A 57,671-nucleotide genomic window follows, 5' to 3' on the forward strand; every position below is an offset into this window, starting at 1 on the left:
ATGACCAAAGAAGAATATGCATTGCGGGGGTACGATCTACCATGGCTTCCCTAAAGAAAAATCTTACAAAAAAATATACATTTGTAAACAGATGGAGTATATCTATTTTAATCATAAAATTTTTTCCAAACGGTCCCCAACTCCTGCTGCATCCTGACTTACTGATTGAGAAGATTCTGCAGCTCCTCCATTTGTTCTTTATCCAAAACCGGATTGCTCTGATTCCAGCGCCATACCTCCGCGGCCCACCTTGCGGCTTGCTGCTTTCCATTCATCGCCAAAAGCGTTTTGACCAGCCGATATCCGGTTTTTACCCGCTCCGGAGAATAAGGCGGCGCGTTTTTCAGGGACTGTTCAAAATCTTCCCGAGCTTTTGCCAACTGTCCCATTTCGAAAAAGATTTCGCCCCGGGTATCCAGCAAATCGGCATTTCGGGGTTGAATCATCAAACCCTTATCGGCCCACTGAAGCGCCTCCTGCAGCTGCTTATTCTGAGAAAACAGAATCCAGGCCAGGTTATTCATTGCCGCTGCACGGTCTGCTTCTTCCGTCAGACTGTTTTGCATCAGAAGGACGCGATAAAGTTGTTCTGCAGATTTATACTGCTGCCAATAATGATAGAGTTTCGCCTGAGACAGCATCAGCTGCGGATGATTGGGGTGGCGTTCCAGCAGTGAACGCAGGCATTCGGCGGCGGTTTCGCGTCCCTTCGGGTCTTCCTCCAGCCCCAACTGAAGACAAATGCGGGCGGCGGCATCCAGGCATTTCGGAGAATAACCTGAATACTTTTCAAGCAGCTCCTGCACTGCCGACCGCTGCTGGTCTCTGAGCAAAAGCGCTGCCCAGCGATGGAAAACGCCGCTGGGCTCCGAATTCTCTTTCATTTCATTCTCGAACAGCTGCCAGGCCTGCTCTTTGCGACCGGTTTGATACAGAAGATGCAGATAAAGAATCCGGAAGGCGGGATTCCCTTTTTCCCGTATCTCTCTGCGGGATTCCAAAACGCTTTCAGCCTCCTGAAAACGTTCGGTTCGAATGCACAGTTCCGCATACAAGGCCGCCACTCGTTCCTCGTTCGGAAACCGCTTATACAAATCCTGCAGAGTCGGCAGGGCCAAATGTCCGCCTCGCATCGCCTCCAGACGGGCTTTCTGCAGCAGAAGAGTGCTGCTTTCCGGGAAGAATTCCAGCCCCTTCAGAAGGCTGTCCAGAGCCCGGCCGGTCTGTCCGTTTCGCATGTACCATTCTGCCAGGGCAGCCCATCCTGCCTCGATTCGCGGGTAGTCATTCAGCAGACTGTGCAGAATTCTCTCGCCTTCATCCGCTGCGGCGGTTGTGTTTTCCGACAAGAGCATCTGGGCCTTCAGCAGCAGGACGGAAGGATCCTTCGGTTCTGCCGCCAGATATTTTTCGATGAGGGCTTCGAGGGCCTTTCGGCGCTGAGGAGCCCGGGCATAGATCAAGACGGCTTTGCGAAGAACCGCCGGGTCCTCCGGATACAGGCGAAGGGCTTCTTCCATCGTCTCGACAGCGGCATCCGTCCGATTCAGATTCACAAGCAAATCTGCGGCAAGCAGAAAACTGTCCCGGGACGATTCCGAAAGGCGCAGCATGGTTTTGATATCCTCCTGCGCTTGTTCCGTCAGACCGATTTGAGTCCGAACCATCGCCCGCAATGCATACAAACGGGGCTCAGAGGGCTTGACCGTCAGGGCCTCATCGCAAATCTGAACGGCCTGGTCGGTTTCTTTTCGGCGCATCGCCAGTTCCACACGGGCCGCGATAACCGGCAGCGAATGGGGTTGGGCTTCCTGAAGCGAACGAAGAATCTCTTCGGCCTCCGAAAGCTGATTTTGATAAAGATGCATCAAAGCCAGCGATAATTTGAGATTCTGGTCGTTGGGGTTTTTCGCAATCATGTCCTGAAGAATTTCCGCGGCGTTCCCGAACCGGCCCTGCTGAAGAAGCCGCTGAACCTCCAAATGCGTCAGCCGCGGGTCCCGCAGCCCCCGTCGGGCCGCCTGCTGAAGCACTATCTCCGCCGCTCGATATTCCTGAGCTCGATACATAGCCGACACGGCCGAAACAATCAATTCGAGGTTATCCATGTCTTTGGCAAGGGCGTTTTGATATTCCTGGACGGCCAGCGCCAGATTGCCGGAGGCCTCATAAACAGAAGCCAGCAGGATTCGGCTGTCTATGTCTTCCGGATAACTGCGGAGCACGGCATTCAGAAGCGAAACAATTTGCGGATAATCCCGCCGAATCTGACCTCGCTCAAAGAGCAGTCGGGCCTGTTCATACCGCCACTGCCGTCCCTGTTCCCCTTCTGCGTTTTTGATTTCTTCAATCCATTTGCGGAGCTGCTCCGGCTCTGCCGTTCGGCGTGTCCATTCGAGCAAACGCCGGCGAAGCGAAATGTCGGCCGGATACTGTTTGGCCAAATCGGCAAGAACCGCCGCCGCTTCCTGGACCTGCCCTTTCAGGAAGAGCACTTCCGCCCGCCAGACAGCCAAAACTTTTCGCTGTTCGGGGGAGAAGGGTTCCGGAGAGACAGCATCCAGAAATGCTGCCGCCTGTTCAAATTCGCTGGTTTGGACAGCAGAAACGACCCATTTTTGAATCGGCTCGAGCGAAGCTGGATAGTCCCGGCGGAGCTCTTCCAAAATCTGCCGAGCCGGCCCGTGGTGCCCCTGCCTGCGCAAAAGGTCGCTTTCCAGAAGTCGAACCCGGAGTGTCTGGCCTTCCTGTTTCTTCAGATTCTCCAATTGTGTTTGAGCCTCCTCCAGCCGACCTGTTTCAGTCCAGAAACTGATTTGCTCTGCCAGGAAAGAAGGGTCTCGGCGGGCCAGTTCCTGACTTTCCTGAATCAGCCGGGCCTGCTCAGCCTGATTCGGCGGGTTCTGTGATGTCTGCATCTGCCGAAGCCGAACGGTCAGCCAAATTCTGCGATAGTCCTGATTGTCCGGCTGTTTGCGCAAAGCCCTCTGGATATGGTCAGCCGCTTCGGCCAATCGTCCTTCCTTCAGAGACCACCGCGCCAGCAGAGCATGGGCTTCCGCATGTTCGGGAAAACGCAGAAGAAGCCCGCGAAGCTGCTGGACAGCCGCCAAGGGGTCTCCCGCTTCCATGAGGGCCTGTGCCAGACGCATCGAGGCATCCGGCGAGGCGGAAGCCGCCGACAATTTTCGCCAAATCGCCAAAGCAGTCGGCCAATCCCCCTTGGTTTGTGCCAGAAGCCCCTGCAGATACGCAACGGTCTCCGGTTCTTCCTTTCGTTCGGTCATCAGCCGGATGATGCTTTCCGCCTGGTCCCAGCGGCGTGCCTGAATGAAAAGTTCCGCCGCAGTTACCAGAAAATCATAGGAATCCGGCTGTAGCGCCGCTATGCCCTCCTGGGCCACCCGAACCATTTCGTCCGTGCGGCCGCTCCGTACGGCCCATTGTGCCCACAAAAGCCAGACCGTCAGGTCATCGGACTGTTCCGACTGCAAGCTGGTCAACAGCCGCTCTGTTTCCTCCAGCCGTCCGGCTGTCAGACATACAGAAGCCAGCTGCAGTTTTTGCGGACGGGTTTGGAATGGAAGAGTTTTCGCCTTTTCAATATCGGCCTGAGCTTCATCCGCCTGCTGGTTTTGAAGATGATACTGAGCCCGATACAGATAAGCCGACGGCTCGTTTGAATTAGCCTCCACGGCAGCATTCAGCCATTCCAGCGGGGTTTTGTCGGATAAGTCCGGGTTTTGCTGGCTCAAACGGGCCATAAGCAGGTAAGCCTGCAGACAGTCTGGATGCCGCTCCAGAATCTGCTGGAGTCTTTGCCGAGCGGGAATCATTTGGCCTCGCTGCATCATAGCCTGTGCGGCATAACAAGCAATTTCGGGATGGTCCTGCCGCTCCAGAAAGGCCTCGGCCAGCCGCTGGGCCTCTGCGGGGTCGGTCCGGACATAAAATTCAATCAGCCGGCGGGATACATCCGGGTTGTCCCCCAGACGAAGAATCTGATGATAAGCCCGCAGGGCCTGCTCGATGTATCCCTTCGTCAGAGGACGGCGATTCATCTGGGCCTCTGCGTATTTGATCAGGATTGCCGTATCCTGTTTGGGCTGAATCGCCGCCAGATACTGCCCGAGATAGACGGCTGCCGCATCCCAGTCTTTTTTCTCAAAGGCCGCCAGACCCCGCTCCAGACCCCGATGAGCCCGCAGGTGTTTGTTCCAATACCACAATCCGCCCACGGTCAGCGTACCGGCTGCCAGGGCAAAGAGCACGACGACCAAAAACGCCCAGTTGATTCGACCGAATCTGTATTGCATTCAAACTCCCTTCTGTGATGCCAATCCTGATTTTGATTATCCAAACTGGTCCAAAAAAGAAAGAATCAGCTTGCGTGCGGTCAACAGACAAATCTTCAGGTCCATGCCCAGCGACAATTTCCGGACATATTCCATATCATAGTAAATCCATTCCTGAAAATCGCGGCCCGGCCGACGGGTTCGGCTGACCTGCCAGAGGCCGGTAATTCCCGGGCGAACGGAAAGACGAGCCTGACGCCACGGAGGGCAATATTCATTTTCATTTTCCGGAGAAGGGCGCGGCCCCGCCACACTCATTTGGCCGAGCAGAACATTTAAAAACTGCGGCAGTTCATCGATGCATGTATCCCGCAGAAATTTGCCGATGGGGCTGGTTCGCGGGTCATCGTCCATCTTAAACTGCGGACCGTCCACCTGATTGACCATACGAAGTTGGTCCTGAAGGGACTCGGCTCCGACAATCATCGTCCGAAACTTCAGACAGGAAAACTCTCTGCCGTGCAGGCCCTGACGGCGTGCCCGGAAAAAGACAGGGCCCGGCGAGGTCAGTTTGACCGCCAGCGCAATCAGCGGAAAAAACGGCAAAAATAATCCCAGCACGAGAAGAGAAATCAGGATATCCACCAGGCGTTTGCCGAAACGCGGATACGAAAGGAGCGGCCATTCCCGAAATGCTTTTTCAGAACGGCTCCAACCATCGGAACAGAAATTCAGACGGGTCTTCCATTCCTGGTGCGGCTGGCGCCACCATGCGACGTGGTGAACAGGCTTTCCGGGGGGCACACAAACCGACGGCCCCAGCAGGACTCCCTGAAGAACGGCGCCGTCGCCGACCTCTGCCCGGTCACAGAGGATTGCCGGAGCCGCAATCACAGCCCCCTGCCCCAAACGGACCTCTCTGCCGATATGAATGATTCCTTTGAGGGTCGTCCTTCCCGAACCATCTGCCTTTGCTGCGGATTCCGAACGGCAGGTTTGGCTGAATCGAAGCAGGGCTGCTAATCCGGTTGTGGAAAAAAGATCGAACCGCCTGCCGCCGATACGAAGCCGGAGGATTCGGCCGCCGACTGATTCGGCATATTCCGCAAAAGAAGCCGTCGGTTTTCTGAGCAAAGCACTTAAAAGTTTCTCGAATTTTTCGGCCCTGCAGCAGAAGAAATCCGGCCAGTCCGCTGAGGGAAAATCCGGTTCGTATACGGGCTGATAGGAGCGGCGGAAACCGACGATGCGACCGTCTCTTGTCAGACGAACCTGCTCCCGGCCGGCATCCAGTGAAGGGTCGATGCGGAAAACCGCTATATCACAATCCAGAGAACAAAGAACCGCCTCAAGATTTGCTCTGTCCACCTTCGACAGGACGGCTCCGTTCGCAAGAATCACCCACTCGGTTTTGGGTACGGAAAGATGAGCCGAGCCGCTGATCCCTTCGGGAGGATAAAAAAAGACCTCTTTATCCCGCTCCAGGTCCTGGGTTCTGGCGGATTCCGGCAGCCAAAATCGGCAGGGTTTCTGCAGAGCACCGGCCTTCAGCATATCCAGCAGAAGCCGATTGGCCGGATACGCCGTTAGCAGCTGCGGCCCCAAAGAGGCGGATGAACCGCAAAAATGTTCAGACCCAAACCAGAAAACCTGCATGAAACGCTCCCCTCTTCGTTTGTTCAGGACAGCTGATTCGGATTCGGAGGAAACGTCTGCGTATCCGAGGACTCCTGCGAAGCCGTCAAAAACAGGTCGGGGTTTTTCTTGCGGTGCTTTCGGCCCTTCTGACCGTAGGCGTATCCGTATCCGTAGGAGCGGTAGCCCTGCTCGGCTTTCACATTATTGACAACCGTTCCGATGACCTTGGCCCCCACCTGCCGCAGTCTGGACAAGGCCTCCTGGATATCCGGCTGCGAGGTCCGTCCCAAAAACGTAGTCAGAATGACGGCATCGGCATACCGAGACAGCACCAGTGCATCCGCAAAAGCCAGAACCGGCGGGGAATCAATCAAAATAACATCGAAAGAATCCCGCAGGGTACGGAGCCGTTCGCCGCTTTGCGGATGAGCCAGCAAGTCCAGCGCATCCGCACTATTGCGAAAATCAGACGCAAGAATAAAAAAGTTGGGGTTGGAATGCCGGTACAAACATTCTTCCAGTCGTTTGCCGAACAGATAATCCTGAAATCCGCGAAGGGCACGGGGCAGATTCAGCACTTCCACCACGTCCGGTTTACGCAAATCCGCATCAATCAGGAGTGTTTTTTTGCCGGAGTTGGCAAAGGAAGCCGCCAGATTGACACAAAACGTCGTCTTGCCGTCCTGCACGCCCGGGCTGGTCACCAGAATTATTTTGGAACCATTCGAGCCGTCCAAAAGTCCCAGATTGGCCCGAATTGTCTGATAATCGTCATTCAGCTGCTGGCCCAAAAGATTTCGCTGAATGGAATGCGGGTCGGTCGTTGTGCCCAAAATCCTCACCTGTATCCGCTTGACGACCTCCTGAGGATGGTGAATCCGCCGGTCCAGCCGGTCGATAAGCAGAGCCGTCAGCAGGCCGAACAGAAGCCCTCCAAAGCCCACAGCGGCCGCCATTTTCTTTCGTTTGCCCGGAGCGGAAACACTAAAGGCCTCATCGGCGACGGAAATTCGGGCCGGCCGTTTGCTCTCAATCATCAGCTCTTTGATTTTGCGGTCGACCTCCTGCATCTGCTCTTTGCTTTGCTGAATCTGTTCCTTCAGGTCCTCAATCAGCAGCTGTTTGCGGCCGATTCGGATCGTCTCGGCATCCTGCTGCTGCAGTTTTTCCTGAAGATGCTGCATCAGAGAAGCCAACTGAGAACGCTGCGTTTTCAGCTGAGCCAGCTGCAGCTGCCGGCCGCTCGTGCGGCGCTCCTCAAAGGCCGCGTTGAACTCATCCAGCACTTCCTGCTGCCGCTTTTCATAACGGTTTTTGAGGGTTTCAAAGACCTGCTCCTGCTGAACCAGAACCGGATTGTTCGGCTGCATCGTCTGACGGCTGACCAGAAGGGTTTGTTCATACCGGCGAATGTCCTCCTGAAGTGCCCGCAGAATCGGGTCGTTCTGGACAATCTGAGAGCGCTGCTGGACGAAATCCGACGGCAGGGCTTCCTGGCCGCCCTGTTCGGCCGCCTGAATCTGGGCCTCCAGGGCCAGCAGCTGAATTTCCGTATTGGTCAGCTCTCTCTGGAGACTGGCCAGCCGTTCGTAATGCATCTGCTGGAGAGCCGTCAATTCCCCGGTTCCGTATTCTTCCACCAGCTGACGGATGGTTTCCTGCTGGGCTTCAAGTTTCTGCGTCAGCTGCTTTCGCTCGTTTTGGAGGTTATTCAGACGCGTATTTTCTCGATCCCGCAGGTCTTCGACCACCACTGCCATATAATTGCGGAGAATTAAGTTAATCAGCGTTCGAGCTTCTTCCGCCTGTGCGGCCGGAGTAGTCATGCTTAGGGTAATCAGATAGGACCCCCGGTCCGGTTCAATCTCAATAATCCCCTGCTCAAACATCTGCCGAAGGCCCGTGTAGGTGTCTCCTTTCTGATTAAAGAAAGAAAGATTGAGATTTTGGGCTTCTTCGGCAACCCGTCGGATGACTTTATCGCTGCTCATCAGCATGGCCTGGGTGTTCTTGAAGCCTTCATAGTTGGGCAGCGGCTGGTCGGAGTCGCGATCACGATATATAATCTCCGGAATAATGGGGGCCACCTCTACCAGCGCCGTTGTGCGGTACTGCTTGGGCATCAGAAAAAAGACCGCCGGAAAGCCGATCCCCCAGACCAGCGCCGTCAGCAAAACAATCACCCACCATCGCCGCCGGAGCAACCCCCAAAGATCAATCTCTGTGTGCGGCTGCTCCTGCGACGGCTGCGGGCGATATTCGACCAGTTCTGCCGTCGGGGCACCGTTTTCTGTAATGTCCGAATTGTCCATACGCCTCCAACTATCTGTTAAATCGAGGTTTTCTGTCGGAAAACGATCTGGGAAATCGTCTTTTCCGACGAATCGATAAACAATTTTGACAGAAACCGCAACTCCAGGACCGTCAAAAGTAACGCCAGCGGCATCATGGCCAGCCCACCGTAATCATGGAATATCTTTTCCCATATTTGCCCATCCAGAAACAAAAAGGCAATTGACGTCAGGACCAGACGGATGGTGTTGCATATTAATGCTATCGGCACACTCGAAACAAAGATTACAACCTTTTGCCAAAGGGGGCATTTGCATATCAAAACAACAAAACCGCTTACAACGAAAAAGGCCGTCAGCATTCGCAGACCATTGCAGGCCTCCGCTACCGCAACAAGCGTACCATTAATATTAATAATATTTCCTTCTCGAATCACATTAAAACCTAATGCTTCCAGGCAGAAAACAGCGGAAACAGTGGCCCATTTCTGCAAAGGCGGTGTAATCGTCCATTCCACAGATTTGGGCAGAGGAAACATCAAATACAGATACATCCAGACCGGCAATATCTTCTTAAAGCATTGCCCCCCTAAAATCAACCACACCAGACCGCCGATGGTTAACAGAAAACACAGACGCTCAAGACTTGCGGACCCAATCAAAAGGGCTCCGAATCGGAGGAGCTGAACGAACAAAAGAGCCCAAAAAGCCGGCGGATATGGACGTATCGGACAGTCCAGAAGGACTTTTCTGCGGTCCCAAATCACATACCCGGCCAAAAGCGGCACGAGAATACCGCTGGAGTATTCATCGCTGAGCATCCAAACCTGCCAAAGGTCTATCAGGGTTGGATTCCAGTAGACAGCCAGCAAAACAATCAGGAGAATTCCCAGTGCCCCAAAAGCACCAATTTTTTTCCCGGGCTGAGCCAGGTACGATGACAAAGACGAAACCTGTGCGAGGCTTTGACGCTGTACCAGCCGTCTTCGAAGCTTCCTTGTAAAAGAGGAGGACTTGCCCCTGGAGGGGACAAAGAGTCGCTCAGAACCTTCAGTGCCGGACGCAAGCACCGTTCCTGTGTCCGTCATACAGCAATCGAGATGACAGCGGGCCCCGACAGTGGTTCCGGCCCCAAGAACAGAAGAGCTGATTACTGAATGGGGCCCTATCCACCCATCAGACTCGACCATCAGGGGCCCCAAAAGAATACAGCCCTCTTTGACAACACAGTTGTTTCCAATGAATACCGGTCCGGCCGTACGAACAGTCGGATGGATTTGGACATTCTGTCCTGCCCACAATCCGTTGACAGCAGTCCGGGAAAATCCTGCAAGCCCGCTTCCGTTTTCGTCCAGCGAGAGCAAGTGACGTCCCACGGCCTCTGCATATTCTATCCACGTCCGATAGGTCTCGGTGGGTTTCTTGAGAACCCCGCAAGCGACGGAAAGCCCTTCCTTCACAAGAGCGGGCACCAGGTTCTCTTTTAAATCAAAATATCCTTCCAAAGGAATCCAGCGGATGATATCGGAACCGCAGACATAAACTTCTGCATCTTTGGGAACCGCTTCGGATTCATCTGTCGGCTGGAAAAAGACGGTCAGACTCCCCTGTTTGTTTTGATGTTCCCCAAGGACGTCTTGAAGCGGCGGAGGGACCAGCATCGCCCCGTTAAAAACCAAAAGGATGGTTTCAGGAGATTCTGCAGCCAGTGCATCTCGAATATTTCCGGCAGTACCTCGCGGGAGCGTCTCAAAACGCAAATGAACATTGACTCTATCCGGAAAAACCAATGACTCAAGGAGGGGGCGATTCCTTTCAGAACTGCAGATTTCAACGCGATGCAAGCCCTGTTCGGCCAGATTTTCCACGAGGCGCAAAAGGACCGGCTTGCCCCCAAAAGACCAGAAGGCATGGTGCAGCCGGCTGGCCAGCGGGCATCGGCCGAAATCCGGTTCACCAACCAAAATCAGGGCTTTGCAGTCTTTTAAAGAAACACTGGAAGACATAGTCTATCTTTCAGCAGACGGAAGCTGTTTTTTCATATCCTCAATAATCAAAGAAAGCGTCTGCTCTAACGTATAAGTCGGCTGAAAATGGATAACCTGACGAATCCGCTCCAGACAGGGTACTCGACGGACCATATCATCAAAGGGGCGTCCGAAGACTTGTTCAAAATCGCGGTAAACCTTTCGGCTGCGGCTTTGCGTCATCGCAATAATACGGTCGGCAAGATTGTCGATACTGATTTCTTCATTGGAACCGAGATTAAAGACCTGTCCGCAGGCCTCCGGACAATTTATCAGGTCCTGCAGGGCCCGGACGACATCAAACACACAGCAAAAGCATCGCGTTTGTTTTCCGCTGCCGTAGATTTCCAGCGGTTCATTCCGCAAAGCCCTCTCCACAAAACGGGGAATCACCATTCCGTACTGCCCTGTCTGACGGGGGCCGACGGTATTAAACAGCCGTACAATAATCACCGGCAAATCGTACTGCTGATAATAGGCCAATCCGAGGAATTCATCGATCGCTTTGCTGCATGCATATGACCAGCGGCTGAACCGTGTGCTGCCCAGAACGGTATCATCATCCTCCCGAAAAGGAATGGCTTCACTCTTGCCGTACACCTCGCTGGTGGAAGCCAAAAGGACCTTTTTGTGGAACCGGTTAGCCGCCGCCAGGACCACTTCGGTGCCGTGGATGTTGGTTTCGATGGTATGAACTGGACGCTCGACAATCAGCCGAACGCCGACAGCCGCCGCCAGATGCACGATAACGTCGCAGGATTCCACCAGCTGATTCATCAGGCTTTCATTGCGAACGGAGTCAAAAACAAACCGGAAATGCGGATTTTTCAGGAGATGCTGAATATTGCCAAGACGCCCGGTGCTTAAATCATCAATCACGGTAACCGTATATCCGCCCTTCAAAAGCGACTCCGCCAGATGAGAGCCGATGAACCCCGCACCGCCGGTGATTAAGACTTTCATCGTTTGCCGTTCCATACCTGTGTCCTGTTCCTTATCTGAGTTTTCTTATTGGGCCGGCGCCTTCAAGAGGTCTCGTTTGTGGCTGGGCCGCGACCAAAACCATATCCGCAGCAGTGAGTTTTGAAAAGGATTCTTTCTCTGAGATTTCAATTATGGAGTTTTTCATTCCGGAAAAAGAAATGTCAGACATGATTCATACGGAACCCGATGGAACCCTTGTCTTTTTTACCCTAATCCCCTATCCAAAGCCAGTTTGAGCTGAACAGGGCAAAATCTCTCTGATTGATAAGGCCGTCTCCCCCGGTCGGTGCCGTATCACAGGATGCATTCCAGCGGCTATCCTCTCTCACCGACAGCCACGCATCTGTAAACAACACGAAATCTTTTATATTGACGGAGCAGTCTTTTGAAAAATCGCAGGGATTGGCCTGGGTACAGAAACGCTGCATCCAAAAGCCGCTCAATAGGGAAAAGTCCATCTGGTTGATCTGCCCATCTCCGCCGGGCGGAGCAATATCGCAGGCAAAATCCCACCCGGGTGTTCCGGGAACAGAGCCCCAGGCCGAGGTCATTCGCAGAAGGTCCAACAAGTCAACAATGCAGTCCTGATTCAAATCCGCCGGAAGAGCGGTACATGGAGGGGAAGGATAAACAGCCGTATGGATGCACAGCAATTCGATGCCCGGTCCGGTGCCTAAATTGCGGGAATACCGCTTATCAAGCGGATTGTTCCAATGCTCATGAACTCCGAGACTGCCCAGGCGGGTTCCGTCCCCTTCCGGGTCATAAAAAACTCCCGACGGGGGATTGTCCGCCAAAGCGGCTTCGTGCAGATAACTGTCGATGGGGATATCAGGCAGATTGAACTGAGCCGCCAGAAAATCCAGCGCGACCGAATCCAGCGCAACCGGGTCCTGGGAGACCAGCAGGCTCGAGGGATAATCTCCATTAAAAGGAGGAATGGCGTATGGAGCCGGAAGCCCTATGTGGTTGTATTCAAATCCCCAGAGGGCATCGAGGATATACAGGACCGTTTTCTGTCCCAAATGTCTATGTCCCATTAAATCCACAAGGGGGCTGTAGCCGGCATAGGAAGGCTCCGTCACAAGCGAATGAAGGGCATTGCCGGAATGAATGGTGCTGTCATATTCCGGGCTGACGCCGAAACAGCCGTACCAGTTTTTGGCACACAGCGTAACCCCTGCGAAGGCATGTCCCTGCATCCGAGCCAGATTAATAACATAGTCCGCCTCAAAAAAAGAACGGGCCAGAGGATAATCGGCGATGGGCTGGCCGGTGTGCGGATTGTTGGAAGACCAGACAATCTGCCCCGGAACAGGGTCGGCCTTCGTGCGACCTTCCGTGCCGGGATTGTTTTCGGGCTTAAAATAATTGGTCTCCTCGAACCGAACCTGAGGAAATAACGAAACACAGGCATTGTAGGTTTTGTCATCGATATAACGCGACGGCTCACTGATTGTAATGCAGGACGGGTCCACCCCTGCCTGATAAACCAGCTGCTTGAGCAAGGCTGTGTAAACCGCCGGAGGAGTATCCGGAAAATTGTAGCGGCTCTGATGCGACCACTGATTGTTGTGATTGGGCTTGATAACGATTCGCTCTCCCGGAGAATAGCCTATATTTCCCTTTCCCCGTTTGCTGTTGTGATAGCGAAACAAAGCATCCCAGGCACTGCGGTCATCCTGTTTTCCGGTCAGCCAGCAAATGGCCCTGGACAGCATCGATTCAACGACAGCCGGATTGGTATGCTGATCGTCCCACCAGACATAACCGACGCCGTCCCAGGTTGTGGCGTTGGGGTCGTGGACCCACACAACCCGGCCGGGAAAGAGTCCTTCGGCTGTTCCTATCGGCTGATTGGGGCCGTCCACCGCTACAAAAGCCGCCTGATTGGATTGCGGGTCCACCCCCAAGGTCAGAAACACAATTAGTCCGGCCAATCCAACCAGTAGCCCCCCTTCCAGCCAGTGATGATGCTGCAAAAAACGTCCGGCAGAGACCCATTTGGCCCACGCGGCCAGCATCCCTGCTACATACAGCACAAACGACGAAGCCAGCGGGAAGGCGGCCCGCTGACAGGGATAGGCCGCTCGGCTGGGTTTCGGGATAACGCGAATGAGAAACCAAATCAGCGCAAGAAAACCCGAAATAAAAAAGGCCAGGGAAAGAATGGACTTCCGACAGCGAAGGAAAAATCGAAAACAAAAATATCGAACTCGATTTTTTTTCAAATCGAACAATTTTCTTCCCCTCACAATTTCTAAACTTCCCATTTTACCAGTCAATGGTCGTGAATAAAAGTGAATAATTCGACTTGGCTGGGCTTGTCATGAGAATGTTTTTCAGTGCTTCTAATGTTCGATATTAGAATATTTTATATAATACAGATATTATAGATACCTATTGTCTCTCTATTTTTTGACGGAATTCTCGATGAACTCATGAATTCGGAGAATAACGCCCTGCCTGTTTGGCATCCGCGGTACCGGAACAAACGTTTCCAGCCGGCGAATGCCGTCGGCCAGGTCTTTTTCATCATAGACGGCTACAATGTGCCCCAGCTGTTCAAACTTTCGGGCAGTATGAACCTGGTGGTCATTGACGACCTCTTTGTACTTTTTCAACCGGGGCATCACCAGAAGCGGCTTTTGGAGGGACAGGGCCAGGCTGATATTGCCGATACCGGCATGACTGATCATCGCCCGGCAGCCGTGCAGGGTTTTTTCGAATTGGGTCTTTTCCAGACTGACTGCGTAGTCCATATATCGAGGCCGGTACTGCCCGGGGCCGATTTGAGCGAAAACGGGCTCCCGGAGGAGTCCCGCTTCAATGGCCTTATCGACCGCCCGGACCAATCGGTCAAAACCAAACTGTGTTCCGACCGCCAGAAAAATCATATCACTTCGCCTCGATATTCGACGTTGGGATATTTGGCCGCCACATCCGGCCACTGCGAGAGAACCAAATCCGCAAAAGGCCGTATCAGCCGTCCGCTCAGCGACAGGCGTTCTGCATTGGCGATGCTGTCCAGCCAGATGACTTTGGCTCCGAGCAGCTTGCCCCACAAACAAATCCAAAAGCCCGCCGCAGCCCCGGTGCTGACAACAAGATGGGGCTTTTCCTTCCAGACGACCCCAAAACAGCGGCCCATTACCGCGAGGGTTTTGAACAGCTGCCGGCGATTGCTCTCTCCGACAATGTAGGTTTTTCCCAAAGCCCGAAGTTTTTCCCGCACCATTTCTCCGGTGGACACCCAGACCAGGTCATGCCCCGTCCAGGCTTCCTGGACAGACAGCAGCTGGCTGAGATGCCCGCCCGCAGAAGCGGCTAAACAGATTTTCAGTTTCTTTGTCACGGCTGGTTTACCTGAAAGTCCGCCGGAATTCTGTTGCCCCTGAAGAGCCGCTCCAGATGCTCCCTGCGGATATACTGAATCAATTCCGGAGGAATCTGGCGTTTTTCCCGCATAAAATGTGCATAAAGAAATCCAGCCATTCTGGCAAGCCCCCCCAGAAGAAAAGGAGGTTCTTTGATGCATCGGCGGAGGGCTTTCAATCCAAAAAACAGCGGGTGCGCGGCCAGAAAATACTCTCCGATGCCCTGCCGGAAGCGAATCTGCAGCAGCCCCGCCCCATGGCCTGTCCCGACCGGTTTGTTATGAACGGCTGCCAAATCCGGAAAAGACCACGTTTTCCAGCCCTTCATCCGGGCCATAAAACATGCACAGGTATCCTCGCCGCCGTACTTGAGCGGGAGAAAGCCGCCGATGGATTCATAACAGGCCCTTCGAAACACCATCAGGGCTTTGGGGGTGGAACGGCGGTCGTTCAGAATCGTTCGAAGCTTTCCCTGAACATTGTCCAGATACACTCCGGAGGCAATTCCGAGCTTTTCATCTCCGGCAAAACGCTCAAAGATTTTCTGATAATAGTCGGACGGCAGCAGAATATCTCCATCCAGAATTGCCAAATAGTCGTAGTTCAAATCCTCACAGGCCTTGACCCCCTCGGCAATCGCAAACACATTGCTGGCATAGTACGTCTGTCCGGGTTTCCGAGAGCGGTAAAGATACCGAATCCAGGGGACTTTTTCGGCATACCTGCCGATTATCTGAGCCGTTGCATCCGTCGAACCGTCATCCACAATGACCCACCGGGCGGGCAATACTTTCTGAGCAAGAACTCCTTCAATGGTTTGGGCCAGGTGCTTTTGCTCATTATAAACCGGTGTAACAATGACAAAGTTCATCTTCCAGCCGCCATTATACCTTCAATGCGGAATTGCGTCATCAGACCTGAACCCTGTCTTTATTTTCGGACCGGCAGGACATGCGGATCATATCCGAAATGCCAGATGACAATCATTTTTTTCAGAAACGAACGAGTCGAAGCCGTCCCGAGGATTTCAAAGCTGGTTTTGCTCAAAGAACGCCGCTCTGATACATTCCTCCACTTGGTCTCGCCGTAAACCCTCCGGAATCCCTGCTTCTTCAGGAGCCAAAGGACAGTTTCCACCAGAATCGGATTGATTCCTTTGCCCCGAAACTGCTCGAATACGTAATTGTCGTACAAATGGACGTCTTTGGGGGCCAGAAGCAGATAATGCGGATTCATGGTGGAGCCGACCTCAGACCAAATCATTCCCGCCGGCTGATTTCCGACATAGGCCAGCCAAAGAGAGGAACGTCTTTCGAACCGCTCCTTCAGCTGCCTGAGAACCGCTTTTCGTCCCAAGTGGGAGCACAGGGTCTCTATTTCCTGCTCGCTCATTTCCTCGCGGCTTTTTCGTTCGACAATCCGCCAGTCACTCGGCAGAGCATGTTTTGGAGAGTCCAGATTCGGCAGGTCCACATAGTACACAACATCGGGCCTGGGCGAGAGAGTCTCCATGATTTTCTGAAACACCCGTTTGAAAATACCGACAGTGCCGTGTTTTTGATAATAACGGACAACACGTTCATACCAAAGATCCAAGTTCATATCCAACCTCGCAGAATTGTTCAGTAACTTTTAAAGATGCATTTCATCCCGGTATAAATCATCTGAAGTTTTTTCCGATAATAATCTTTTTTCTCGGCTTTTCCCAGAAGACGGCTGACAGCATACAGGACAAAACGGACCGGCCATCGGCAGACCTGGCGAAGAAAGAATATCAGGCGAAACAGACAGACCTCCAGCGGGGAATGATGTTTCTTCCAATACTTGACCAGAGACAGGCAGTATTCCCGAAAGAATCGAACCGGCTCCCGATCGGAGCTTCCTCCCCCGTAATGAACGGCCTGTGCCTCCGGCAAAAAGACGATTTTCCAGCCGGCATCGTGAAACCGGCGGCACCAGTCCACCTCCTCGCAGTACATAAAATAATTTTCATCCATCCCGCCGACCTGCTCATAGGCCTCTCGGCGAACCATTAGAAATGCACCAACCAGAACATCGACTTGACAGACCTGATCATGCGGGAAATACCCCATATGCTCCCCGCTGAAAAACGGAACCCTCGGAAACAGCCGGGTCAGTCCGACGGCGGGACAGAACGTATTCCACAGCGACGGAAATTTCCGGCAGGACAATTGCAGAGTTCGGTCTTTCCAGAGCAGCCTGGGGCCGACCATTCCGACTTGCGGATGTCTGTCCAGATAATCCATCAAACGGTTCAGGCAGCCCTCGAGAACCACAACATCTGAATTAATCAGACAAAGATACCGTCCTTGTGCAACCGCCATTCCCTGGTTATTTCCCCGTGCAAAGCCGAGATTTTCCCGATTTTCTATAACCTCAACCTGCGGAAACTCCTGGCGGATGGCCTGAACTGAACCGTCTTCGGAGGCATTATCCACCACGATGACCTGCACGCGGCATTCCCCCGCTGTTTTATAAATCGACCGGATGCAGTCCAGCACCATCTGCCGAGTATTCCAGTTGACAATTACAATAGACAAATCCGTCATGCCAGACTCTTTTTCCATTCATGCACCCTGCTGATTGTTTTCCAAATCCATTCGATTGCCGGATTGGCACAGGCATCAAAACCGCCTATCTGTTTTGCCTCCTCTCCCCCAATCCGCCTCTTGAACTGATACACGGAGGGATTTCGCTTGGGGTCCACCCCGCCCAAATCATAGCGTCTCATCCCGGCCCGCTTGGCCGACAGCAAACTTTTCCACCAGGCCAGATAGGAGGACAGCACTTCATATCCCCGCTCACTTGTGGACTGAAACAATCCCAGACTGGTATCCCCAAAACAGCTGTTCACATCCACCGTAAGAGGGACCCCGTTTTCCGTCACCATAACCATCTTCATTTTCTGATGGTCCAGCAGCATCTCCTGAGTGCGGGCATATTCCCGCAGATCCAGTCCCCGGAACCCCTTCCTTTTCTGCGAGGTCCGATACAATTCCTCTAAAATTCCCCAGATGCTCGGGTCCAGCGATTCGACAACAGACAAACCGGCCTGCTCCGCCTTTTTCAGATTGGCGCGCCAGGTTCGGCAGGGCCTTTTTCGCATTTCTTCTTCCGACAGATCCAGCGGGAAAAGGACCGTATGATACGGAGCAATCCCTGCGGGTTTCCAGCCGGCCTTCAGAAAATCCTCCTTCCAGGAAGAAGGCACTTCGGCTGTATAAAGATTTGGAATAATCCGCGCAACATGAACGACACGGGGAATCAGAAAAGAGCGAAGCTGCTGAAGGGCTTCAATCGGAATCGAGTCCAGAGACTGCGTTTTCCGCATCATCGGTCCCCAGCGGACATAGCCGACTTTCAGCCTCGCCAGCGGAAGCCGAATAATCCGCAGATGAGCCATCAGACAAACCTCTTCCCCATATCGCAGACAAAGCGGCTTGAGGGTTTCTCGCCTGCCGGCGGCTCGGGCATGCAAATAAGCCCAGGACTGATACAGATTATAATCCAGAAAAGCGGATGCCTGCCGCTCCCATTCCGTCTGTGTAAACGATTCCTGCCAGTTCCATTCACTCATCAATTCACCGTTTTCCTAAAATTCTTTTTTTCAGTTTCTGCAGTCCCCAACAGACCTGATAGGCCCCGAGCACCTTCAGGCGAAAGGAAAAGATTCCCTCCGAAGGACTGACGCTGAATCTCCCTACGGCCAGCGGGTTGGTCTGTCCGAAGACGGCCCGCGGCTCGATGGTAAAACCCCATTTGTAGCCAGCCCGCTCCGCTTCCTCCAGCACGGTCCGGTTGTAATCTCCGTGCGGATAACTGACGGCATCAACCGGTACGCCCAGCAGTTCTTCCAAAGCCCGGCGGGACTGTTCCAGTTCATACCGAATCTGCGGCCGGTCCAGACGTGTCAAAAAAGGATGCGACATCGTATGAGAATACAAATCAAATCCTTTCTGCTGAAGCCGCCTCAAATCCTCCGGGCTCATTACCTTTTCTGACTGATCCTCCGTCTGCTCAATCAACCCCCATTTCGGTTGGGAGCCGAGCAGACCAACCGGGACAAAAATCGATGCGGTCAACCCCAGCCGTTCCAGCACCGGGACGGCCTGTTCCTGAACCGACACAAAGGCATCATCAAATGTCAGAGCGACCAGCGGTTTTTTCCCGGCCAAAGGAGCCGACAGAATCTCACAGGCCCGCACAACCTGACAGCGGTCCGCCAAATATTCCATCTGCCGGGCAAAAGAGACCAGATTCTCCGGACGGAGACTGTGGTAATACAGCACAACCCGCTGCGGACCTCTCCGAGCTGCCTTTAAATAAACGGCATAACAGACCGCCGAAACCCCTTCAATCAATCGTTTTATCCGCACCAAATTCCCCTTTGCATGAGGGGCGGTCAGAAACCGGAACAAGTCCTGACGGCACACGATGAATGTCTTCCTGCATCGGCGGAACCATTTTCGACTTGCCGAAGTTATTCATGACCGCCCTCGGAGAAAAAACCGGCGAAAGAGAGCTGATCATACCGAGGAGCAGAAAAAAAATCACATAAATCTGACCAAAGTAGGAAACCGCAATAAAATTCATACAATGGACAAACAGACTGACCCCCAGCGCCCAGAATAAATATAAACGATATCGGTCCGTTTTCACAGACCGCTGCAGACGGCCTGCTTTGACAAAGGCCGCCGTCAAAACCCCGATAAACAAAAGCAGACTCAGCAATCCGCCCCGGACCCCCTCCAGAATATACTGATTTGTTACATCATTGAGCCCATACCCCCAATGAGCCGTTGAAGGCGTTCCCAATAGGGCCCATTCTCCGAAATGCCTGATGGCGGCATCCATCAGATGATATCGATGCCATCCGGTGGACCCGCCGACAATGTTCACCCTCGAAACCAGATGCCAGACGGGCTTTTCCCGAACAAAGTGCAGCACAACCAGAAGGACAACGACTCCCCATCGGATCAGAGACAGATGCCTCCGAAGGGCAAACAAACCGCCTCCCAGTAAAGCGAAGAAAATCCCTGCGACCGGTGTGCTGGAGGAGCAGGCCGCCACAATCAGCAGACAGCAGACGACCCCGACAGCCGCCAGACGCCGATCGGACGGAGATTTCCACCAGTGACAGGCCATCAGCGGAAGCAGAGACACCCAGAAACAGCCGGCCAGAATCGGATGTGAAAAAGCCCCCTGACACCGCAGGCGGCCCTCCCGAACAGCCGTAATCTCCGGAACCCCCCCGAAAAACGCAAACAGGTTCCGACCTGTGGACCATTCAATCATAAAAAAAACAGCCACCAGAACACTGATCCAAATACAGCCGGTGATGGCCGACGAAACATCTTTCCAGTCCCGAATCTGCGTTCGAAAATAAAAATAGCATCCGAGCGATTCAAAAGCAAATCCGAGCCGGTTCATCAAGGCGGACGTCGTGCCGATCTGAAGCGTATAAATTGCAGTCTGACTCAGAAGCCATGCCGTCACGAGCGTATCCAGAAGGTTCCATGTAAACGGCTGGTATTCGTTTCGTATCAGAACCCGCAGAAACCCAAAGAGCACAAGAATGCGAAGCAGCGTAAGGTCTGCCCCGAAAAGCACCAGACGCTGGGCGGTGGAAATAAAACAGGCAATCAGAAGGAACGGCACGACAGACCATCGTCTTGGGACAAAGAGTACACAGACCCCCAGACACAAGACCGCTATCAATCCCAGCGGATGCAGGGTCGTCTGATCGGCGTATTCAAGATTGGCACCGGCCATCTGTTCCACAGATTTCTCCCAGGCCCGGCAGCGGCTGTTCGGAAGTCACTCTTTTTTGTAAGGAAGAATCCGTGCCGGATTTCCGACCAGCACGCTGTACGGCGGACAGCTCCGCGTTACCACAGCATTGGCTCCGATGACGGAATTGCGTCCGATGCGGATTTCGCGGCCTTTGTGAGTGACGACAACCGAGTGATAGCCGAACCAGCAGCCGTCTTCGATGATAATGCTTCCGGGTTCGGTAACGCCCTGGCGGATAATCGGATCTGCTGGGTCTTCAAAGCGATGCGAATGGTCCGCCAGCAGCACCCCCGGACCAAACAGGACATCCCGGCCGATGTGAATCTGCCGCATGGCCGTAAAGAAGCATCGTCTTCCGACAGCGGTTCGGTCCCCAATCTGCAGAAGCGGGCGGCCCTTTACAAAAGGTCCCGCTTCATACGGAATATTCAGCCATACATCCTTGTCAATCTGCACGCCGTCCCCCAGAAAAATATACGGCGCAGCGGCCCGGCGAATCTCACAGGAAGGAGCGATGGAAACGCCCCGCCCCATGTAGTCAAACCGATAAAAAAACCGCAGATACAGTGTATGCAGCCGATTCATTCCCCGCACGGTCGGCACCTCCCGCCACAATGTGTTTTAATCAGAAAAATACCGGTCCATCCTGCCGGCAATTCGATTTTTCCATCGGTAAAACAGGGTAATCAGCCCGCGAAGAGGAAAATGAAGTTCGGGCCTGACCGCCCCGATATAAAGCAGACGGGCCTTCCAGGAATCCAGCGCTCCTTTTTGACGGGCCTGTTCAGCCAGGGATTTATCCCGGTCCCAAAAAGCCGCCCATAAACAGGCGCGCAGCAAGTCTCGGGTAAGCCGCTCAGAATCCTCTTTTTGCCCGTATTTCTCCGCCAGATACAAGTACGTCTCAACGTTGGATTTGACAAACCGGGCTTTTTTCTGAAAATTGCGGGTGTTGGATGCGGACTCCGCCTGAACGGTATAGGTTGCCAGCGACTGCCGGATGTAAAAGACGGAGGACCGCATAGCGATTTCGATAAACAGCGGAATATCCAGCCCGCCGATGTGCCGCTGGTCCTGATAGGGAAACGGATTGCGGACAATCGATTTGACCATATCCAGCCGGGCCATGACCGTACAGGTCAGAATGTGATACGGACCCCAGCCTTCAAATACATTCAGATGAGCCGGCGGCTCCTGACCGATGGTTTGATAAAAATTCCGGATGGTCTTCCCTTTTTCCGCAAAAAACCGGTCATGCTCCGAATACACCAGACCGCAGTCCGGATGCGCTTCCAGATAATCCGCCTGAATCTGCAGCTTGTCCGGACAATGCCAGAAGTCATCCCCCTCGCAGAAAGCGATGTATTTGCCCCGGCAGGCCTCGATCGTACGGACAAAATTTTTCTTGGGGCCTACATTGTGTTCGGAGGTTATCAGACGAATTTTCTCCGGATGCTTCTGCTGATAATCGAGAACAATCTGCCGGGTTCCATCCGTTGAGCAGTCCTCTCCGATAACCAGTTCAAACGGGAAATCGGTCTTCTGCGCGAGCACACCGTCAATTGCACGGCGGATAAAACGCTCCTGATTATAGGTAATCATGTGAACACTGACCAGCGGATTCTGCATACAATCACCCAGACAGATTTAACCCCGCAGAGTCTGCAGGCGGCCGACAAGAATTCGCCGCAGCTCCAGATAAGCCTCCAGCCGTAAAACCTCCGACAATCCCAGATAAACCGCCGTTCCGACCGCAACTTGAAGCAGCAGCTGAACCGCCGGAGAGGAAATCGGCATCAGGCCGATCAGATAAACCGCCGCCGCCGCAATCAGAGCCGGATTCAGATAAGCGGACAGGTCCTGAATCTGTTCCCAAAAGGAATACCGAATGAGACTTTTGTTGAAATATCCGTTCAAATACAATCCCAGCAGGGAAACCACAATCTGCCCCAGAATAATCGCCGGAATCCCCCACCGCCAGGCAATCAGAAGATTCAGAACCACCAACCCCTTTTTCACCAGTTCAAGCCGCAAAAACAAGTCCGACCGCCCCAGGGCCTGAAGGACGTTCAGATTCAGCACGTGAAGGGGAAGCATCATCCCGACCAGGCTGAGCATCTTCAGATAAAGAATGCAGGGCGCCCATTTTTCCGTCAGCAGAACCAGAACAACCTGCCGGGCCGCCGCTCCCAGACTGAGCATCAGCGGAAAATGAATCAGGGCCGTAAACATCAGAGCTTTTTGAAGTCCCCTTTTGACCCGCTCGGGCTCTTTCTGAATGGTCGAAAAGACCGGAAAAGCAATCCGTCCCGCCACACTGCTGAGCGTAATCGAGGGCAGCTGCTGCAGATTGTCTGCACGGGTAAAATATCCCAGTTCCGCCGGCGGAAAAAGCCGGCCGATGACCACGTAGTAAAGATTGTCAAAGACCGCATTCAGAAAACCGGAACAGAGCAGCTTCCAGGCGTAGTGGAATAAATCCTTCAGAGAGCGCAGGCTGAACAGCCGGGAAGGCCGCCATGTACTGAAAACCCACAGAAAAACCGTTCGAAACAAGGCGGCACAGACCTGCTGGACCGCCAGACTCCAGACGCCGAAATTCAGAACCGCCAGGGTAATGCCGATTCCTCCGGACAGAATCACCGCCAGCAGCGAGACTTTCGTCTGCGTCTTGAAATCGATTGCTTTGACCAGCAGCGTACTCTGAATCAGACCGAAGGCATTGATAATCAGAATCAGCGACAAAAAGCGAAGCAGCGGCTTCAGAATCGGCTGCTGATAAAAAACCGCCACAGAAGGCGCCAAAAGACATAACAAACCGGCACACAGAAATCCGACCAGAATATTGAAGTAAAAAATGGAATTAATGTCGGTGTCGGTAATCTGCTGCCGCTGGATCAGGGCCGCTCCGAATCCGCTGTCCAGAAAAATCTGGGCCAGCGCCAGAAAAAACAGGAGCATCCCAATCAGGCCGAACTCTTCCGGCAGCAGAAGGCGGGCCAAAATCACCCCCACAACAAACTGCACGCCCCGCTGCCCGGTGATTTCCAGAAGACTCCACAGAGCCGCCCGATGGGTTTTGGACCGCAGCTCCGAGCTCATAGCGCTCCGCCCAGCGATTCCAGAAATTTTTTCTCCAGCTCCAGAACCCGCTGACTTCGGGGGCCTGTGACCCGTGCCGGATGGCCGCCGTAGGTTTTCCACGGCTGCGTGCTGCGAATCACCAGACTCAGGGCGCCAACCGCACTTCCTTCCGCCAGAGTCACTCCGGGGAGAATCACCGAACCGCAGCCGACCACCGTATGCTTCTGCAGAAGCACCTTGCCTGACCGGACATTTCGGAATTCATCGGGAATCATCGGCCCAATCATTCCGCGACCGCTGAAGTCATCGGAAACGGCAAAAATATTCACCCGGTGGGACAGACCGGAAAAATCCTCCAGTTCAATGCCGGCCGTGCCCGCAATCAGGGTTGTTCCGGCTCCAATGTGTATATAATTGCCGATTTTAATTTGTCCGCTTAAAATGCAGAAATCATCGATTCGCACATGACTGCCTATGCACATCAGCTCCGGACGGTAGAAATGCGCGTAGCGGCTGATGAATACATTTCGCCCGAGCTGCTGAAATCCGATGTCTTTTAATTCATCCGCCGTATAAAAACTGTTTTTCATGGGAATCCTCTGAAAAGCAACGGTTCTCTTCGGGGCAAAACCGTTTCTTACACCGAACTCTTGCGCTGTCCGGGAACCTGACGAATCAGCTCGCAAATCTTTTCCACATCCGACAAAGACAGCCCGCTGTAGATGGGCAGCGTCAGAATCCGTTCCGCCACACCGCGGGCCACGGTCAGCGGGTCACTTACGGAAACGGAACGATAGCAGGCAAAATCATTCAGCAAAGGATAAAAATAGCGGCGTGTGTACACATTGTATTGTTTGAGTGTCTGATACAAATCGTCCCGGCTGATGCCGTACTCCTCGGCATTGATTTCAATCGGCATATACGCATAGTTGTAAACCACTTCGTTCGGCAAAGGCGTCGGCAGTTTGATGCCGGGAACGTCCTTCAGGCAGTCGCAATAATGCCGATAAATCTGCCGGCGGGATGACACAATCTCCGGCATATGCCGCAGCACGATTTCGCCCATCAGGGCCTGAAATTCATTCATCTTGGCGTTGGTTCCGGGCATTACGACTTCGACTTCATTCTTGAAACCGAAATTTTTCAGATAATCGAACTTCTGCTTCAGACCAGGGTCCCGGAAAGTCAGCAGCCCGCCTTCAATGGAATGATACGGTTTCGTGGCGTGAAAGCTGAACATCGTCAGGTCCCCAAAGTGGGCAATCGAACGGCCGTTCACTTCGACCCCGAAGGCATGAGCCGCATCGTAAATCAGTGTCAGATTATGCCGGCGTGCAATATCCGCCAGGGCAATCACCTTACACGGATGGCCGTAAACGTGAACTGCCAGGATGGCCGTCGTCCAGGGGGTAATCGCCGCTTCCACCTTTTTGGGGTCGAGGGTGTAAAAGTCCGGCTCAATATCCACAAAAACCGGACGGATTTTATTCCAGTATAAAGCATGGGTGGTCGCCACAAAGGTAAACGGGGTCGTGATGACCTCCCCGCTGATCCCCATCCCCTGCAGGCCGATTTGCAGGGCCAGCGTTCCATTATTAAAAAGACACACATTCTCGGTATCAAAATATTCGATAAGTCTTCTCGTATATCGTTCGAGTACCGGCCCGTTGTTAGTCAGCCACTGATTGTCCCAGATTTCGCGCAGCCCGGCGGTGAATTCCGTCAGGTCAGGCAGGAACGGACGGGTTACATAAATCGGTTTTTCAAAGGGTTTAATCGTCAAGGGTTCCCTCCTTAGACATCGGGCGTCTGAATAGTTTAAAAAAGGACACGCCGGACAAATTATCTGAAAAGATGTGCTCTGACAACCGATTTTCCTGACACAGCAGAATGATGATAGACTCCGTCCCCGTCGGCTGCCGAAACCGTTTTCATCGCTCGCCCAATTCTTTATTTGAAGGGCGAGTTTATCGCCTTTTGAGCATTGTTCCCTAAATTTTTTGCATACCGAGATTTTTATTGTACAATCCCGGTCTAACGTTTCAATCAATCTACTTTATCGGCGATTTTAATCCGGCAGATTCACCTTGTCTGGGCTGCAAACTGCAAAACATTTAAACCGGACGAATAGATACCAAAAACAGAGATTTCACTTCCTTCTATAGTACTGAAAATAACCTCAAAAAGTCGGAATCTTTGGGGAAAACAGCAAACCTCTTTAATTTTCCATAAAAAATTTCAAGTCCGATAAATTCATTTGACGATAGGGAAAAATACTGATATAGTTCGGCAATCATATAATCGTTCAGCATTATATATATGTTTTTTTATCATAAGAAATGGGTAAGCCCTCCCGAATAGAAAGGGCGAATTTCCAATACCGGAAGGTTATTTTCAAAATCGCAATCATAGCGCCCTTCCGTTTCAATTATCGTTAGCGTGAATTCATTTCTACAGCCCTGCTTTTATCGGACAAGCAGCAGGGACGTTTTCTATCGTGGCCGGGTTTTCCAATATTTGTTAAGGTTTACTTGAGACAACAGTGAATTCGGCCGGAACGGGAAACGCTTCCGGGTCAAATTGCCAATCTTGGGGTTGTTTTAAGCTGAAACCGCCAACCTGTCCGAAAATGAAGAAGATATGAAAACGCTAATCACTCGAAACCGGCATCTGTTCATTTTTGTGCTTCCGATGCTCCTGACCCTCAACAGCCAGGCAGCCGTCGGAACCAACTGGATTGAACAATGGGGAATCACCTGGACCTTCGATAAGCCGATTTCCACAAATGGGGCTCCGGGAACTTACCGGTATGGAACATATGCCAACGGAGACTACTGGATTGTCGGCCCCGTAACTATCATCAGCATTACCCCTCTTTCCCAGGAAATCAACGGCCGAACCAAAAACGGCTCCATGATTAATCCTGTCCCCGGCCCCAATCAGGGGTATGACAGCGCCATGGCGGATTGGGCGGAAAAAAGTTACAGTGCTGCCCTGAATGTCGGTCTGAATGTCGGGGCGGGTGCCACCCTGACGGTCCAGCCGAATTCCTCGCTGGTCTCTACTATCAGCCATGATGCCGTCAGAGTGCCTCAAATCCGCACGGCCGCTGTTTTGACGGTCGTGCAGACCCCTCCTCCTGCCGGTGCCTTTCGCCCGCCTTATTGCGGAACCAACAAAACCAGTCTTTATACCGTCAGCAATCTGGATTACAGCAAGCTGGCCAGACTGACACCGGTTCCCGGTGCTCCCACTCTTGCCACAGCGGAAACCTGGTTCCAGAAGGTCTGGCTCGACCATAAAGGAACCTGGACGGGACGCTATCTGCATCCGTCCGACAATATGCCTGATTACGGACGGGATTTGGCTCATCAAACGACGGCGGCTGCTCTGATTCTGAATTTGAATTATACCAATGCCCAAAAAGAAACGCTTCTGATCCGGTATGTCCAGCTGGGAATCGACCTGTACGGCATTCTCAAAGCCGGCGGCTCGAAACTCTGGATCAACGACGGCGGACATATGAGCGGGCGCAAACTTCCCATTCTGTTTGCCGGAACCGTCCTGAACAATGACACGGAAATGAAAGCCATCGGAGCCAAAAGCGGACAATACCTCTATACAGCGCCCTACGGCCCTGGGAATCCCCCTGCGGATTACATCCATTTCGGCGAAGATGACCAGGTGTTCTATGTGTCGCAGGCCGATGTGAACGCCACCAACAGTCCCTCCTGGTCGCCTGATTCACGGGATGCAGAAAGGATTCCTTATTCCGCCGCCGATATCGGACTGCCCGAATGGGGCATCGTTCACGCAACCAATCCATACAAAAGCAATAAATACTGGCTGACGGCCTATCGGGAGACCGGCTGCACCTTCGTTGGTGCCGCTCTGGTCTGTCGAATCATGAATATCAAAGATGCCTGGAATCACCCTGCCTTCTTTGACTATACCGACCGTTATATGGATGTAATCAAAACCGGCGGGCCTTACGCCTATTTACAAACGGAAAGCGGTGCCGGTCCGAATGCCGTCGGTACGTTTGTTGTGAATATGTGGAATGCTTATCGAGCTGACTACGGTCCAATTTGGCCGGCAACAGGGCAGCCCGCCGCCTATACCCTGACAATCAGCGCAGCTAACGGCACGGTTTCTGTTTCTCCCAACAAAGCATCTTACACAAGCGGGGAGACGGTCACCCTGACAGCGGTACCTGCCTCCGGATATCTTTTCTCCGGATGGTCAGGAGATGCTTCCGGTTCCGCCAATCCGCTTGTTCTGACGATGAACGGGAACAAAACCGTCCAGGCCGCTTTCACTCCTTCAGCCATTTCTCTGGCTGCTCACTGGAAACTGGCGGAAACAGACGGAACCACAGCATTTGATTCCATCGGCAGTTACCACGGAACGCTGCGAAACGGACCTGTTTGGACGGACACAGAAGGATTATCCTTCAACAACAATAATGAGTATGTGGAAATTCCCGATTCTCCCGTCTTCTCTATGAACAGTCCGATGACGCTGTCGGCCTGGGTAAAGCTGCGGGGATACGACAACGACTGGCCGAAAGTTCTCATCAAACCCCATACGGCTTACGCAGACCCCTGGGAACTGTATGCCATCGATCTGGGGGAAAACGGAAATATGGTGCGGTTCCTGGTCAGTGACGGAACGGCAGGCGGACGATTTGCCATAGCCGCCGACGGCAGCACAACCCTGAATCTGAATGAGTGGTATCACATCGTCGGCACATACAACGGCTCTCAAATTGCTCTGTACCTGAACGGCAGACTCCTTGCCTCTGCGGCCGTCAACTTCCCCATCGGGACCAATTCGATGCCGCTGTGCCTGGGCGGGCGGATGGGCACGAATACCCTCAACGGCTGGTTAAGCGAAGTGCGAGTGTATTCCGGCGCCTTATCCGCCGAACAGATTCAAGAGCTGTATGCCGAGGGCCGTCCCAGGAGCGCCCCGGCCGTGATGACAGGACTTTGGCTCCTGGATGACTACGGTACGGAGAGCACCGCGGATGTCATCGGCAAGCGGCAAGCCGTCCTTGTCGGCAGGCCGAAATGGGGACGTTCCTGGGCGGAAGAGGATTATCTGCTCTTTGAGAACCGCAACCAGGCCCTGCAGATTCCTTCGGAGACCTTTACTCCTCAGGCGGGTACCATCTCGCTTTGGCTGGCTCCTTCCTCAGAAAGCGGGGCTCAGTATCTGCTCGGACACACCTTCAACAGCGGCAACCGGATTGCCTTGCTGACCATCAACGGCAAATTAGCCGTTAGTTTAGGCGATACCCCCCTTCTTCGGCAGAATATCGCCACACTCGAGAACAGCCGTATGGCCCATGTGGTTCTGACATGGAATGAGGGGCAATACGCCGTCTATCTGAATGGTCAGCAGAGAGCCGAGGGCACTTATAGCGGTCTTTCACAGCTGCGTTCCACCTTTGATGTCGGCAATTACGGAGACCCGGCTCTGCGAATCGTCGGCTTCCTGGGATTGATTGATGAAGTCCGCACGTACAATACCGCTCTGACAGAAAACGAGGTGCGCCGTCTTTATCAAACGTACCTTGTCAAGGAAAACCGCCGGCTGGCCTTTCAGGTCCAGGCCGCCGATGAAAATGGAAACAAGGTTCCCTATCGGGCTTCCAATCTCCCGAGCGGTGCTGTCTTTGACCCGAAAACACAGACATTTACCTGGAGGCCCTGGTACCGGCAGGCCGGTGAATACAACATCGAGTTCAATGCCGACGGCCTGCCCTCTGAAACGGTAACAGTCACCGTTCAGGAAGTCCAACTGCAGAACTGGTATCAGACCCTGCTGGAAAGCGCTGGTCTGCTGTAAAGAAATTTTCTAAACCGCCAAAACGTCTCAGCTGGAGTTGAGTGAATGAGAGTGATGAGTCTTTTGCTCCTCAGTTCGAATCTTATCGGACTGTCGGCAGCCTATGTCTGTCTTCCTTTTGACGGCTGTACCTGGGGGTTTTCCCCGAACGCTTTATCCATCGAACCCGGCTTCGTCCTCACTGACGCGGTGCTGACACTGACCAATGTTCGTCCTGTCAACAACTGTCTGAATCCTCTTTTGTCGGTTCGCCTTCTGGAAAACCCGGCTCAGGGATTCCTTGTTCAGACCGACCAGTCGCAGCCGAGTCAAACCTGCCTGCCGAATGCTCCCGCTCTCACGGCCGCGTGGCGGATGAACGAATACACAGGGACACAGGCGAACAATTCCTTTGCAGGCGGCAGTCCGGCGATATTTATCAACAATCCAGTGTGGGTCGAAGGTGAGGGGGTCTCTTTTTCGGGCAGTCAATATCTTCAAATCGATGACTCGGTGAATCTGTGCAGCCGAATGAATCTGGCAGTATCCCTCTGGTTTAAAATCCGCTCGCCTCGTCCCTACGGCAAACTGTTTATCAAGCCGTATGAAACCCGCTCTGACCCCTGGGAGCTGGCGGCCCTTGATTTGGGAGCAGACGGTCTGACACCTCGCTTTCTGCTCTCTGACGGCATCCCCGGCGGCCAGGATGCGGTCGCTTCTGCTGAAACGCATAAAATTCTCCTCAATCAATGGTATCATCTGCTGGGCACATTTGACGGAAGCCGGATTCAACTATGGCTGAACGGCAGCTGCATTGCTCAAAGCCCGGCCGATTTGACCATCGGCACCAATTCGATGCCCATCTGCATCGGCGGCCGACTGGGGCTGGATACGATTGACGGCATCATTCGAGATGTACGAATCTACAGCGGTCTGCCGACCAATCAGCCCCTGATATGGCTGTCCCCCTCCGATTTCTTCTCACCCCACGGGACTCTTCTGAAAACCTTCGATGCATCCGATATAAAGACAAACCGTCAGACATTGTCCTTTTCCCTTCAGCAAATTGATTCGCCGGATTCCTGGGTGTACACAATCTACCCGAGGCCTTTTGCTCTGGGGGCACCTTTGCGGACAATTCCAGTGCCCTTTTCTTCCGCCATGCTCGAATTGCTTGACACCGCCGGCAGAACCGAAAACTGGGGCATCGGAATCGATGCAGATGGTTTTTATTTCGACACGCTCACGCTGGTTCTGACAATCGAGCCCCTTGACGGCTCCCAGGCTCCGACATACCAGACATTTACCTATCGAAACATCCGGGCCCCGCTCATTCTTGCTCCTACTCTGATAACGGCTGAACCCCGCCAGCCGATTCTTTTCACCCTGACGGTGTTAGAACTGGACGGAAATCCCTATACGGTTTCCGTTCAGAATTTGCCCGCGGGTGCTGTCTTCGACAACGGCACATTCCGATGGACGCCCGCAGACAACCAGCTCGGCGACTGGGCCGTGGTTTTTACGGCAACCGATGGAGTAATGAGCAGCCAGCGTGCAGTGGTCATCAAAATTAAAGAACCGACACCGATTTTTACGCCGCTTGAAAATCAGACTGTCTATGAACTTCAGACCTTGACGCTTCCCGTCCAGGCTGTCAATCTGGCAGGACAGCCGGTCCCGATTACAGCCAATAACCTTCCAGTCGGTGCTGTATTTGATGGGAACGTGCTGGAATGGAAGCCGGCTTATGGGCAGGCAGGGACCTACACTGTTTCCTTTACGGCCTCCAATGAAATCCGACAGGAAACCATAACGGTTACCCTGACCGTCCTGCCCTATAAGCCTCCGGCGAAACCTAAAACCATTTTAATTCTTTGAGGAAGTCTGGGCCGACGGCATATAGGTCTCAATGAGTGGTGCCGCAAGAGCCGCAAACGACAAAGCGGATGTTGTGGAGGTAGAGACAACCTGAATCTGGGCAACATATCGGATTTGCTCCCGGGAAAAAGACGGGAAACGCCAGCGAAGCCCCGAAAAAACGCGATGATCATTTGTGGCCTGCCCATTGATTAAATAATAATTCAGGACAATTAACCGCGTCAAATCCGGCAGCGGCTTGCGAAACGTGTGGAGCAAAACCGGAATGACTTCTCCCTCCGCGGTCTGAATCTGCCTTTCTTCTATCTGTTCGAGATTCCAGCCGGCTCCGACATAACAGCGGTCCGGCCGATGCCCGAGCATCAAACGAGGCTGGCTTGTATAAGCAATATAAAAGTTTACAAAAGATTCCGTGCCTGGAATTCGATATACCCGATGGACATAATCGTCATTTCCGGCAACCTCCAACACTGTCTCGCTGAGCGGCTCGTCCTCCCCTTCCCACTTCTCAATTCGATAGGGAAATGTCGAAAGAGGAGCTGACGGCAGAAGCGGATCTTGTGCCAACGCATTCAAACGAATTGCCGCCTGTCGGTAGCCCAGCCCAGTAACCGCCAATAGCAGACACGCCGCCGACATCCAGCCCAAAAAATTCAGTTGCAGCTTCATACCGAATTGTTCGGTCATTTCATTTAAAAACTTTTCCTCTGGAGTTTTCTATCGGATAAACAGATAATAAGAATTGTAATGGAAATTCTACCAAAGATATATACTATTAATAAATTATTATTGATATTACAGAGGGCTATCTACAATCTGGATTAACAATGGCCACAACAAACAATTATCAAATACGACAATTTATCACCAATACTTTTCTTTTTGGAGACGACTCAAAACTCCAGAATGATACTTCTTTGACGGCCAATGGAATTATTGATTCCACCGGTATTCTGGAACTCATCAGCTTTCTGGAACAAACCTATCAGATCAAAGTCCACGACGAAGAACTCATCCCGGAAAATCTCGATACCCTGAACAATATTTCGCAGTTTTTAGAACGAAAGCTCTCATGTGCGGAATAACCGGCATTTGCGGTCTTGGCCGGCCGCTCTATCCATCTTCAGATGTTCTGCTGTCTATGATGGCGGCCATTGAGCATCGCGGCCCTGATGAGGCAGGGATGTATCTGGATGACTGGGCTGGATTGGGGCATTGCCGATTGAGCATCATCGACCTGTCCAGAGGAAGCCAGCCGATTCACAATGAAAACAAAACGCTCTGGATTCTCTTTAACGGAGAAATCTTCAACTACCCGGAACTTCGAAACGACCTGCTTGCCCGCGGTCATCGTTTTTATACGGAAACTGATACAGAAGTTCTGCTTCATCTGTACGAAGAGAAAGGGGCCTCATGTCTGGATGAATTGAACGGCCAGTTTGCTATGGCCGTCTGGGACAGCCGAAACAAAGAACTGTTCCTGGCCCGCGACCGAATCGGTATCCAGCCGCTTCATTATTATCAGGATGAAAACAGACTGCTCTTTGCCTCCGAAATCAAGTCGCTTTTTCAAGCACCGGACATGCCCAGACGTCTGGAGCCCAGAGTGCTGGACCAAATCTTTACCTTCTGGGCACCACTGCCCGGTCAAACCGTGTTTCAAAATGTCTTCGAACTTCCGCCCGGACATTATCTTTTTCTTCGAAACGGACAGGTAACCATACGCAGGTGGTGGGACGTACCGTTCGGGAAAACCGAACGAACAGATTTGCCCTTTCAGGAGCAGGTTGAAAAAGTGGATGCCATCCTGACCGATGCCGTTCGAATTCGTCTGCGGGCGGATGTTCCGGTCGGTTCTTATCTGAGCGGCGGGCTGGACTCCTCCGGCGTCACCGCCAAAATCGCCGGCAATTTCAATAACGCTCTGCGCACCTTTGGGATTCGATTTGAACACCCGGATTTTGACGAAGGCCCCTATCAGGACCTGATGGTTCGTCATCTGGGAGTCAACCATACTGAGACTTATGCCTCGAATAAAGATATTGGTCAGCATCTGTCGCGGATGATTTGGTATGCGGAGAAACCGCTGCTGAGAACAGCACCGGTCCCTCTGCTGCTTTTGTCTGAACAGGTTCGAACGAGCGGATTCAAGGTCGTTTTGACCGGTGAAGGAGCGGACGAGTTCTGGGGCGGCTACAACATCTACAAAGAAGCCAAACTCAGGCGCTTCTGGGCGCGTCAGCCGCAGTCCGCCCGTCGTCCCGCCTGCTTTCGCTACGTTTATCCCTATCTGTTCAAAGATGCCCGGCTTCCCCATACGATTCCTGCATTTTTTGGGAAACACTTTACCGAAACGGACAATCCTTTCTATTCCCACGAAATCCGCTGGCTGAATACCGCACGAATCAAAACCTTTTTCAGCCATCAGCTTCAGGACCAGCTCGCCTCCTACAGCTGTCTGGAGGAACTGCGGGCTTCTCTGCCGGAGAATTTCAGCCGCTGGGACCTCTTAAGCCGAGCCCAATATCTGGAAATCACTCTTTTTTTAAGCAATTATCTGCTGTCCTCTCAAGGGGACCGCCCGGCTATGGGAAATGCGCTGGAAATCAGGACCCCATTCCTTGACCATCGGATGATGGAAGAGTCCTGCCGTATTCCGCCTCGCTGGAAAATCTTCGGCCTTCGGGAAAAATTTCTTCTCAAAAAACTCTTCCAAACGAGTCTTCCAGAACCAATTGTATCTCGGTCCAAACACCCGTACCGGGCCCCTATTCGGGAAATTCTCTTTCAGGAAAATCCGTATCATGATGAGCTGCTGTCGGAAAAGACTCTTCGAGAATTCGGGCTTTTTGACCCTGAAAAAACTCAAAAGCTGCTCTCGGCTGTTCGTTTGGCTCAATATCCCAATGAAACCAACAATATGGCCCTGGTTGGGATTCTTTCTACTCAGATTCTATATGAACAATTTATCAAAAACTTTCCGTTCTATCCTCCCAAAAGACCAAAACGTCTAACCGTCTTTGATTATCGAACGGCTCCCTCAGCCCCAGTGTCCAAAACCAGCCATTGTTGTCCTGACAGGGTTCAAAAATGACCGCTAACAATTTCAAAGGCTTCCAGCTTGAACCGGTATTGCTGCATGAGTGGCTTCGAAGAACGGCCGTACAATATCCCGACAAGACCGCAATTGTGGACAGCGAGGGCCGCCATTCCTATCTGCAGCTTGAGCAGGAAAGCGACCGGCTGGCCCTGCATCTGCTTTCTCTGGGGCTGCCTTTTCAGGGCCGTGTCGCTATATTTTTAGACAATTGTTATGAGGCTGTTTTATCGATTTATGCGGTCCTGAAGGCAGGAGGGGTCTTTGTCCTTCTGAATCCGGCGCTAAAAGCGGCCAAACTCGCATATATCCTCGACAACTGCGATGCGGATTTTCTTATTTCTTCGACCTCACTTGCCCCTACGGTTCAGGACGCCCTCGGCCATGTTCAGCGGTCAATCGGCTGCATCTGGAAAAACGGCTCTGATATGCCCGGTTCCGGTGTGAAACCGTCCTGGAGCCTGGAAGTCCTTCTTGCCCAATCCCCCTCCTCCGACGTCCGTTTCCCTCGTCTGATTGAGCAGGACCTGGCCGCTCTGATTTACACCTCCGGCTCCACCGGCCAGCCCAAAGGGGTGATTTGCTCTCATCACAACATGGTCTCCGCCGCCAAGAGCATCATCCAGTATCTCGAAAATACACCCGATGACATCATTTTGAATGTGCTGCCGCTGTCGTTCGATTACGGGCTCTATCAGGTTCTGATGAGCATGATGTTCGGGGGCACGGTCGTTCTTGAAAAATCCTTTGTGTATTTCCATCAAATCCTTCAAAAAATCAAAGAGGAAAAAATCACAGGTTTTCCGCTGGTTCCCACGATTCTGGCTTTGATTCTGAACCGTCAGGACTTGTCTCATTACGACTTTTCCTCGATTCGCTACGTGAGCAACACCGGAGCGGCCCTGCCTGTCGAACATATCCGACAGTTTCGGGCGATGTTTCCGCAGATTCGATTCTATTCGATGTTCGGCCTGACCGAATGCAAACGGGTCGGCTATCTGCCGCCGGACCAGATTGACATCCGGCCTCAATCGGTCGGCAAGGCAATGCCCAACTGCCAGACGCGGATTGTCGATGAGCAGGGAAACGATGTCCCGTCCGGCCAGGTCGGTGAACTGATTGTCCGCGGCCCGAACGTAATGCAGGGATACTGGAAAGACCCCGAACTGACAGCTCGTGTCTATCGAACCGACCCTAAAACCGGACAGCGATGGCTTTACAGCGGAGACCTGTTCCGCTCAGACGAGGAGGGGTATCTCTACTTCCTCGGACGCAAGGATGATATGATTAAAACACGCGGAGAACGGGTCAGCCCCAAAGAGATTGAAAATGTCCTTTGCCAAATGCCGGGGATCGCCGAGGCCGCCGTCATCGGTTTGCCTGAGCCGGTTCTCGGTCAGGTTCCGGCGGCTTTTGTCGTCCTTCGCCCCGGTGTTTCGCTTGCCCCTTCGGAGATTCTGCAGTTTGCCGCCAACCATATGGAATCTTTTATGGTACCCAAACAGGTAACGATTCTGCCTTCACTGCCCAAAACTCCCAACGGCAAAGTGGACAAAAAATTTCTCAAAGCGATGCAGGAGCAGTCGGAATGAACGGTTTTGCTCAGGACCTTTTTCAGGTTCCCTGTGAACAGCTCGTGCAGACCATCACCCGGACGCTTCAGGCTTTTCTCCGGGAGCAGCTGAAGCGGACCGGCTATGTCGTAGCGCTGTCCGGAGGAATTGACAGTTCCGTTGCGGCCGCCCTTTGTGTCCGTGCGGTTGGAAAAGACCGGGTCTTCGGTCTGCTGATGCCGGAACGGGATTCCTCCGCAGACACGGTTCGCCTGAGCCGTTTGATTGCCGAGCATCTGAAAATTGATTATGCTGAGGAAAACATTACCCCTGTCCTGGAGGCCCTCGGCTGCTATGAACGCCGAAATCGGGCTGTTCGAGAAGTCATCCCGGAGTTCGGCGAAGACTGGAAATGCAAACTGCTGCTTCCATCGATTTTGAATCACAAGGCCGGGTTTCGCATTTTTTCCGTTCAGGTGCAGTCCCCGAAGGGGGAATGTCGGCAGGCCCGCCTGACCCCCGCCGCCTACCGCGGGATTGTGGCGGCGACCAATTTCAAACAGCGGGTCCGCAAAATGCTCGAGTATTATCACGCCGACCGACTGCATTACGCGGTGGCGGGCACCCCCAACCGTCTCGAATACGACCAGGGTTTTTTTGTCAAAGGCGGCGACGGGCTGGCGGATGTCAAGCCCATCGCTCATCTGTATAAAACACAGGTCTATGCCCTGGGCCGATATCTGGGAATTCCGGAAGAAATCTGCAGCCGCCCCCCCACGACGGATACCTATTCAATGCCTCAGAGTCAGGAAGAGTTTTATTTTTCGCTTCCGTATGATAAAATGGACCTATGCCTGTATGCATACAATCGTCGTATTGCACCGGAAGAAGCCGCACCTACTATCGGTCTGACGGCTGAACAGGTTCAGCGTGTTTATGAAGATATTGAACAAAAAAGAAAAACAACCCGTTATCTTCATCTGCCGCCCCTTTTGGTGGAATCGGTTTTTGAAGAATTGAAGTAATTTCAGAACGCTATGATTGTCGGCACAATGACCATTCCCATTCATCTGCACGGGCTTGGGTCCCTGAAGGACAAACGCCGGATTGTCAAGAGCATCATTGAGCGGCTTCGCAGCCGATTTAACGCCTCCGTTTCGGAAGTAGCGGCCCAAGACAGCAAACGAATCGCTCTGATTGGGATTGCCGTGGTTTCCAACGAGAGCCGCTTTGTCGAAGAGCAAATCGACCAAATCGCCGCTTTTATCCGGGAGGACGGCCGGTTTTTCCACGGCCCCATCCAGCGGGAAATCTTTTCCTCCCGCTACGACATCCCCCTTGTGTAAAAACAACTCAATCCTTGCATTTTTGCCCAAAGGACGATATGCTTCAATCTTTCGCCTGGAAATACCGGAGAAAAAAATATGCAGAATCGGCAATCCGCCCCGGAGTGGGGCGTTATTTTTGATTTAGACGGGACTATCACGCCAAACACCGCCTATCACCGGCAGGCGTGGTTCGAACTGTGCAAACGGTACAACATCCCGATGGACATGGAGCTGTATCACCAGAAAGTCCACGCCCGCAGCAACGATAAAATCGTTCCCAACCTCTTCGGACCGCAGGTGAGTGAGGCCTTTATCCGCAAAATTGAACACGAAAAGGAATCGCTTTATCGACAAATCTACAAACCTGTGATGAAACCGACATCTGGCTTGATGAAACTGCTGGAGCACCTTCGGTCCGCCGGCATTCCGTGCGGAACCGCCTCCAACTCGCCGAAAGATAACGTGGATTTTGTCCTCGACGGGCTGAATATCAGACCCTTTTTCCGGGCCGTTTTCTACCGGGACCACGTTCAGCACGGCAAACCTGACCCGGAAATCCTTTATAAAACGGCCGATGGACTGGGCCTGCCGCCGAAGCGGTGCATTCTTTTTGAAGATTCCTCGTCGGGCTTCAAGGCCGCCCGTGCGGCGGGCATGCCCTATATCGTCATCACGTCCGGCGGCGATCCGAATGAACTCCGGGAGGCCTTCGATGCTCAGGCCGTTTTCGAAGATTTCACAGGGATTACCGTAGAAACACTCAGACAAATAATTCAGAGATATTCGGCAGAGGCCCGCTCCGCCTGACGTTCAGAGCAGCTCCGCCAGTTTTTTTAAGGGAATTCGTGAATGGACGGTCAACGATTCGTCCCCGGCCTCTTGAAGAAAACGAAGGTGAATTTGACTGAGCCGTTCATTGAGCCGGTCTATCGGCAGAGTATTGTCCGGACCGAATGTAAGGCCTTTCTGTTCCCAATTTTGAAAGTTCTTCGGACAAAACGATACGGCGATTTCGGGTGTTTCCGCCGTTTCAATTTCGAAGGCAATCGGCAGTCCGTGCGTACGGCAAATCAGCGGACGAAACGGATAAATCTGACACAGCCCGTCTTTTAGAAAACCGCAAGACGCCGATTCGTTAAAAACCAGATGGGAATAATCGGCGGCACGCAGGTCTTCCAAAACGGTATAAAACTCCACCGGCCAGACTGACAGATTCTGACAGCAGTCTGTACACCCCGCCCGGCAAACAATCTCCCGGCCGTGAACCTCCGCCAGACGGGCTGCAATCGCATCCGCATCTTCTCGAAGACGCCGGTATTCTTCTGCGGCAGGTATTGTATCTTTCGGCATCAGCCCCCTACAGATTTTTGACGATGAATTCTTCGGCTTTTTGGAGGGCTTCCTGAATTTTCGACGGGTCTTTTCCGCCGGCCTGAGCCATCTGGGGTCTTCCGCCGCCGCCTCCGCCGACAATCGGAGCAATCTCTTTGACAATATCGCCCGCCTTCAGCCCTTTCTGAATCAAATCATCGGTCACCCCCGCCAGAAGCAGCACTTTGCTGTCTTCCTCCCTGACCGCCAGAACGACCGCCGCCGAACCAGCCTTTTTCTTGATGCTGTCAATGGCGGTCCGCAGCTGCTCGGCCGGTGCGGATGCAACCTCTCCCACCACGACGGCTGTCTTTCCAATGCGCCGGGCCTTTTCGAGCAAAGCCCCGGCCTCCGTCAGCGGGTCATTTCCGCCTCGAACCGCCCCGCTTTTCAGCTGTTTCTGCAGATTCTTGTTGTCCTCCAGCACCTTCTTGACCCGTGCGGAAATCTGTTCAGCAGGCGTCTTCAGTGTCTCCACCAGTTCATCCACAATTTGGCTCCGCCGCCGCAAATGCTCCATCAGCGCACGGCCCGTCAGGCCTGTAATTCTTCGCACCCCCGCGGAAATGCTTTCCTCTTTAAGGACCGCAAAGCCGCCGATGAGCCCTGTTCGCTCCACATGGGTGCCGCCGCAAAATTCCTTGCTGAACGCCTCGGAGAGCGTCTCGTTCGAACAAGCCCCAATCGCAATAACCCGTACCTGCTGTCCGTATTTCTCCCCAAACAGAGCCATCGCTCCTAATTGTTTGGCTTCCTCAATCGGAAGAACTGCCGTATAAACCGGATGGTCCTCCTCGATTTTCTGCTGAACGAGGTCCTCAATCTTTCGGATTTCTTCCTTCGTCAGGGCCTTCGGCCAGGTAAAATCGAACCGGAAATAGTCCGGGCAAACGAGGGAGCCCTGCTGATGCACGGAATCGCCGAGGACCTGCCGCAGGGCCCATTGCAGCAGGTGTGTAGCCGTATGATTCTTTCTGGACTGTCTGCGTCCGGCATCAACAACCGCCTTGACAGTCTGGCCGACCCGTAAAGTACCGGAGGAAACCTTCCCGCGATGAAGGACGCATTCGGACGCCTTTTCCGTCGTCTCCACCGCAAAGACTCCATCCGGCGATTCGAGCCGCCCGCAATCCCCGACCTGACCGCCGGACTCGGCATAAAAGCAGGTTCGGTCCAGAATCACGGCAATGTCTTCCTTTCCGGCGGGAATTGTCCCCTCCCGATGGTATCCTTCTGCATCAATCCAGCCGACAATCTGCGCCGTACACTGCTCGGTCTGGTATTTGAGCAAATCCTCTGTTGCGGGCAGCTGCACACCGCCCAGCAATGCTGTCAGCAAGCCGCCTTTTTGAGCCGCGCGGGCCATCGACCGCTGCTGCTCCATCAGCTGCTCAAAGCCCTGCGTATCGACCTTCAGCCCCTGTTCCCGGGCCATTAGTTCCGTCAAATCCAGCGGGAAGCCGTAGGTATCATACAGCCGGAAAGCATCTTCGCCGGAAATCGTTCGCTCCTTAGATTGGGAGGCCTTCTCGGCCGCCGCGGCAAACAGCTCCAGACCGCGGTCCAGCGTCCGTCCGAAAGAACTCTCTTCCGCCTCAATCACGCGGCTGACAAACTCTCGCCGCTGCCTCAATTCCGGGAAATGCCCCCCCATCGACTCCGCCAGGACATCCACCAGCTTATACAAAAACGGCTCGTGCAGGTCGAGGGTTCGTCCAAACCGTGCCGCCCGCCGCAGAATCCGACGAATCACATAACCGCGGCCTTCGTTGCTCGGCGTCACACCGTCTGCAATCGCAAACGTCAAGGTCCGGATGTGGTCGGCAATTACGCGGAACGCATTGTCCGTTTTCTTGCCCAGCTGGGACGTATATTGGATTTTGCACAGTTTTTCTGTCGCCTGTATCAGCGGCAGGAACAAGTCCGTATCATAATTGCTCCGCTTATTCTGCAGCACGGCCGTAATTCGCTCCAGCCCGGCTCCGGTATCGACATAATTGGCCCCCAGCCGCTCCAGTTTTCCGTCCGGCTTGCGGTTAAACTGAATAAACACCAGATTCCACAGCTCGATAAAGCGTGAGCAGCCGCCGTTGACCCGGCATTGATGCCCGGGTACCCCCTGCATATCACACCGGTCCGGCCCCAAATCAATATGAATTTCACTGCACGGCCCGCAGGGCCCGCTGGAGCCCATCTCCCAGAAATTGTCCTTTCGTCCGCAGAAGAGAATTCGCTCTTTCGGAAGGGGCGTTACCTTCGTCCACAAGGCCGCCGCCTCCTCATCCGGCTCGGACCCGTCCTCCCGGTCGCCCGCAAAGACCGTCGCCCAAAGACGGCCGGGGGCAATTCCGTAACCTTTCGTCAGCAGCTCCCAGGCCCATTCAATGGCTTCGGCCTTGAAATAATCATCAAACGACCAGTTGCCGAGCATCTCAAAGAACGTATGGTGATAGGTGTCCAGTCCTACTTCCTCCAGATCGTTGTGCTTGCCGCTGACCCGGATGCATTTCTGGCTGTTGACCGCCCGCCCGCAGTCCGGCTTGCGGAAGCCCAGAAAGATATCCTTAAACTGGTTCATCCCGGCATTGGTAAACAGCAGCGTATCATCTCCGACCGGCACCACCGGCCAGCTCGGGATAAACCGATGCCCCCGCTGCTCAAAAAACTCGATAAACGTCCTGCGAATCTCCGCCGAAGTCAACATAGTCTGTTTGATTCCAAAAAAAGTTTCCTGAAAACTGACTAAAATGAAACCTTTAATTATACCTTTCCTGTCCGAAATGTCCACTCAAAAACCTTTCTCCCCAAAACCCCTTTTCCCTTGACCGATATTTCCTTTCCATTAAGATTTTTTGGAAATCTGAGGGTACACAATGACTTCCGATAAAAAACCGTCACTATACTGGATGCTTCCTGCGGTTGTTTTGCTGATTGTTTTGGCCTTCGAACCCGTCCGTCACAATGATTTTATAGATTATGACGACTATGACTATATCGTAAAAAACCATCATATTCAGGGAGGACTAAATGCCCAGAGCATAGTATGGGCGTTCACTTCATTTTATATGTACAACTGGCACCCACTGACCTGGCTGAGCTATCTGCTGGACTTCGAACTATTCGGATTGAATCCGGTTGGTTATCATCTTCATAATGTTCTTCTGCATTGCGCTGCAACGGCACTCCTTTTTGTCATTTTGAATAGACTGCTCAAATCTCCTTGGAAAAGTTTTTTCATCTCTGCAGCCTTTGGTATTCATCCTCTCCGCGTCGAATCTGTCGCATGGGTTTCCGAAAGAAAAGATGTACTCAGCCTGTTCTTTTTTATGCTGACTCTTCTGTCATACATATATTATATCCAAAATAAGACTTGGAAAAAATACACCCTTGTTCTTTTCTGCTTTGCACTCGGATTGATGGCAAAACCCATGCTGGTTACCATGCCTGTTTTGCTTCTCGTGCTGGACTGGTGGCCGTTAAGACGTCTTTCTGCCGAACCCTCCTCTCTGCCCGTCTCCAAGAAAAATCCGTTCTTTTTTCCTTTGTCTTTGCTTTTGGAAAAACTTCCTCTTTTTCTCATGAGCGGCGGCTCTTCGATTGTCACTTACCTTGCTCAGAAGGAAGGAGGCAGTGTGTGGGCAATCCCTCTCTCATCGCGTTTTCTGAATGCCCTGAACAGCTACCGGATGTACATCAGCAAAATTTTCTGCCCGATTGATCTGGCAGTACCTTATCCCTACCCGACTGATTTTCCGATATCGTCCATAGGTCTTTCAGCATTTACCCTTTTGTTTATAACCGTCTGGAGCTTTCGAAAAACCGCCAAATATCCTTTTTTGCTGGCAGGATGGCTTTGGTACCTCATCACCCTTATTCCCGTTATTGGGATAATCCAGGTCGGCATACAAGCCATGGCGGATCGATACACATATCTTCCATCCATCGGCATTTTTCTGATGATCGTTTTCGGAGCCGATGAACTCACAAAAACATGGAAGCACCGCAAAGCGGTACTCGGACTTCTCGGCAGTATCGTCGTATTGGGAATGCTTGCTGCCACAAGGAATCAGATTTCGTATTGGAAAGACAGTGTTGTTTTCTACAAACACACTCTGGCAGTCACAGAAAATAATTACATAGCGGAGTCCAATCTCAGTCAGGTCCTGATGGAGCAAAACAGATTTTCAGAAGCGGAGGTTCATCTGACACGCGCCCTGCAACTGCGTTCGGATTCTCCGCTTGATAACTCAAACATGGCGCTGCTTCTTCTCCTGCAGAACCAGCCTGAAAAAGCCATGACGTTTGTTCATCGTGCTCTAAGTACAAAGCATAATATTGCAAAAGTTTACTACAATTGCGGCCTGATTTTTGAGCACTTTGAACAATTCGATATGGCCATGAATCTTTATAAACAAGCCGTCGAGTCCAAATCTGATTATCATCCTGCTTTTAATCGAATGGGATGCATCCGAGAAAAACAACAAAGGTACGAGGAAGCGTACAACTTCTATTCGAAGAGTATTCAGAACAATCCCAGATATGCGGAAGGGTACAAAAACCTTGCCTGGCTTTTGGCCGTCCATCCCGCTTTTGAGGACCGCGACCCGGCGGAAGCCGTTCGGTATGCCCAAAAAGCCTGCGAATTAACTCAATACAGCAAAGCCGAAATGCTGGATGTTCTGGCGGCGGCCTATGCAAACGCCCGCGACTTCGACAAAGCCGTTCAAACCGCCCAAAAGGCCGTTGAGCTGGCGAGAGCAGCCGGCCGAGAAAACCTCGCCGACGACATTATTCGCCGAAAAAATCTTTACGAAAACAAACTCCCCTTCCGAAAAACCCTGCCGACGGAAACCGTCGAGCCGCTTGCGGAACCGTCGTCTTTATGAGGGATTGGCTTGTTCGGCCATTCCTTTAACCTCCAGCACTTTGCCCTTTAATTCCTCCGCGAACTCCGGATTCTGCTCCAGATACAGCCGTGCATTGTCGCGGCCCTGCCCTACCTTCCTGTCCCCGTATAGATACCAGGCGCCGCTCTTGGTCAGCACCCCGCATTCGGCCGCCAAATCCAGCAAATCCCCCATCGCACAAATGCCCCGGTCAAACAGAATATCGAACTCCGCCGACTTGAAGGGAGCCGCCACCTTGTTTTTCACCACGCGAGCGCGTACCCGGTTTCCAATCGCCTCGCCTTTGGCATCCTTGAGCGTCTCCACCCGGCGAATATCCACGCGCACCGATGCATAAAACTTCAGGGCATTGCCGCCGGGCGTCGTCTCCGGGTTGCCGAACATCACCCCAATCTTCATCCGAATCTGGTTGATGAAAATCAGGCAGGTCTTGCTCTTGCTGATAGCACCGGTCAATTTCCGCAGGGCCTGGCTCATCAGCCGCGCCTGCAGACCCACATGGCTTTGCCCCATATCCCCCTGCAGTTCCGCCGCCGGCACCAGAGCCGCTACGGAATCAATCACGATAATATCGACCGCATTTGACTTTATCAGCATCTCCGCAATATCCAGCGCCTGCTCGCCGGTATCCGGCTGGCTGATGAGAAGCGAGGAAATATCCACGCCCAGCTTTTTGGCCCACGTCGGGTCGAGGGCATGCTCCGCATCAATAAACGCCGCCACTCCACCTGCCTTTTGGGCGTTGGCAATAGCATGAAGGGCCAGTGTGGTTTTTCCGGAGGATTCCGGTCCGAAAAACTCGATTACACGACCCCTCGGAATGCCGCCTCCGCCCAGCGCCAAATCCAGCGACAGCGCCCCGGTTGAAATGCCTTCAATCCGACGGGGGCTGCCGTCATCCATCTTCATAATGGAGCCCGCCCCGTACTGCTTTTCAATCTGAGCGATTGCCCGATCCAGTGCATCCGACTTTACAGTTGTTTTTTCGGGTGCTGCGGCGGTTTCTTTTTTCCCTGTCGTTTTTTTCTTTACTTCTTTGGCCATAGCATCATCCTCTTCTGCGTGTTTTTTATCCGTTTAAGTCATATTTTCCTGCAGGCGTATAAATCGGCCCTCCCGCCGACAGCTGACTTTCGTAAACCACTACCTGGTCAATCCACACATCTCCGAAACTGGAAGACGGCTGTGTCCGAACAGCCCGCTCAACCAATCCCCCTGCCTTTGGGTCTTTGATGCGGGCCAGGGTTAAATGAGCACTGAACCCCTTTTCCTCCCGCGGCCAGCCGGCTTCTTCAAAGGTCTTTTCGATATCCGCCGCCAGGGCCGCCAATTTCTCCGACTCCAGTACGCCGACCCACAGCACACGAGGCGGCTTGCCGAACGTGCCGATTCCCTGTACCCGTATCTCAAACGGGGAATGCCGCCGGGCGGCTTCCTGGGTCAGCCGACAGACCTGCGGAACATCCCGATCCGGCACCTCGCCCAAAAACTTCAGGGTCAGATGAATCAGGTCCGGATTCACCCATTTTACACTCGGTCCCGAAAGGGTCTGCCGCAGCTGCTTCTGCACAGAAGCCAGCTGTCCGCGAACCTGCTCATCCACATCTACCGCAATAAAAAGCCGCATAGCGAGTCCTGTCGGGGCAGGAGGAATCTAAAACTGCGTCACCTTCCGCATAAAATCGAACCGCTCGTCTATCATTTCCCGCGTCGCCGAACGAATCCCGTAAATTGAAAAATCCCCGATGGTGAAAGACGCCACCACCGTGCCATAGACAATTGCGTTGCGAAGCGAGATGACATCGACCCGGTCCGACTGGGCCAGGTAGCCCATCATCCCGCCGGCAAAGGAGTCTCCCGCTCCGGTGGGGTCAATCACTACCGGCGTCGGATAAGCCGGCAGAATGAAACAATCCCCGTCGCGTGTGTACATCATTGAGCCGTGTTCGCCCTTCTTAATCACCACAAATCGGGGGCCCATTTCGAGGATTCGCTTGGCCGCCGTAATCAGATTCTGCTGGCCCGTCAAAAGACGTGCTTCCCCATCGTTGAGAATCAGCATATCAATCCGGTCCAGCAGCTCTTTCAAATCATCATTGGCCGTGACAATCCAGTGATTCATCGTATCCGCCGCCACAAACGCCGGACTGCCCAATTGGCTGAGCAGTTCCATCTGAAGGGCCGGCGCCGTATTGGCCAAAAAGACATACTCACAATCCAGATAGCTGTCCGGAATCCGCGGCGGGGCTTCGGCCAGCACATTCAGCTCCACCGACTCCGTACGGGCCTCATTCATATCACCCTGATAGGAACCGCACCAGCGGAACGTCTTGCTGCCTTTGCGGATTTCCAGCCCCGTCAAATCCACCCGACGTCCCTGGAAGATTTCCTTCAAATCAAACGGAAAGTCCTCGCCGACTACACCGAGGAACTTGACATCCGTAAAAATCCCTGCCCCCATCGCAAAATGGACCGCCGAGCCGCCGATACAGTCTTCATTGTATCCGAACGGCGTCCGTACCGTATCAATTCCAACCGAACCGGTCACCAGCAATGACATTGCATTCCCTTTCTTTACGCATGGCCGAAAAGATGAATCGCTCGTTCAATTCGTTTCAACGTCCTCTCCAGCCCCAGAAGTTTGACGGCATCAAAAATAGGCGGACTTATGGTTGTTCCCGTAATGGCCACCCGAAGCGGCTGAGCAACCTTGCCCAGACCGGCCTGTTTTTCCTCCGCCAGATTCCGCAGCATCACTTCCAGCGATTCGGCCGTAAACTCTTTCAGTTCCCGGAGCCGCTGAGCAATCGTTTTCAGAATATCGGCCGTCCCTTCTTTCTGCAACACCTTTTTGACCGCTTCAGGGTCATAAGCAACCGCCTCATCCGGGATAAAAGCAAAGCGGCATTTCTCCTCAATCTGAGCCAGTGTCCGGGCCCCTTCATTAATCCGAATCAGATGCTCCAGGATCGCATCATCCGCCGCTGCAACGGGCGAACCGGTCGCCTCCAGAAAGACCCGAAAATGACGCACCAGCGTCTTCAGCGGCACCCGTTTGATGTGCTCCGTATTAAAGGCCAGCAGTTTCTTGCGGTCGAACAGACTGTTGGACTTGTTCAGGCGGCTCAGGTCAAAGGCCTCAATCAATTCCTGCCGGTCCATAATCTCCTGCCGGCCGGCTGGACTCCACCCGAGCAGGGCCAGGAAATTGACCATCGTTTCCGGCAGATAGCCGCTCTTGAGAAAATCCACCACGTTAATTTCCGGCAGGTGCACCCCCAGAAACGCCGCCATCGCATCGATGGCCGGCATATCCGGCATTTTCTCCCCTGCCAAGAACGAATCCAGCTCCTGTCGGCTTAGACCGGCGGCCTTGGCCAATGCGTCCAAATCGACCTCTTTTTTCTCCTGAATCGCTTTCCGGAGTGCTTCGGGCCTTTCCCGCTTGGACAGTTTGCCCCCGCTTTCACTGACGGTAACGGACATATGCAGGTATGCCGGTGTTCGAAAGCCCAGTGCCCGCTGCAGCAGAAGATGATTCGGGGTATTCATCAGGTGCTCCTGCCCGCGAATGACATGCGTGACCCCCATCAATTCATCATCCACCACTACCGCCAGATGATAGGTCGGGAAACCATCCGATTTTAAGATGACAAAATCCCCGATTTCCGCCGGATTGAACACCACATCCCCCCGAAGCAAATCCCGGACCACAATCGGCTCCGTCTCCGTCACCGCAAGCCGCACCGTAACGGGACGTCCCTGGGCACGTGCTTTTTGGGCTTCTTCCGGTTCCGGAAAAAGCGCCGGCCGCGGGTACAAAAAGACCTGCTTTTTGGCCTCGGCCTCTCGACGAAGCCGTTCAATCTCCTCCGGCGTATCAAAACAGTAGTAGGCCTTCTTTTCTTCTATCAGCTTTCGGACGTAATGCTGATAAATCTCCAGGCGCTGCGACTGAAAATACGGTCCGTTCGGCCCCCCGACTTCCGGGCCTTCATCCCAGTCAATTCCCAGCCAGCGCAAATCCGCCAAAACCTGCTGGGTCGCAGTGGGTGTATTGCGCTTCAGGTCGGTATCCTCGATGCGCAGCAGAAATTTGCCGCCGCTTTTTCGGGCCAAAAGCCAGTTAAACAGCGCCGTTCGAGCTCCGCCGATATGCAGATACCCCGTCGGCGAGGGAGCAAACCGTGTTACAATCATAAAAACCTCTCATAAGTTTCGGAAAACCCGACAAGATAGGTCAATCTCTCTGCAAAGTCAAGAAGTCTCTGTTCAGCAATGAAAACACTTGATGCTGAAGCCAATTTCTGAAACTTTTTATTGAAAATGCCGAAAGATAGTTTAGTTTATCCTTCTATTAGTCAAAGTAATAAATAAGAAGGCCAATAACAGGACACAATAAGTCGCAAAACTATGAGCCCAAACGAATCCAACAATAATAATCAGCCGCAACGGATGGACTTTATCCGGCAAATCATTGCGGAGGACTGTGAAAAAGGAACCTGGGGCGGTCGGGTACACACCCGTTTTCCCCCGGAACCAAACGGCTATCTCCATATCGGACACGCCAAAAGCATTTGCCTGAACTTCGGCATCGCTCAGGAATTCGGCGGCAAATGCAACCTGCGTTTCGACGACACCAATCCCTCCAAAGAAGACCAGGAATATGTGGATGCCATCATTGAGGATGTCCGCTGGCTGGGCTGGGATTGGGAAGACCGGCTCTATTTTGCCTCCGACTATTTCCAGCAGATGTACGACTGGGCGGTCGAGTTAATCAAAAAAGGCAAGGCCTATGTCTGCGACCTGTCGGCCGAAGAAACCCGTCAGTATCGCGGCACCCTCACCGAGCCGGGCAGAAACAGCCCGTACCGGGACCGTTCCGTTGAGGAAAATCTGGACCTCTTTGAACGAATGAAAAACGGTGAGTTTCCGGATGGGTCCCGGACTCTGAAGGCCAAAATCGACATGTCTCATCCAAATCTGAACATGCGGGACCCTGTGATGTACCGGATTCTTCATGCCACGCATCATCGAACCGGCGACAAATGGTGCATCTACCCGATGTATGACTGGGCCCACGGCCTGGAGGACTCTATCGAAGGCATCACCCACTCGATCTGTACGCTTGAGTTTGAAAACCACCGTCCGCTGTACGACTGGTTCCTCGACCAGCTGGGGATTTATCATCCCCGCCAGATTGAGTTTGCCCGCCTGAACCTCACGTATACCGTGATGAGCAAACGCAAACTCCTGCGTCTGGTCAAAGAAAACTTTGTCCGCGGCTGGGATGACCCGCGGATGCCGACCCTGCGCGGCCTTCGTCGGCGCGGCTATTCGCCCGAAGCCATCCGCAATTTCTGTAAGGTCATCGGCGTCAACAAGTTCAACAGCACCGTTGATTATGCCCTTCTCGAACATTGTCTTCGCGAAGACCTCAATAAAACCTCGCCGCGCGTCATGGCCGTCCTGAATCCCCTCAAGGTCGTTCTGACCAACTATCCGGACGGACAGACCGAACTGCTCGAGGCAATTAACAATCCCGAAGACCTGTCGGCAGGAACGCGGCAGGTTCCCTTCTCCAAAGTCCTATACATCGAGCGGGATGACTTTATGGAAAACCCGCCCAAGAAGTTTTACCGTCTGGCCCCCGGCCGTGAAGTGCGGCTCCGCTACGGCTACTTAATCAAATGCCAAGAGGTCATTAAAGACGGTGCCGGAAATATCGTTGAGCTCCGCTGCACTTATGACCCGGCCACCCGCGGCGGCGAAGCCCCCGACGGCCGGAAGGTCAAGGCCACTATCCACTGGGTCAGCGCCGCCCACGCCCTCGACGCAGAGGTGCGGCTCTATGAGCATCTCTTTACCAAAGAAGACCCGGAAGATGTCCCCGAAGGGCAGGATTTCACGGTCAATATCAACCCGGATTCTCTGAAAATCCTGACCGGCTGCAAGGTCGAGCCGTCTTTGAAAACCACCAAGCCGTTTGACCGCTGGCAGTTCGAACGGCTGGGCTATTTCTGCACAGACCCCGACACCCGAGACGGACATCTGGTCTTCAACCGAACCGTCACGCTGAAAGATACGTGGAGCAAAATCCAGCAAAAAGGCGACACGGAATGACATGATTCAGCCGGAGCGGATTCGAACCCTGAACCGCCGCCAAGCCCAGAACAGGGGATACGTTCTGTATTGGATGCAAAGCGCCCAGCGGGCCGTCTGTAATCATGCCCTCGAATACGCCGTCCGCTGCGCCAATGAACGGCAAAAACCGCTTTTGGCGGCCTTTGGGCTGACGTCTGCCTTTCCGAATGCCAACCTGCGTCATTATGTTTTTCTGCTCGAAGGCCTTCAGGAAACCCAGGCCGAGCTGGCGCGCCGAGGCATTCAGCTGGCCGTTCAAATCGGCAATCCCGCGGATGTCATTTCCACCCTTGCCACCCGAGCGGATTTGGTCATTACAGATGAAGGATACCTGCGCATTCAGTGTCAATGGCGAAGTGCCGTTGCGGAAAAAATCGACTGCCCCTTGTATGAAGTTACAGCCAATCTGGTGGTTCCGGTGGAGACCGCCTCTGAGAAAGAAAATTACTCCGCCGGAACGCTGCGTCCCCGCATTCATCGTCAACTGGAACGATTTCTTGTTCCGCTGCAGGAGACCCGACCGCATCGGTCATCGCTTTCGCTGCGGGTAAAAAGCATCCAAATCGACAATCCTCTTAAGCTGGCTCGCTCGCTGGGCATCGACAGTTCCGTTCCGCCTTCTCCTTTCTTCCGAGGCGGCTATCAGCAGGCCCGACAGCATCTACTTGACTTCCTTCAAAACAAGCTGGCTGACTATGACAAAGCCCGAAACAATCCCGTCCTCGACGGCCAGTCCAACATGAGCCCCTATCTGCATTTCGGCCAGATTTCTCCGCTGGAAATTGCCCTGGCCGCTCGCGAAGCAGACGAAAAAGCCGCTGCGTCCTTTCTCGAAGAACTCATCGTTCGGCGGGAATTGAGTCATAATTTCGTTTTCTACAATCCGAACTATGATCAATTCGAAGCCCTGCCTCACTGGGCCCAGCGAACCCTGCAGTATCATTCTCGTGACAAACGCCCGGTGCTCTACACTCTCGAACAGATGGAGACGGCCTCCACAGCCGACCCATACTGGAATGCCGCTCAGATGGAAATGGTCCTGACCGGAAAAATGCATGGATACATGCGGATGTACTGGGGCAAGAAGGTGCTCGAATGGACCCGCCGTCCCGAAGAAGCCCTTGAAATGCTCATCGCCCTCAATGACAAATACGAACTGGACGGCCGAGACCCCAACGGATACGCCGGGATTGCCTGGTGTCTGGGCAAACACGATCGCCCCTGGAAGGAACGGCCCGTCTTCGGACAGGTCCGTTATATGAATGCCGCAGGGCTCCGGCGCAAATTCAAGGCCGACCTGTACGTGCAGAAAATCCGGCGTCTGCAGGAAGAGCTGAAATAGCCCGCGGCGTTTCGGCGGATTACTTGATGTCCCATTTTGAAGAATGCTGGATGAACTTGTGCTGAATAAACATCCCAATCAGCGTCGGTACAATAATTACCGTCGGCAGAAACCACGGATGCAGGTAAATCAAATCCTCAATATATCGAGTGGGTTGCGGCTGATTGATTTCATATTCATGCAGAAGGGCTAAAACGCCCACCATTGTAATCAAGCTGCCCCCCAGACTGGTAAAGAGCATCACCGAGGCTTTCAGCAGGATAAAAGAAATCATCCCACCGGCCACAATCCCGATAATCGCCCCCGCCCAGATATACTGCTCCGGAAGTCGGCAGGCATACCATATCCCGCTTGTGATAATTCCTCCCGCTGCGGCCCCCAGGAAACTGACACACCATTTCATCAGCGGAACAGCCAAAAATGCAAAAACAGCCGTTCCTGCCAGTCCGCCGACTACGACATTGCCGAACCGTTCCCCCGCCATAATTCCCAAAAACATTCCCAGCAGTCCGAAAGAGATGACAACCAACACCCGAAAGATGCGCCATCCGTAAAGCAGATAGACAACTCCAAATGAAATCGCCAGAACGGCCTGAAACCAGGTCAGTGCCGTGATTTGCTCCCAGAGAAAATCCACCGTTTGGCGAACCAAACTCACATCCGCACTCGCCGACCGATGCACCTGTGCGGCAAGAAGCAGCCAGTTATCCATTTTTCTTCTCCACAACCATATTTCTCTATTTTAACAGATAATCCCCCTCTTACAATGCGAATATCGGTAATCTCTTCGAAAATCCCTTAAAAAAAGAGGACAAGACGTGTCAAATATGATGGGGAAGACAAGAACAAGAAAAGAAAGAGAATGCGGATGAGAGGAGTCGAACCTCCACGAGCGCAATGCCCACAGGCACCTGAAGCCTGCGCGTCTGCCAATTCCGCCACATCCGCAACAATCGCAAAATATAGTCTATGCTTTTTAATCCGTCAAGAAATTTGTTAACAGTTTTAGCCGTAAACAATTTTTGTGCCTCTTCATCATCCCATCGAAAGATAAGACTTTCCTATATAGGAATGCTCTATACTTACGTATCTTCCCCGTTTTTTTGTCATAAAAAATTTTTTACTGTAACTTCCTTTTCACCCGGCATTTACGAAACAAGAAAAGAGATTTTTATTTTCTTTTATTTTCTGTAAGTAAAATTCATTGATTAGGAGGAATATACAGATTAAAGGGGTTATAATTGACCTTTGCCTGAACAGGGGGCTGAAACCTTACGGAAAGGGTGGACTTATGCGATTGTCCAGACGGGATTTTCTCAAAATCGCCGGTGCAGCAGGCATCACTTCGGTTCTCCCATTGGACCTCATCCAAAAAGCAATGGCCGGTAACGGAGACCCTCGTGTCATCTGGCTTCAGGGACAAAGCTGCAGCGGCTGCAGCGTTTCGCTGCTGAACAGCGTAAAAACCACTACGATCGATGATATTCTTCTGAATAAAATCAATCTTGGATACCATTCCACCCTTATCGCAGCTGCTGGAGACTTGGCCATAAAAGGCGCCTTGGGGCCGCATCCAAACCTGACGGAACTGGCCGCATTTGAAAATCAGTGGCTGATGGAAGGCCCTGACCTGAAATTCGACCTGGATAAAGATGGACGGGTCAATCTGATTGATTTCAATGCCCTATGTAAACAAGGATATATTCTGGTTGTGGAAGGTTCCATTCCTGCAGAAGACGCCGCTTGTCCCGTAAAATTCTGTGACATCGGCGGTCATCTTTCTATGGAGGAGGCATTCAGCATCCTCAGCCAAAAAGCCGACAGAATCATCGCCCTCGGAACCTGTGCCTGCTATGGCGGCATCCCTCAGGCAGTTCCAAATCCCACAGGGGCCAAAGGCGTATCGGACAAACTGATTGAGCTGGGATACAGCAAACCCCTCATCAACATTCCCGGCTGTCCGGCACATCCGGACTGGTTTGTGCTGACACTCCTGAAAGTACTGGCCGGTCAAACAGTGACCCTCGACAGCAAAGGCCGTCCGGCGGATTTGTTCGGAGATTCCAGCAGCCAGAGAGTCCATGCAAAATGCCTGTTCCATCCCTCCCGCTGGCCCGGTTCAGCACCGCCGCAGGCCGCAACTCTCGGAGATTACGGCTGCCTTGAATCCCTCGGCTGCAAGGGCAAAAACACCTGGTCAAACTGCCCTGTTCTGAAATGGAACAGCGGCGGCCCCGGCCAAAACGGCGTGAATTGGTGTGTCGAAGCTCGGTCTCCGTGCTGCGGGTGCGTGGAACCGGATTTTCCGGATGGAAAGACCCCCTTTATTACGGGCTCCTGAATGCCGGAAAAAACATCTGAGTAAATCAGACTCAGCAGACATGAGGAGATGAAAAATGGCAACAACCTTTACAATAGACCCTATTACACGGATTGAAGGGCATTTGAAAATTGAAGTGACGGTGGATACCGTTGATAACCAACTGCAGGTTGTGGACGCCAGAAGCTGCGGAGTCATGTTCCGGGGTTTTGAAAAAATCCTTATCAATCATGATGCATTTGATGCTCCGATTATTTCCCAGCGAATCTGCGGCGTCTGCCCCGTTTCCCATGCCATGGCAAGCTGTCTGTCGCTCGAAAATGCTTTTGGAGCGACTCCGCCGGCCAATGGACGCATCCTGAGAAACCTCGTACTGGGTGCCAACTATATTCAGTCGCACATCCTGCATTTTTATCATCTGGCCGCCCTGGATTATATCAATACTCAGAGCATTCTGGACATGGCCCCGTGGGCTCCAAGATTTACCACACCGGACATGCTCTCCGGTGCTCCGGCGGAAACATTTGTCAGCCATTATGTCCAAGCCCTCACCATCCGCAGAAAGGCGCACCAAATGGGAGCCCTGTTCGGGGGCAAACTGCCGCATCTGGCCAGTTTCATGCCGGGCGGATGCCTGGATGTGGCCTCTACAGAGAAAATAGCGGCCTTTCGCGCTTTGCTGGATGAAATCAAACAATTTATTGATACGGTCTTTGTTCCGGACACACAGGCCTTAAAAGACCTCTTTCCTCAATATTCGCAAATCGGCCTCGGATGCGGAAAACTGCTCGCCTACGGCGTTTTTGACCTGAACGAGGCAGGCACTTCAAAGCTGCTGGCTCGGGGCAGATACGACGGAACCTCTGTGGAACCGCTGGACCCGGCTGTGATTACCGAAGACGTCAAATATTCCTGGTTCAGCAGTCCCAGCGGTCTGAATCCTTCCGTTGGAGAAACCGAAGCCGACCGCTACAAAGAAGGAGCTTACTCCTGGACCAAAGCTCCCCGCTACAATGGACAGGTCTATGAATTGGGGCCGCTGGCCAGAATGTGGGTAAACGGAGATTACCGAAACGGAATTTCCGCTATGGACCGTCTGATGGCCCGAGCCCTCGAAGCCCAAAAAATTGCGTATGCCATGGACAGTGCCGATCATACCTCGGGCTGGCTCAATGAACTTTCTGTGGGAGCTCCCTCCTACACAAAACCGGTCATCCCGACTGCCCCGGCCCTGCTGAACGGAATCGGTCTGACCGAAGCTCCGCGCGGCGCTTTAGGGCACTGGTCCACCATCAATCCGTATATCCCGGCCGGAAGCAGCACCGCAAAAGGGAAAATTCTGCGGTATCAGGTAATTACCCCGACCTCCTGGAACGCTTCTCCGCGGGATGACCAAAACCAGCCCGGCCCTCTTGAACAGGCATTAATCGGAACGCCGGTGGCGGACATCTCCCAACCGGTAGAAATTTTGCGGGTGATTCATTCCTTCGACCCCTGTCTGGCCTGTTCGGTACATCTGCTTCGTCCGGACCGGAAGAAGCCCCAAACCGTTGTTCAGACGGGTTGCTGCCTATAACAGAATGCCGGAAAAACCCCGAACATTAATTTTGGGCATCGGCAACATCCTTCTCGGGGACGAAGGAATCGGAGTCCGGGTCATTGAACATCTGCGAAATCTTTCTCTGCCGGATTCTGTGGACATCCTGGACGGCGGCACGTCCGGCGCAGACCTGCTTGATACCTTGTGCAGCTATGAACGGGTCATTCTGATAGATGCAATCAATGGAAACTATCCACCGGGGACTATCGTGCAGATGACTCCGGACGAACTGCTGCCGCCGAACCCCTCTGCTTTATCGCTTCACGATTTAGACCTGCCGCAGACTCTGGCGATGGCAAAAATGCTGGGACAAGCGCCGAAAGACATAATCATTATAGGAATTCAGCCTGAAATAATTGCCTGCACAATGGAACTCAGCCCCCGGCTGAAACGCTTACTGCCCGAAATCACCAAGCTCGTCTTGTCGCTGCTCAATTCGTTCTGACAATTCTGCAGAAACCGTTGTTGATATTCAATAAATCTGCGGAACGAAATTTTGGTCTGTAATCGGCGGTCTCACGTAGCCCTTGTCTTTCTGTCGAGGCGGCAGTTTAATCGGCGGCGGTGTCAGGTCCTTATACGGAATCATGCTCAGAAGGTGGGCAATGCAGTTCAATCGGGCTCGACGCTTATCGTCCGCCTCCACCACATACCACGGCGCCTGTTTGATATCCGTATGAGCAAACATTTCATCTTTGGCCTTTGAATATTCGACCCAGCGGGCCCGCGACTCCAAATCCATCGGGCTCAGTTTCCAGCGTTTGGTCGGGTCTTCCAGACGGGCCTGAAAACGACGCTCCTGCTCTTCATCGCTGACGGAAAACCAATATTTAATCAGAATAATCCCTGAGCGAATCAGCATCCGCTCAAATTCCGGACAGGAACGCAAAAACTCGCGATATTCCTCCTCCGTGCAGAATCCCATCACCCGCTCTACCCCGGCTCGATTGTACCAGCTGCGGTCAAATAGGACCATTTCACCCGCCGACGGCAAATGGGCGACATACCGCTGAAAGTACCATTGCGTCTTCTCTTTCTCTGTGGGTGTCCCCAGAGCCACCACCCGGCAGATGCGGGGATTGAGCTTTTGCGTGATTCGTTTGATAACCCCTCCCTTGCCGGCGGCATCCCGTCCTTCAAAAATGACAACAACCTTCAGGCCTTTGTGCTTAATCCACTCCTGAAGTTTGACAAGCTCGATTTGAAGTTTTTCCAGTTCCTTCTCGTAAAATTTCTTGTCAAGCTTTTCCGGTTTCTCGGAAGCAGATTTTTCCCCCTTCTTTTTCTTTGCCTTACCCATCGGTTTCTCCTGTAAAAAACAAGGGCTATTACAGGACGTACTGCATCTTCTTCATCCTCTCCTTACCGGTTGTTATCGTCTATCTTTTTCGCAAGGTTAACAGGGTGATTTCAGGCGGACAAAAAAACCTGACCGCAATTCCGGAAACTCCTATTCCTCTGGAGGTATAGCCGACTAATCTGCCTTTTTTCCATAAGCCCTTTGCAAAACGTCTGCTGACCGATGAACAGGTCACGGGCGGGAAGCCGTTCGGCAGGCAGACTTGTCCGCCGTGAGTATGTCCGCAAAGGCATAAATCAAACAAATATTCATCCGTTTTGTTCACAATTTCCGGAGAATGCGACAAGAGAATCGAAAAACAATTCTGAGGAATTCCGGCTGAAGCGGCCTCTAAATCATCCCCTTTGTAATAATGACAGTCATCCACACCAGCCAAATAAACGCATTGAGCGTCTCTTTCCAGGCGGCAATTCTCGTTAACGAGCATCCGAACCCCCCATTTTTCGAGGATGCAGCCCATTTCGTACCGGTCGTGATTGCCCAAAACGCCGTAAACAGGCACACGCTTCAAAAGCGGCTCGGCAATCTTGTGCATCTGCTCAACCGCTTTTTCCGTCAGGTCATAATGAAAGGCACAATCCCCGCCCAGCACGGCAATATCAAAATCAAGCGGCTCTACAGCCTTTATCAAGGCCTCCGGCAGCCCTTCGAGAGGTTCGATGTGAAAATCCGACAGCCACAGAACCCGCAGCCCGTCAAACGCCTCCGGCAGACGTTCAAAAGCAATTTCGACCCTCTCAATCCGCAAATCGAAAAGATTCTGAAAGCCGATTTTATAAAGGCCGGATAGTTGAAGTCCTTTTTCTACAAGACGTTCCAGCCGCTCCATATCCTCCCAAGTTAAACCGGCAAATCCGGGCCGGCGAAGTTTATACTTTCCCGTCTTCTGCTCTATTTCCATTCGGTTTTTTGATATCGGTCCCATAGGTTTCCTGTAGTCAAAAGAGAGTATAACTATCTCAATAACAAACAGTTAGAGTATTGTCATAATCTTTTTTAAAAAATTATTTGACAGATGACGAAAATTGTATTAATACGATTAATACAATATGTCTCATTTGAGAGGATTTCTTCATGGCCCTTTGGGTTCAAATCTCGCCTGGTTCGAAAGACCCTCTTTATGTGCAGATTGCCTCTCAAATCAGCCGGGCGATTGCTCTGGGGCATCTTCGGCCGGGCGATAAACTGCCGCCCGTGCGGAAACTGGCCGAAGAGCTGGTTATCAACCCCAATACCGTCGCACGGGCTTACCTCGAGCTGGAGCAGCAGGGATTTGTCGCCTCCAAAACCGGCTCGGGCACCTTTGTCCTCGACCCCGCCCTTCAGGACGATAAAGACCTTGCTCAACTGAATCTGCTCGGCCAGCGCATCGATACGCTTATTGCTCAGGGCCTAAATCTCGGGCTGACACCGCAGAAGCTCATCGAAT

Annotated in this window: 44 protein-coding genes and 1 tRNA gene (1 of these 45 running past the window's edge); 15 read left to right on the forward strand and 30 right to left on the reverse strand. The window is 52.8% G+C overall.

Features of this window, described 5'->3' with window-relative positions:
* Positions 1 to 158: 158 nt before the first annotated feature.
* From WHS88_07615 to WHS88_07705, 19 genes are all read right to left on the reverse strand, one after another.
* Positions 159 to 4,316, reverse strand: a complete 4,158-nt coding sequence (locus tag WHS88_07615) for a tetratricopeptide repeat protein (GenBank protein ID MEJ5260039.1) — start codon at positions 4,314 to 4,316, stop codon at positions 159 to 161.
* Positions 4,317 to 4,352: 36 nt separating this feature from the next.
* A complete protein-coding gene (locus WHS88_07620) occupies positions 4,353 to 5,951 on the reverse strand; it encodes a sugar transferase (protein MEJ5260040.1) in 1,599 nt (532 codons plus the stop codon).
* A gap of 23 nt (positions 5,952 to 5,974) precedes the next feature.
* The gene (locus WHS88_07625; GenBank protein MEJ5260041.1) at positions 5,975 to 8,245 is read right to left on the reverse strand and encodes a polysaccharide biosynthesis tyrosine autokinase; all 2,271 of its coding nucleotides are present in this window, start codon (positions 8,243 to 8,245) and stop codon (positions 5,975 to 5,977) included.
* 17 nt (positions 8,246 to 8,262) lie between these two features.
* Positions 8,263 to 10,230, reverse strand: coding sequence for an exosortase (gene xrt, locus WHS88_07630; GenBank protein ID MEJ5260042.1), 1,968 nt, complete (start codon positions 10,228 to 10,230; stop codon positions 8,263 to 8,265).
* 3 nt (positions 10,231 to 10,233) lie between these two features.
* A complete protein-coding gene (locus tag WHS88_07635; protein ID MEJ5260043.1) occupies positions 10,234 to 11,229 on the reverse strand; it encodes a GDP-mannose 4,6-dehydratase in 996 nt (331 codons plus the stop codon).
* A gap of 215 nt (positions 11,230 to 11,444) precedes the next feature.
* Positions 11,445 to 13,466 (reverse strand): DUF362 domain-containing protein, encoded by a 2,022-nt coding sequence (locus WHS88_07640; GenBank protein ID MEJ5260044.1) that lies wholly within the window; start codon positions 13,464 to 13,466, stop codon positions 11,445 to 11,447.
* Between the two features lie 180 nt (positions 13,467 to 13,646).
* Entirely contained in the window at positions 13,647 to 14,132 is a 486-nt protein-coding gene (locus WHS88_07645; GenBank protein MEJ5260045.1) for a glycosyltransferase, read from the reverse strand.
* Positions 14,129 to 14,590, reverse strand: coding sequence for a hypothetical protein (locus tag WHS88_07650; GenBank protein ID MEJ5260046.1), 462 nt, complete (start codon positions 14,588 to 14,590; stop codon positions 14,129 to 14,131). The genes WHS88_07645 and WHS88_07650 overlap by 4 nt, the downstream gene beginning before the upstream one ends.
* Positions 14,587 to 15,483 (reverse strand): glycosyltransferase family A protein, encoded by an 897-nt coding sequence (locus WHS88_07655; protein MEJ5260047.1) that lies wholly within the window; start codon positions 15,481 to 15,483, stop codon positions 14,587 to 14,589. The genes WHS88_07650 and WHS88_07655 overlap by 4 nt, the downstream gene beginning before the upstream one ends.
* Positions 15,484 to 15,542: 59 nt before the next feature.
* Positions 15,543 to 16,214, reverse strand: a complete 672-nt coding sequence (locus tag WHS88_07660) for a GNAT family N-acetyltransferase (GenBank protein ID MEJ5260048.1) — start codon at positions 16,212 to 16,214, stop codon at positions 15,543 to 15,545.
* Positions 16,215 to 16,234: 20 nt separating this feature from the next.
* Positions 16,235 to 17,200, reverse strand: a complete 966-nt coding sequence (locus tag WHS88_07665; GenBank protein MEJ5260049.1) for a glycosyltransferase family 2 protein — start codon at positions 17,198 to 17,200, stop codon at positions 16,235 to 16,237.
* Positions 17,179 to 18,210 carry a peptidoglycan bridge formation glycyltransferase FemA/FemB family protein gene (locus WHS88_07670; GenBank protein MEJ5260050.1) on the reverse strand — a complete coding sequence of 344 codons (1,032 nt, stop codon included), beginning with the start codon at positions 18,208 to 18,210 and terminating at the stop codon, positions 17,179 to 17,181. Before WHS88_07670 ends, WHS88_07665 begins: the two co-directional genes overlap by 22 nt.
* Before the next feature lie 4 nt (positions 18,211 to 18,214).
* Entirely contained in the window at positions 18,215 to 19,009 is a 795-nt protein-coding gene (locus tag WHS88_07675) for a polysaccharide deacetylase family protein (protein ID MEJ5260051.1), read from the reverse strand.
* On the reverse strand, positions 18,987 to 20,414 hold the full coding sequence (locus WHS88_07680; protein MEJ5260052.1) for a hypothetical protein: 1,428 nt from the start codon (positions 20,412 to 20,414) through the stop codon (positions 18,987 to 18,989). Before WHS88_07680 ends, WHS88_07675 begins: the two co-directional genes overlap by 23 nt.
* A gap of 36 nt (positions 20,415 to 20,450) precedes the next feature.
* The gene (locus WHS88_07685; protein ID MEJ5260053.1) at positions 20,451 to 21,011 is read right to left on the reverse strand and encodes an acyltransferase; all 561 of its coding nucleotides are present in this window, start codon (positions 21,009 to 21,011) and stop codon (positions 20,451 to 20,453) included.
* A gap of 36 nt (positions 21,012 to 21,047) precedes the next feature.
* Positions 21,048 to 22,055, reverse strand: coding sequence for a glycosyltransferase (locus WHS88_07690; GenBank protein MEJ5260054.1), 1,008 nt, complete (start codon positions 22,053 to 22,055; stop codon positions 21,048 to 21,050).
* Positions 22,056 to 22,073: 18 nt separating this feature from the next.
* Positions 22,074 to 23,528 (reverse strand): lipopolysaccharide biosynthesis protein, encoded by a 1,455-nt coding sequence (locus tag WHS88_07695; protein ID MEJ5260055.1) that lies wholly within the window; start codon positions 23,526 to 23,528, stop codon positions 22,074 to 22,076.
* On the reverse strand, positions 23,525 to 24,100 hold the full coding sequence (locus WHS88_07700) for a hypothetical protein (GenBank protein MEJ5260056.1): 576 nt from the start codon (positions 24,098 to 24,100) through the stop codon (positions 23,525 to 23,527). Before WHS88_07700 ends, WHS88_07695 begins: the two co-directional genes overlap by 4 nt.
* Before the next feature lie 47 nt (positions 24,101 to 24,147).
* Entirely contained in the window at positions 24,148 to 25,293 is a 1,146-nt protein-coding gene (locus tag WHS88_07705) for a DegT/DnrJ/EryC1/StrS family aminotransferase (protein ID MEJ5260057.1), read from the reverse strand.
* An 857-nt stretch (positions 25,294 to 26,150) separates the two neighbouring features.
* On the opposite strand from WHS88_07705, the gene WHS88_07710 reads away from it, so the two are divergent.
* Together WHS88_07710 and WHS88_07715 are read left to right on the forward strand one after the other, a co-directional pair.
* A complete protein-coding gene (locus tag WHS88_07710; protein MEJ5260058.1) occupies positions 26,151 to 29,363 on the forward strand; it encodes a LamG-like jellyroll fold domain-containing protein in 3,213 nt (1,070 codons plus the stop codon).
* A gap of 45 nt (positions 29,364 to 29,408) precedes the next feature.
* Positions 29,409 to 31,220 (forward strand): LamG-like jellyroll fold domain-containing protein, encoded by a 1,812-nt coding sequence (locus WHS88_07715; protein MEJ5260059.1) that lies wholly within the window; start codon positions 29,409 to 29,411, stop codon positions 31,218 to 31,220.
* On the opposite strand, the gene WHS88_07720 is transcribed toward WHS88_07715, so the two are convergent.
* On the reverse strand, positions 31,209 to 31,889 hold the full coding sequence (locus WHS88_07720) for an exosortase C-terminal domain/associated protein EpsI (protein ID MEJ5260060.1): 681 nt from the start codon (positions 31,887 to 31,889) through the stop codon (positions 31,209 to 31,211). The genes WHS88_07715 and WHS88_07720 overlap by 12 nt on opposite strands.
* 158 nt (positions 31,890 to 32,047) lie before the next feature.
* Between WHS88_07720 and WHS88_07725 the strand changes: the two genes are divergently transcribed.
* From WHS88_07725 to WHS88_07750, 6 genes are all read left to right on the forward strand, one after another.
* Entirely contained in the window at positions 32,048 to 32,305 is a 258-nt protein-coding gene (locus WHS88_07725) for an acyl carrier protein (protein MEJ5260061.1), read from the forward strand.
* The gene (gene asnB / locus WHS88_07730) at positions 32,293 to 34,314 is read left to right on the forward strand and encodes an asparagine synthase (glutamine-hydrolyzing) (GenBank protein MEJ5260062.1); all 2,022 of its coding nucleotides are present in this window, start codon (positions 32,293 to 32,295) and stop codon (positions 34,312 to 34,314) included. The genes WHS88_07725 and asnB overlap by 13 nt, the downstream gene beginning before the upstream one ends.
* On the forward strand, positions 34,311 to 35,909 hold the full coding sequence (locus WHS88_07735; GenBank protein ID MEJ5260063.1) for a class I adenylate-forming enzyme family protein: 1,599 nt from the start codon (positions 34,311 to 34,313) through the stop codon (positions 35,907 to 35,909). The genes asnB and WHS88_07735 overlap by 4 nt, the downstream gene beginning before the upstream one ends.
* Positions 35,906 to 36,895 (forward strand): NAD(+) synthase, encoded by a 990-nt coding sequence (gene nadE, locus WHS88_07740; GenBank protein ID MEJ5260064.1) that lies wholly within the window; start codon positions 35,906 to 35,908, stop codon positions 36,893 to 36,895. The genes WHS88_07735 and nadE overlap by 4 nt, the downstream gene beginning before the upstream one ends.
* 12 nt (positions 36,896 to 36,907) lie before the next feature.
* The gene (locus WHS88_07745) at positions 36,908 to 37,216 is read left to right on the forward strand and encodes a DUF503 domain-containing protein (protein MEJ5260065.1); all 309 of its coding nucleotides are present in this window, start codon (positions 36,908 to 36,910) and stop codon (positions 37,214 to 37,216) included.
* A gap of 78 nt (positions 37,217 to 37,294) precedes the next feature.
* Entirely contained in the window at positions 37,295 to 38,005 is a 711-nt protein-coding gene (locus WHS88_07750) for an HAD family phosphatase (GenBank protein MEJ5260066.1), read from the forward strand.
* A gap of 3 nt (positions 38,006 to 38,008) precedes the next feature.
* Here WHS88_07750 and WHS88_07755 read toward each other — a convergent pair whose 3' ends face one another.
* Positions 38,009 to 38,548: a YkgJ family cysteine cluster protein gene (locus WHS88_07755; GenBank protein MEJ5260067.1), complete on the reverse strand. Its 540-nt coding sequence runs from the start codon at positions 38,546 to 38,548 to the stop codon at positions 38,009 to 38,011.
* A gap of 7 nt (positions 38,549 to 38,555) precedes the next feature.
* Entirely contained in the window at positions 38,556 to 41,273 is a 2,718-nt protein-coding gene (gene alaS / locus WHS88_07760) for an alanine--tRNA ligase (GenBank protein MEJ5260068.1), read from the reverse strand.
* Positions 41,274 to 41,442: 169 nt separating this feature from the next.
* Here alaS and WHS88_07765 point away from each other — a divergent pair, with 169 nt between their 5' ends.
* Positions 41,443 to 43,455, forward strand: coding sequence for a tetratricopeptide repeat protein (locus WHS88_07765; protein MEJ5260069.1), 2,013 nt, complete (start codon positions 41,443 to 41,445; stop codon positions 43,453 to 43,455).
* Here the strand turns inward: WHS88_07765 and recA are convergent.
* The 4 genes from recA to gltX are packed head-to-tail and all read right to left on the reverse strand — an operon-like array spanning position 43,450 to position 47,676.
* On the reverse strand, positions 43,450 to 44,520 hold the full coding sequence (gene recA / locus WHS88_07770; GenBank protein ID MEJ5260070.1) for a recombinase RecA: 1,071 nt from the start codon (positions 44,518 to 44,520) through the stop codon (positions 43,450 to 43,452). The two genes, WHS88_07765 and recA, sit on opposite strands and share 6 nt — an antisense overlap.
* Positions 44,521 to 44,545: 25 nt before the next feature.
* Entirely contained in the window at positions 44,546 to 45,103 is a 558-nt protein-coding gene (thpR, locus tag WHS88_07775; GenBank protein ID MEJ5260071.1) for an RNA 2',3'-cyclic phosphodiesterase, read from the reverse strand.
* A 27-nt stretch (positions 45,104 to 45,130) separates the two neighbouring features.
* Positions 45,131 to 46,036 carry a PfkB family carbohydrate kinase gene (locus tag WHS88_07780; GenBank protein ID MEJ5260072.1) on the reverse strand — a complete coding sequence of 302 codons (906 nt, stop codon included), beginning with the start codon at positions 46,034 to 46,036 and terminating at the stop codon, positions 45,131 to 45,133.
* A 14-nt stretch (positions 46,037 to 46,050) separates the two neighbouring features.
* A complete protein-coding gene (gltX, locus tag WHS88_07785; protein MEJ5260073.1) occupies positions 46,051 to 47,676 on the reverse strand; it encodes a glutamate--tRNA ligase in 1,626 nt (541 codons plus the stop codon).
* 213 nt (positions 47,677 to 47,889) lie between these two features.
* Between gltX and WHS88_07790 the strand changes: the two genes are divergently transcribed.
* Together WHS88_07790 and phrB are read left to right on the forward strand one after the other, a co-directional pair.
* Positions 47,890 to 49,599 carry a glutamine--tRNA ligase/YqeY domain fusion protein gene (locus WHS88_07790; protein MEJ5260074.1) on the forward strand — a complete coding sequence of 570 codons (1,710 nt, stop codon included), beginning with the start codon at positions 47,890 to 47,892 and terminating at the stop codon, positions 49,597 to 49,599.
* Position 49,600: 1 nt separating this feature from the next.
* Positions 49,601 to 50,962: a deoxyribodipyrimidine photo-lyase gene (gene phrB / locus WHS88_07795; GenBank protein MEJ5260075.1), complete on the forward strand. Its 1,362-nt coding sequence runs from the start codon at positions 49,601 to 49,603 to the stop codon at positions 50,960 to 50,962.
* 19 nt (positions 50,963 to 50,981) lie between these two features.
* Here phrB and WHS88_07800 read toward each other — a convergent pair whose 3' ends face one another.
* Positions 50,982 to 51,674, reverse strand: coding sequence for a DUF4203 domain-containing protein (locus WHS88_07800; protein MEJ5260076.1), 693 nt, complete (start codon positions 51,672 to 51,674; stop codon positions 50,982 to 50,984).
* 151 nt (positions 51,675 to 51,825) lie between these two features.
* Positions 51,826 to 51,910 (reverse strand) — tRNA-Leu (locus WHS88_07805).
* Positions 51,911 to 52,253: 343 nt separating this feature from the next.
* Here WHS88_07805 and WHS88_07810 point away from each other — a divergent pair.
* From WHS88_07810 to WHS88_07820, 3 genes are read left to right on the forward strand one after another with little or no spacing between them, the layout of a single operon-like run.
* Entirely contained in the window at positions 52,254 to 53,303 is a 1,050-nt protein-coding gene (locus tag WHS88_07810; protein MEJ5260077.1) for a hypothetical protein, read from the forward strand.
* 55 nt (positions 53,304 to 53,358) lie between these two features.
* Positions 53,359 to 54,858, forward strand: coding sequence for a nickel-dependent hydrogenase large subunit (locus WHS88_07815; protein MEJ5260078.1), 1,500 nt, complete (start codon positions 53,359 to 53,361; stop codon positions 54,856 to 54,858).
* A gap of 4 nt (positions 54,859 to 54,862) precedes the next feature.
* Positions 54,863 to 55,327, forward strand: a complete 465-nt coding sequence (locus WHS88_07820; GenBank protein MEJ5260079.1) for a hydrogenase maturation protease — start codon at positions 54,863 to 54,865, stop codon at positions 55,325 to 55,327.
* Positions 55,328 to 55,354: 27 nt separating this feature from the next.
* Here WHS88_07820 and ppk2 read toward each other — a convergent pair whose 3' ends face one another.
* Both ppk2 and WHS88_07830 read right to left on the reverse strand, forming a co-directional pair.
* Positions 55,355 to 56,182, reverse strand: a complete 828-nt coding sequence (ppk2, locus tag WHS88_07825; protein ID MEJ5260080.1) for a polyphosphate kinase 2 — start codon at positions 56,180 to 56,182, stop codon at positions 55,355 to 55,357.
* A 79-nt stretch (positions 56,183 to 56,261) separates the two neighbouring features.
* Positions 56,262 to 57,167: a metallophosphoesterase gene (locus tag WHS88_07830; protein ID MEJ5260081.1), complete on the reverse strand. Its 906-nt coding sequence runs from the start codon at positions 57,165 to 57,167 to the stop codon at positions 56,262 to 56,264.
* A 149-nt stretch (positions 57,168 to 57,316) separates the two neighbouring features.
* On the opposite strand from WHS88_07830, the gene WHS88_07835 reads away from it, so the two are divergent.
* Positions 57,317 to 57,671, forward strand: partial view of a GntR family transcriptional regulator gene (locus WHS88_07835; GenBank protein ID MEJ5260082.1) — the 5' portion only. 56 nt of this gene lie beyond the right edge of the window; only the first 355 of its 411 coding nucleotides appear in the window; it begins with the start codon at positions 57,317 to 57,319; the stop codon falls past the right edge of the window.

This window comes from Anaerohalosphaeraceae bacterium (assembly GCA_037479115.1).
GTDB lineage: Bacteria > Planctomycetota > Phycisphaerae > Sedimentisphaerales > Anaerohalosphaeraceae > JAHDQI01.

Coding starts and splice junctions, on each gene's coding strand:
- WHS88_07615 (MEJ5260039.1), bottom strand. CDS start 4,316: ATGCAATACAGATTCGGTCGAATCAACTGGGCGTTTTTGGTCGTCGTG.
- WHS88_07620 (MEJ5260040.1), bottom strand. CDS start 5,951: ATGCAGGTTTTCTGGTTTGGGTCTGAACATTTTTGCGGTTCATCCGCC.
- WHS88_07625 (MEJ5260041.1), bottom strand. CDS start 8,245: ATGGACAATTCGGACATTACAGAAAACGGTGCCCCGACGGCAGAACTG.
- xrt (MEJ5260042.1), bottom strand. CDS start 10,230: ATGTCTTCCAGTGTTTCTTTAAAAGACTGCAAAGCCCTGATTTTGGTT.
- WHS88_07635 (MEJ5260043.1), bottom strand. CDS start 11,229: ATGGAACGGCAAACGATGAAAGTCTTAATCACCGGCGGTGCGGGGTTC.
- WHS88_07645 (MEJ5260045.1), bottom strand. CDS start 14,132: ATGATTTTTCTGGCGGTCGGAACACAGTTTGGTTTTGACCGATTGGTC.
- WHS88_07655 (MEJ5260047.1), bottom strand. CDS start 15,483: ATGAACTTTGTCATTGTTACACCGGTTTATAATGAGCAAAAGCACCTG.
- WHS88_07660 (MEJ5260048.1), bottom strand. CDS start 16,214: ATGAACTTGGATCTTTGGTATGAACGTGTTGTCCGTTATTATCAAAAA.
- WHS88_07665 (MEJ5260049.1), bottom strand. CDS start 17,200: ATGGAAAAAGAGTCTGGCATGACGGATTTGTCTATTGTAATTGTCAAC.
- WHS88_07670 (MEJ5260050.1), bottom strand. CDS start 18,210: ATGAGTGAATGGAACTGGCAGGAATCGTTTACACAGACGGAATGGGAG.
- WHS88_07685 (MEJ5260053.1), bottom strand. CDS start 21,011: ATGAATCGGCTGCATACACTGTATCTGCGGTTTTTTTATCGGTTTGAC.
- WHS88_07690 (MEJ5260054.1), bottom strand. CDS start 22,055: ATGCAGAATCCGCTGGTCAGTGTTCACATGATTACCTATAATCAGGAG.
- WHS88_07695 (MEJ5260055.1), bottom strand. CDS start 23,528: ATGAGCTCGGAGCTGCGGTCCAAAACCCATCGGGCGGCTCTGTGGAGT.
- WHS88_07700 (MEJ5260056.1), bottom strand. CDS start 24,100: ATGAAAAACAGTTTTTATACGGCGGATGAATTAAAAGACATCGGATTT.
- WHS88_07710 (MEJ5260058.1), top strand. CDS start 26,151: ATGAAAACGCTAATCACTCGAAACCGGCATCTGTTCATTTTTGTGCTT.
- WHS88_07715 (MEJ5260059.1), top strand. CDS start 29,409: ATGAGAGTGATGAGTCTTTTGCTCCTCAGTTCGAATCTTATCGGACTG.
- WHS88_07720 (MEJ5260060.1), bottom strand. CDS start 31,889: ATGAAGCTGCAACTGAATTTTTTGGGCTGGATGTCGGCGGCGTGTCTG.
- WHS88_07725 (MEJ5260061.1), top strand. CDS start 32,048: ATGGCCACAACAAACAATTATCAAATACGACAATTTATCACCAATACT.
- asnB (MEJ5260062.1), top strand. CDS start 32,293: ATGTGCGGAATAACCGGCATTTGCGGTCTTGGCCGGCCGCTCTATCCA.
- WHS88_07735 (MEJ5260063.1), top strand. CDS start 34,311: ATGACCGCTAACAATTTCAAAGGCTTCCAGCTTGAACCGGTATTGCTG.
- nadE (MEJ5260064.1), top strand. CDS start 35,906: ATGAACGGTTTTGCTCAGGACCTTTTTCAGGTTCCCTGTGAACAGCTC.
- WHS88_07745 (MEJ5260065.1), top strand. CDS start 36,908: ATGATTGTCGGCACAATGACCATTCCCATTCATCTGCACGGGCTTGGG.
- WHS88_07750 (MEJ5260066.1), top strand. CDS start 37,295: ATGCAGAATCGGCAATCCGCCCCGGAGTGGGGCGTTATTTTTGATTTA.
- WHS88_07755 (MEJ5260067.1), bottom strand. CDS start 38,548: ATGCCGAAAGATACAATACCTGCCGCAGAAGAATACCGGCGTCTTCGA.
- alaS (MEJ5260068.1), bottom strand. CDS start 41,273: ATGTTGACTTCGGCGGAGATTCGCAGGACGTTTATCGAGTTTTTTGAG.
- WHS88_07765 (MEJ5260069.1), top strand. CDS start 41,443: ATGACTTCCGATAAAAAACCGTCACTATACTGGATGCTTCCTGCGGTT.
- recA (MEJ5260070.1), bottom strand. CDS start 44,520: ATGGCCAAAGAAGTAAAGAAAAAAACGACAGGGAAAAAAGAAACCGCC.
- thpR (MEJ5260071.1), bottom strand. CDS start 45,103: ATGCGGCTTTTTATTGCGGTAGATGTGGATGAGCAGGTTCGCGGACAG.
- WHS88_07780 (MEJ5260072.1), bottom strand. CDS start 46,036: ATGTCATTGCTGGTGACCGGTTCGGTTGGAATTGATACGGTACGGACG.
- gltX (MEJ5260073.1), bottom strand. CDS start 47,676: ATGATTGTAACACGGTTTGCTCCCTCGCCGACGGGGTATCTGCATATC.
- WHS88_07790 (MEJ5260074.1), top strand. CDS start 47,890: ATGAGCCCAAACGAATCCAACAATAATAATCAGCCGCAACGGATGGAC.
- phrB (MEJ5260075.1), top strand. CDS start 49,601: ATGATTCAGCCGGAGCGGATTCGAACCCTGAACCGCCGCCAAGCCCAG.
- WHS88_07800 (MEJ5260076.1), bottom strand. CDS start 51,674: ATGGATAACTGGCTGCTTCTTGCCGCACAGGTGCATCGGTCGGCGAGT.
- WHS88_07810 (MEJ5260077.1), top strand. CDS start 52,254: ATGCGATTGTCCAGACGGGATTTTCTCAAAATCGCCGGTGCAGCAGGC.
- WHS88_07815 (MEJ5260078.1), top strand. CDS start 53,359: ATGGCAACAACCTTTACAATAGACCCTATTACACGGATTGAAGGGCAT.
- WHS88_07820 (MEJ5260079.1), top strand. CDS start 54,863: ATGCCGGAAAAACCCCGAACATTAATTTTGGGCATCGGCAACATCCTT.
- ppk2 (MEJ5260080.1), bottom strand. CDS start 56,182: ATGGGTAAGGCAAAGAAAAAGAAGGGGGAAAAATCTGCTTCCGAGAAA.
- WHS88_07830 (MEJ5260081.1), bottom strand. CDS start 57,167: ATGGGACCGATATCAAAAAACCGAATGGAAATAGAGCAGAAGACGGGA.